The organism is Salipiger sp. IMCC34102 (assembly GCF_004145405.1).
Classification (GTDB): domain Bacteria; phylum Pseudomonadota; class Alphaproteobacteria; order Rhodobacterales; family Rhodobacteraceae; genus Loktanella.
The window spans coordinates 277,830-331,315 of the sequence record NZ_SELQ01000001.1 but is presented as its reverse complement, the minus strand read 5'-3'; the positions used below and the strand labels follow the sequence as shown (position 1 = coordinate 331,315).

General features: G+C 66.4%; 64 protein-coding genes and 1 tRNA gene (2 of these 65 cut by a window edge). 39 read left to right on the top strand and 26 right to left on the bottom strand.

The features are described 5' to 3' along the window. The 12 genes from EU805_RS01745 to EU805_RS01690 all read right to left on the bottom strand — a co-directional run. Window positions 1–861: the start of a phage terminase large subunit family protein gene (locus tag EU805_RS01745; RefSeq protein WP_129762220.1), read on the bottom strand. 1,047 nt of this gene lie to the left of the window's left edge; only the first 861 of its 1,908 coding nucleotides appear in the window; it begins with the start codon at window positions 859–861; the stop codon falls past the left edge of the window. Then, on the bottom strand, window positions 851–1,366 hold the full coding sequence (locus EU805_RS01740; RefSeq protein WP_129762219.1) for a terminase small subunit, Nu1: 516 nt from the start codon (window positions 1,364–1,366) through the stop codon (window positions 851–853). Before EU805_RS01740 ends, EU805_RS01745 begins: the two co-directional genes overlap by 11 nt. Continuing rightward, entirely contained in the window at window positions 1,366–2,133 is a 768-nt protein-coding gene (locus tag EU805_RS01735) for a hypothetical protein (RefSeq protein ID WP_129762218.1), read from the bottom strand. The genes EU805_RS01740 and EU805_RS01735 overlap by 1 nt, the downstream gene beginning before the upstream one ends. Beyond that, the gene (locus EU805_RS01730) at window positions 2,126–3,517 is read right to left on the bottom strand and encodes a site-specific DNA-methyltransferase (RefSeq protein ID WP_165351862.1); all 1,392 of its coding nucleotides are present in this window, start codon (window positions 3,515–3,517) and stop codon (window positions 2,126–2,128) included. The genes EU805_RS01735 and EU805_RS01730 overlap by 8 nt, the downstream gene beginning before the upstream one ends. Window positions 3,518–3,960: 443 nt before the next feature. Continuing rightward, window positions 3,961–4,185: a hypothetical protein gene (locus tag EU805_RS01725; protein ID WP_129762216.1), complete on the bottom strand. Its 225-nt coding sequence runs from the start codon at window positions 4,183–4,185 to the stop codon at window positions 3,961–3,963. A gap of 11 nt (window positions 4,186–4,196) precedes the next feature. Continuing rightward, on the bottom strand, window positions 4,197–5,069 hold the full coding sequence (locus tag EU805_RS01720) for a peptidoglycan-binding protein (protein WP_207208049.1): 873 nt from the start codon (window positions 5,067–5,069) through the stop codon (window positions 4,197–4,199). A 12-nt stretch (window positions 5,070–5,081) separates the two neighbouring features. Continuing rightward, window positions 5,082–5,426, bottom strand: a complete 345-nt coding sequence (locus tag EU805_RS01715; RefSeq protein WP_129762215.1) for a hypothetical protein — start codon at window positions 5,424–5,426, stop codon at window positions 5,082–5,084. Beyond that, window positions 5,423–5,824, bottom strand: a complete 402-nt coding sequence (locus tag EU805_RS01710) for a hypothetical protein (protein WP_129762214.1) — start codon at window positions 5,822–5,824, stop codon at window positions 5,423–5,425. The genes EU805_RS01715 and EU805_RS01710 overlap by 4 nt, the downstream gene beginning before the upstream one ends. After that, a complete protein-coding gene (locus EU805_RS01705; RefSeq protein WP_129762213.1) occupies window positions 5,817–6,503 on the bottom strand; it encodes a hypothetical protein in 687 nt (228 codons plus the stop codon). The genes EU805_RS01710 and EU805_RS01705 overlap by 8 nt, the downstream gene beginning before the upstream one ends. Further along, entirely contained in the window at window positions 6,500–6,889 is a 390-nt protein-coding gene (locus EU805_RS01700) for a DUF1064 domain-containing protein (protein ID WP_129762212.1), read from the bottom strand. Before EU805_RS01700 ends, EU805_RS01705 begins: the two co-directional genes overlap by 4 nt. After that, entirely contained in the window at window positions 6,886–7,146 is a 261-nt protein-coding gene (locus tag EU805_RS01695; protein WP_129762211.1) for a hypothetical protein, read from the bottom strand. Before EU805_RS01695 ends, EU805_RS01700 begins: the two co-directional genes overlap by 4 nt. Further along, a complete protein-coding gene (locus EU805_RS01690) occupies window positions 7,143–7,997 on the bottom strand; it encodes a helix-turn-helix domain-containing protein (protein WP_129762210.1) in 855 nt (284 codons plus the stop codon). The genes EU805_RS01695 and EU805_RS01690 overlap by 4 nt, the downstream gene beginning before the upstream one ends. A 137-nt stretch (window positions 7,998–8,134) precedes the next feature. On the opposite strand from EU805_RS01690, the gene EU805_RS01685 reads away from it, so the two are divergent. Continuing rightward, a complete protein-coding gene (locus EU805_RS01685; protein ID WP_129762209.1) occupies window positions 8,135–8,467 on the top strand; it encodes an SWIM zinc finger family protein in 333 nt (110 codons plus the stop codon). A 100-nt stretch (window positions 8,468–8,567) separates the two neighbouring features. On the opposite strand, the gene EU805_RS01680 is transcribed toward EU805_RS01685, so the two are convergent. After that, window positions 8,568–8,858, bottom strand: coding sequence for a hypothetical protein (locus EU805_RS01680; protein WP_129762208.1), 291 nt, complete (start codon window positions 8,856–8,858; stop codon window positions 8,568–8,570). A gap of 44 nt (window positions 8,859–8,902) precedes the next feature. Here EU805_RS01680 and EU805_RS01675 point away from each other — a divergent pair, with 44 nt between their 5' ends. The 14 genes from EU805_RS01675 to EU805_RS01610 all read left to right on the top strand — a co-directional run bounded on the left by EU805_RS01675 (window position 8,903) and on the right by EU805_RS01610 (window position 15,411). Then, complete coding sequence (locus EU805_RS01675; protein WP_129762207.1) at window positions 8,903–9,550, top strand: hypothetical protein; 648 nt, start codon at window positions 8,903–8,905, stop codon at window positions 9,548–9,550. Between the two features lie 197 nt (window positions 9,551–9,747). Next, window positions 9,748–9,945: a hypothetical protein gene (locus tag EU805_RS01670; protein ID WP_129762206.1), complete on the top strand. Its 198-nt coding sequence runs from the start codon at window positions 9,748–9,750 to the stop codon at window positions 9,943–9,945. Beyond that, window positions 9,942–10,223, top strand: a complete 282-nt coding sequence (locus tag EU805_RS01665; protein ID WP_129762205.1) for a hypothetical protein — start codon at window positions 9,942–9,944, stop codon at window positions 10,221–10,223. Before EU805_RS01670 ends, EU805_RS01665 begins: the two co-directional genes overlap by 4 nt. Beyond that, complete coding sequence (locus EU805_RS01660) at window positions 10,220–10,783, top strand: hypothetical protein (RefSeq protein WP_129762204.1); 564 nt, start codon at window positions 10,220–10,222, stop codon at window positions 10,781–10,783. The genes EU805_RS01665 and EU805_RS01660 overlap by 4 nt, the downstream gene beginning before the upstream one ends. Then, a complete protein-coding gene (locus tag EU805_RS01655) occupies window positions 10,780–11,106 on the top strand; it encodes a hypothetical protein (protein ID WP_129762203.1) in 327 nt (108 codons plus the stop codon). Before EU805_RS01660 ends, EU805_RS01655 begins: the two co-directional genes overlap by 4 nt. After that, a complete protein-coding gene (locus EU805_RS01650) occupies window positions 11,103–11,294 on the top strand; it encodes an AlpA family transcriptional regulator (protein ID WP_129762202.1) in 192 nt (63 codons plus the stop codon). Before EU805_RS01655 ends, EU805_RS01650 begins: the two co-directional genes overlap by 4 nt. After that, window positions 11,291–11,749: a hypothetical protein gene (locus EU805_RS01645; RefSeq protein ID WP_129762201.1), complete on the top strand. Its 459-nt coding sequence runs from the start codon at window positions 11,291–11,293 to the stop codon at window positions 11,747–11,749. Before EU805_RS01650 ends, EU805_RS01645 begins: the two co-directional genes overlap by 4 nt. Beyond that, complete coding sequence (locus EU805_RS01640; protein WP_129762200.1) at window positions 11,746–11,967, top strand: hypothetical protein; 222 nt, start codon at window positions 11,746–11,748, stop codon at window positions 11,965–11,967. The genes EU805_RS01645 and EU805_RS01640 overlap by 4 nt, the downstream gene beginning before the upstream one ends. Continuing rightward, a complete protein-coding gene (locus EU805_RS01635) occupies window positions 11,964–12,218 on the top strand; it encodes a hypothetical protein (RefSeq protein ID WP_129762199.1) in 255 nt (84 codons plus the stop codon). The genes EU805_RS01640 and EU805_RS01635 overlap by 4 nt, the downstream gene beginning before the upstream one ends. Further along, a complete protein-coding gene (locus EU805_RS01630; RefSeq protein WP_129762198.1) occupies window positions 12,215–12,844 on the top strand; it encodes an HNH endonuclease in 630 nt (209 codons plus the stop codon). The genes EU805_RS01635 and EU805_RS01630 overlap by 4 nt, the downstream gene beginning before the upstream one ends. Beyond that, window positions 12,841–13,041, top strand: a complete 201-nt coding sequence (locus tag EU805_RS01625) for a hypothetical protein (protein ID WP_129762197.1) — start codon at window positions 12,841–12,843, stop codon at window positions 13,039–13,041. The genes EU805_RS01630 and EU805_RS01625 overlap by 4 nt, the downstream gene beginning before the upstream one ends. A 342-nt stretch (window positions 13,042–13,383) precedes the next feature. Beyond that, window positions 13,384–13,884 carry a DNA N-6-adenine-methyltransferase gene (locus EU805_RS01620; RefSeq protein ID WP_129762196.1) on the top strand — a complete coding sequence of 167 codons (501 nt, stop codon included), beginning with the start codon at window positions 13,384–13,386 and terminating at the stop codon, window positions 13,882–13,884. A 71-nt stretch (window positions 13,885–13,955) separates the two neighbouring features. Beyond that, the gene (locus EU805_RS01615; RefSeq protein WP_129762195.1) at window positions 13,956–14,669 is read left to right on the top strand and encodes a hypothetical protein; all 714 of its coding nucleotides are present in this window, start codon (window positions 13,956–13,958) and stop codon (window positions 14,667–14,669) included. Window positions 14,670–15,153: 484 nt separating this feature from the next. Then, the gene (locus EU805_RS01610) at window positions 15,154–15,411 is read left to right on the top strand and encodes a hypothetical protein (protein ID WP_129762194.1); all 258 of its coding nucleotides are present in this window, start codon (window positions 15,154–15,156) and stop codon (window positions 15,409–15,411) included. A gap of 10 nt (window positions 15,412–15,421) precedes the next feature. Here EU805_RS01610 and EU805_RS01605 read toward each other — a convergent pair. Beyond that, window positions 15,422–15,507, bottom strand: a tRNA-Leu gene (locus EU805_RS01605). Window positions 15,508–15,654: 147 nt separating this feature from the next. On the opposite strand from EU805_RS01605, the gene EU805_RS01600 reads away from it, so the two are divergent. Next, on the top strand, window positions 15,655–16,638 hold the full coding sequence (locus EU805_RS01600) for a complex I NDUFA9 subunit family protein (RefSeq protein ID WP_129762193.1): 984 nt from the start codon (window positions 15,655–15,657) through the stop codon (window positions 16,636–16,638). Here the strand turns inward: EU805_RS01600 and EU805_RS01595 are convergent. Further along, complete coding sequence (locus tag EU805_RS01595; RefSeq protein WP_129762192.1) at window positions 16,625–17,437, bottom strand: undecaprenyl-diphosphate phosphatase; 813 nt, start codon at window positions 17,435–17,437, stop codon at window positions 16,625–16,627. The two genes, EU805_RS01600 and EU805_RS01595, sit on opposite strands and share 14 nt — an antisense overlap. 222 nt (window positions 17,438–17,659) lie before the next feature. Between EU805_RS01595 and EU805_RS01590 the strand changes: the two genes are divergently transcribed. The 9 genes from EU805_RS01590 to EU805_RS01550 all read left to right on the top strand — a co-directional run bounded on the left by EU805_RS01590 (window position 17,660) and on the right by EU805_RS01550 (window position 30,166). Then, the gene (locus EU805_RS01590) at window positions 17,660–19,135 is read left to right on the top strand and encodes an NAD(P)-dependent oxidoreductase (RefSeq protein WP_129762191.1); all 1,476 of its coding nucleotides are present in this window, start codon (window positions 17,660–17,662) and stop codon (window positions 19,133–19,135) included. After that, complete coding sequence (locus EU805_RS01585; protein WP_242494020.1) at window positions 19,132–19,836, top strand: hypothetical protein; 705 nt, start codon at window positions 19,132–19,134, stop codon at window positions 19,834–19,836. Before EU805_RS01590 ends, EU805_RS01585 begins: the two co-directional genes overlap by 4 nt. Further along, window positions 19,833–24,365 (top strand): glutamate synthase large subunit, encoded by a 4,533-nt coding sequence (gltB, locus tag EU805_RS01580; protein ID WP_129762190.1) that lies wholly within the window; start codon window positions 19,833–19,835, stop codon window positions 24,363–24,365. Before EU805_RS01585 ends, gltB begins: the two co-directional genes overlap by 4 nt. A 78-nt stretch (window positions 24,366–24,443) precedes the next feature. Beyond that, on the top strand, window positions 24,444–25,157 hold the full coding sequence (gene mtgA, locus EU805_RS01575) for a monofunctional biosynthetic peptidoglycan transglycosylase (protein WP_370318160.1): 714 nt from the start codon (window positions 24,444–24,446) through the stop codon (window positions 25,155–25,157). 54 nt (window positions 25,158–25,211) lie between these two features. Further along, window positions 25,212–25,877 carry a glutathione S-transferase family protein gene (locus EU805_RS01570; RefSeq protein ID WP_129762706.1) on the top strand — a complete coding sequence of 222 codons (666 nt, stop codon included), beginning with the start codon at window positions 25,212–25,214 and terminating at the stop codon, window positions 25,875–25,877. A 93-nt stretch (window positions 25,878–25,970) separates the two neighbouring features. Further along, window positions 25,971–27,008: a tRNA epoxyqueuosine(34) reductase QueG gene (queG, locus tag EU805_RS17560; protein ID WP_129762188.1), complete on the top strand. Its 1,038-nt coding sequence runs from the start codon at window positions 25,971–25,973 to the stop codon at window positions 27,006–27,008. Between the two features lie 3 nt (window positions 27,009–27,011). Beyond that, window positions 27,012–28,169, top strand: coding sequence for a PQQ-dependent sugar dehydrogenase (locus tag EU805_RS17555; protein WP_129762187.1), 1,158 nt, complete (start codon window positions 27,012–27,014; stop codon window positions 28,167–28,169). A 20-nt stretch (window positions 28,170–28,189) separates the two neighbouring features. Continuing rightward, window positions 28,190–29,170, top strand: coding sequence for a phosphatase domain-containing protein (locus tag EU805_RS01555; protein WP_165351860.1), 981 nt, complete (start codon window positions 28,190–28,192; stop codon window positions 29,168–29,170). 75 nt (window positions 29,171–29,245) lie between these two features. Beyond that, window positions 29,246–30,166 (top strand): DMT family transporter, encoded by a 921-nt coding sequence (locus EU805_RS01550; RefSeq protein ID WP_129762185.1) that lies wholly within the window; start codon window positions 29,246–29,248, stop codon window positions 30,164–30,166. On the opposite strand, the gene EU805_RS01545 is transcribed toward EU805_RS01550, so the two are convergent. Both EU805_RS01545 and EU805_RS01540 read right to left on the bottom strand, forming a co-directional pair. Further along, entirely contained in the window at window positions 30,163–31,074 is a 912-nt protein-coding gene (locus EU805_RS01545) for a formate/nitrite transporter family protein (RefSeq protein ID WP_129762184.1), read from the bottom strand. The two genes, EU805_RS01550 and EU805_RS01545, sit on opposite strands and share 4 nt — an antisense overlap. 85 nt (window positions 31,075–31,159) lie before the next feature. Continuing rightward, a complete protein-coding gene (locus tag EU805_RS01540; protein ID WP_129762183.1) occupies window positions 31,160–32,029 on the bottom strand; it encodes a branched-chain amino acid aminotransferase in 870 nt (289 codons plus the stop codon). Between the two features lie 212 nt (window positions 32,030–32,241). Between EU805_RS01540 and EU805_RS01535 the strand changes: the two genes are divergently transcribed. The 6 genes from EU805_RS01535 (at window position 32,242) to dxs (ending at window position 37,604) form a co-directional block, all read left to right on the top strand. Further along, the gene (locus EU805_RS01535; RefSeq protein WP_129762182.1) at window positions 32,242–32,754 is read left to right on the top strand and encodes a MarR family winged helix-turn-helix transcriptional regulator; all 513 of its coding nucleotides are present in this window, start codon (window positions 32,242–32,244) and stop codon (window positions 32,752–32,754) included. Then, window positions 32,744–33,445: a response regulator gene (locus EU805_RS01530; protein WP_129762181.1), complete on the top strand. Its 702-nt coding sequence runs from the start codon at window positions 32,744–32,746 to the stop codon at window positions 33,443–33,445. The genes EU805_RS01535 and EU805_RS01530 overlap by 11 nt, the downstream gene beginning before the upstream one ends. 213 nt (window positions 33,446–33,658) lie before the next feature. Beyond that, window positions 33,659–34,588 (top strand): histone deacetylase family protein, encoded by a 930-nt coding sequence (locus tag EU805_RS01525; RefSeq protein ID WP_129762180.1) that lies wholly within the window; start codon window positions 33,659–33,661, stop codon window positions 34,586–34,588. Continuing rightward, complete coding sequence (locus tag EU805_RS01520) at window positions 34,581–34,820, top strand: exodeoxyribonuclease VII small subunit (protein ID WP_129762179.1); 240 nt, start codon at window positions 34,581–34,583, stop codon at window positions 34,818–34,820. Before EU805_RS01525 ends, EU805_RS01520 begins: the two co-directional genes overlap by 8 nt. Continuing rightward, window positions 34,817–35,683 (top strand): polyprenyl synthetase family protein, encoded by an 867-nt coding sequence (locus EU805_RS01515; RefSeq protein ID WP_242494019.1) that lies wholly within the window; start codon window positions 34,817–34,819, stop codon window positions 35,681–35,683. The genes EU805_RS01520 and EU805_RS01515 overlap by 4 nt, the downstream gene beginning before the upstream one ends. A 7-nt stretch (window positions 35,684–35,690) precedes the next feature. Further along, a complete protein-coding gene (gene dxs / locus EU805_RS01510; RefSeq protein ID WP_129762178.1) occupies window positions 35,691–37,604 on the top strand; it encodes a 1-deoxy-D-xylulose-5-phosphate synthase in 1,914 nt (637 codons plus the stop codon). Between the two features lie 6 nt (window positions 37,605–37,610). Here the strand turns inward: dxs and EU805_RS01505 are convergent, their stop codons facing one another. The 3 genes from EU805_RS01505 to EU805_RS01495 form a co-directional block, all read right to left on the bottom strand. Further along, the gene (locus EU805_RS01505) at window positions 37,611–38,261 is read right to left on the bottom strand and encodes a hypothetical protein (RefSeq protein WP_129762177.1); all 651 of its coding nucleotides are present in this window, start codon (window positions 38,259–38,261) and stop codon (window positions 37,611–37,613) included. A 127-nt stretch (window positions 38,262–38,388) separates the two neighbouring features. Further along, a complete protein-coding gene (locus EU805_RS01500) occupies window positions 38,389–39,177 on the bottom strand; it encodes an ion transporter (protein WP_129762176.1) in 789 nt (262 codons plus the stop codon). 48 nt (window positions 39,178–39,225) lie between these two features. Further along, window positions 39,226–40,083 carry an SDR family oxidoreductase gene (locus tag EU805_RS01495; protein ID WP_129762175.1) on the bottom strand — a complete coding sequence of 286 codons (858 nt, stop codon included), beginning with the start codon at window positions 40,081–40,083 and terminating at the stop codon, window positions 39,226–39,228. 129 nt (window positions 40,084–40,212) lie between these two features. On the opposite strand from EU805_RS01495, the gene EU805_RS01490 reads away from it, so the two are divergent. Beyond that, window positions 40,213–41,445 (top strand): lytic murein transglycosylase, encoded by a 1,233-nt coding sequence (locus tag EU805_RS01490; protein ID WP_129762174.1) that lies wholly within the window; start codon window positions 40,213–40,215, stop codon window positions 41,443–41,445. Here the strand turns inward: EU805_RS01490 and EU805_RS01485 are convergent. The 4 genes from EU805_RS01485 to ribA are packed head-to-tail and all read right to left on the bottom strand — an operon-like array spanning window position 41,437 to window position 44,038. Next, window positions 41,437–41,886 carry a hypothetical protein gene (locus EU805_RS01485; RefSeq protein ID WP_129762173.1) on the bottom strand — a complete coding sequence of 150 codons (450 nt, stop codon included), beginning with the start codon at window positions 41,884–41,886 and terminating at the stop codon, window positions 41,437–41,439. The two genes, EU805_RS01490 and EU805_RS01485, sit on opposite strands and share 9 nt — an antisense overlap. Next, window positions 41,883–42,386, bottom strand: coding sequence for an RNA pyrophosphohydrolase (locus EU805_RS01480; protein WP_129762172.1), 504 nt, complete (start codon window positions 42,384–42,386; stop codon window positions 41,883–41,885). The genes EU805_RS01485 and EU805_RS01480 overlap by 4 nt, the downstream gene beginning before the upstream one ends. A 45-nt stretch (window positions 42,387–42,431) precedes the next feature. Next, complete coding sequence (locus tag EU805_RS01475) at window positions 42,432–42,977, bottom strand: L,D-transpeptidase (RefSeq protein WP_129762171.1); 546 nt, start codon at window positions 42,975–42,977, stop codon at window positions 42,432–42,434. Beyond that, on the bottom strand, window positions 42,974–44,038 hold the full coding sequence (gene ribA, locus EU805_RS01470) for a GTP cyclohydrolase II (protein WP_129762170.1): 1,065 nt from the start codon (window positions 44,036–44,038) through the stop codon (window positions 42,974–42,976). Before ribA ends, EU805_RS01475 begins: the two co-directional genes overlap by 4 nt. A gap of 157 nt (window positions 44,039–44,195) precedes the next feature. On the opposite strand from ribA, the gene EU805_RS01465 reads away from it, so the two are divergent. Next, on the top strand, window positions 44,196–44,882 hold the full coding sequence (locus tag EU805_RS01465; RefSeq protein ID WP_129762169.1) for a response regulator transcription factor: 687 nt from the start codon (window positions 44,196–44,198) through the stop codon (window positions 44,880–44,882). Window positions 44,883–44,959: 77 nt separating this feature from the next. Further along, complete coding sequence (locus EU805_RS01460; RefSeq protein WP_129762168.1) at window positions 44,960–45,340, top strand: rhodanese-like domain-containing protein; 381 nt, start codon at window positions 44,960–44,962, stop codon at window positions 45,338–45,340. Here the strand turns inward: EU805_RS01460 and serB are convergent. Further along, window positions 45,337–46,209, bottom strand: a complete 873-nt coding sequence (gene serB, locus EU805_RS01455) for a phosphoserine phosphatase SerB (protein WP_129762167.1) — start codon at window positions 46,207–46,209, stop codon at window positions 45,337–45,339. The two genes, EU805_RS01460 and serB, sit on opposite strands and share 4 nt — an antisense overlap. 63 nt (window positions 46,210–46,272) lie before the next feature. Here serB and EU805_RS01450 point away from each other — a divergent pair, with 63 nt between their 5' ends. The 5 genes from EU805_RS01450 (at window position 46,273) to mnmH (ending at window position 52,716) form a co-directional block, all read left to right on the top strand. Continuing rightward, window positions 46,273–47,808 (top strand): alpha-amylase family glycosyl hydrolase, encoded by a 1,536-nt coding sequence (locus tag EU805_RS01450; protein ID WP_129762166.1) that lies wholly within the window; start codon window positions 46,273–46,275, stop codon window positions 47,806–47,808. Window positions 47,809–47,919: 111 nt separating this feature from the next. Next, complete coding sequence (locus EU805_RS01445) at window positions 47,920–49,089, top strand: phosphoserine transaminase (RefSeq protein WP_129762165.1); 1,170 nt, start codon at window positions 47,920–47,922, stop codon at window positions 49,087–49,089. Window positions 49,090–49,182: 93 nt separating this feature from the next. Continuing rightward, a complete protein-coding gene (gene serA / locus EU805_RS01440; RefSeq protein ID WP_129762164.1) occupies window positions 49,183–50,778 on the top strand; it encodes a phosphoglycerate dehydrogenase in 1,596 nt (531 codons plus the stop codon). 97 nt (window positions 50,779–50,875) lie between these two features. Beyond that, a complete protein-coding gene (locus EU805_RS01435; RefSeq protein ID WP_129762163.1) occupies window positions 50,876–51,664 on the top strand; it encodes a metallophosphoesterase in 789 nt (262 codons plus the stop codon). Beyond that, the gene (gene mnmH, locus EU805_RS01430) at window positions 51,664–52,716 is read left to right on the top strand and encodes a tRNA 2-selenouridine(34) synthase MnmH (RefSeq protein ID WP_129762162.1); all 1,053 of its coding nucleotides are present in this window, start codon (window positions 51,664–51,666) and stop codon (window positions 52,714–52,716) included. Before EU805_RS01435 ends, mnmH begins: the two co-directional genes overlap by 1 nt. A gap of 120 nt (window positions 52,717–52,836) precedes the next feature. Here mnmH and selD read toward each other — a convergent pair whose 3' ends face one another. Continuing rightward, window positions 52,837–53,486, bottom strand: the end of a protein-coding gene (gene selD, locus EU805_RS01425; RefSeq protein ID WP_129762161.1) for a selenide, water dikinase SelD. It continues 1,504 nt past the right edge of the window; only the last 650 of its 2,154 coding nucleotides appear in the window; its start codon lies beyond the right edge, outside the window; it ends in the stop codon at window positions 52,837–52,839.

The following is a 53,486-nucleotide window of genomic DNA, read 5'->3' as shown; positions in this document are numbered from 1 at the left end:
CTCGGCGTCCCGGATCGCCTGGATGCGGTCCGAGTCCGACCAGACACAGCCGTTCGCCGCGCACTGGTAGTAGGCGGTCGCCGGCAGGTGATTGCCGTCCGCGTCCTTGTCCCATTTCACGTTCGCCCACTGCAGCACCTGGCCCTCGCCGCAATGCGGGCAGCCGACGTGGAACTGCCGCTGGTCGCCCTGCTCGTAGGCATCATCGATCCAAGACAGGCCCCGGACCGTGGGCGTCGAGATCTCGAGCAGCTTGCGCAGATCCCCGAAGGTCGCGGCCCGCTGCCAGATCAGCGACACCGGATGCCCCTCGGCCGTGCGGTCGTAACCGTCCGTCTCGTCCGCGACGATGAAGGGCGCCGACCGGCCCCGCTGGGTCTTCGGAGATCCCGACCAGGCGAACATGATGAAACCGCCCGGGTAGGACTTCATCCGGCTGTTGTTCACGCCCTTCCGAGACCGAGCGACCGCAAGCCGTTCCTCGAGCTCCGGGTTGGCTTCCACGAGCGGGTTGAACTTGGTCTGCAGCCAGGTCTGCAGATCGCCCTCCGAGGGCTGCATCATCATCTGCGAGGTCGGGTCCATCGCGATGCGGTAGGACTGCGCGCAAAGCGCGACCTGCGTCTTGCCGACCTGTGCCGCCCATTTGAGCGAGATCCGGGTGCAGGACGGATCGACCGTCATGTCGAGCGGCTCGCGCTGGTAAGGCGCATTGTCGAACCGGATCAGACCGGGAATCGCGTTGCCGACCGGGATGTAGACCGACTTTTCCGCCCACTCCGACGGCCGAAGGTCGGGCGGAGGCTGCAGCGCAGCCAGCGCCGAGGCCATCATCCGATGCGCAGCCGGGCTATACTCCATCTTCGACGGGCTCCCCCATGAGCGCCACCAGGTCCGTGCTCGAGAGACCGGCCATGATGTCGGAGAGCTCCGCCTTGATGATCTTCTTCAGAGCTGCCTCGGACCGGCTGCTCTTCGCCGCGGCCGCGATCCGAACCGGCGCGTTGTTCAACAGCTTCGCCTTCAGCTCGGACATGAGCAGAGCCGCGACCGCCCCCGCCTCCTCCGCATCGATCAGCGTCCCGCGCAGCTGCAGGACCGCCATCTCCTTCAGATCAGCTTCGGCCCGCATGCGCCGCGCCTTCTCGGCCGCGTAGTTGATTGCGTTATCACCATCACCGGCACCAGCCGCGCGCTCCTGCAGATAGCCGATGTAGCCCTGCACCGCCGTGACGAGATCATACCGGCCGCGCTCCGCCTTTGGGATCACGCCCTCCTTCGAGAGCTGCTGGACGCGACGCTCGGTGAGGCGCAACAGCTTCGCGATGGTGGCGACCGGATAGGTGGTAGGGCCCGATCCCGCCATCAGGCATCGAAGCCGCCACCGAGGGAGAGGCCGGCAAGATCATCATCGACATCCAGAGAGGGGTCCCGGGGCGGGACGGGTCCCGGAGCGGGACGGGTCCCGGAGCGAGAGGGGTCCCGGAGCGGGACGGCTTCACCCGCTGAGAACGGATCGTCAACCGGATCCGGCTCTGGCGCTTCTTCCACGAACCGATCGTAAACCGCCTTCATGATGGCGACGTTGTCCTGCGATCGCCCCGCCTCCTCCCAGAGCCCGTCGAACCAGCGCAGGTAGAAATCAGCAAACTGATCGCAGACGTCGATGTCGAACTGCTCAGTCCGCAGGTTCTTGTTGAGGTTCATCGAGGACCGCATGACGGCCCGACCGCGCGCGCCCTCGACGATCACCACCTTGGCATGAACGGACACGCACCGGAACGCCTCGAGGCCGACCGCCTGGATCAGCGGACCCGCGAACTTCGGGCTCTTCTCGAAGGTGCCGCGATCGAGGATGAACCGCAGGCTGCGCAGCTGCTCGTTCGCGCGCATTTCGGCCGCGCGCTTCACATCGTAAAGTCCCGTCGTCCAGGCGGAGATCGACACGTCGGCCGGGCCCAGACAGTTGACCATGTGCTCCATCGCGTCGATCGCCGAGAACTGACCGGCCGTCAGCCCGGAGACCGCAACGCCAGGCGCGAGCTCCCCGATCGTATCGGCCGCGGACCCGGTCCGATGAGCGACCATGCGGACCTTCCGAGAGGCGACGCGCAGCGCGGTGCCCTTAGCCATCGGCCACCGCCAGCCGCTGCCCCCGGCTTGCCGACAGCTCGTCGAACCCTTCGCCCGTGCTCCGCAGATGCGCCTTCAGCCCGGTCCACTCCTGCCACCGCCGCACGATCACGTCGGCGAAGCGCGGATCCAGCTCCATGAGCCGCGCCCGGCGCCCGCACTTCTGCGCCGCGATCAACGTGGAGCCCGAGCCCCCGAAGGGATCGAGGACGATGTCGCCCCGCGCGCTGCTGTTCTTCAGCATGCGCAGGATCAGCCCGACCGGCTTCATCGTCGGATGGTCGCCGTTCTTGCGCGGCTTGTCGTGGCGGATGACCGAACCGACCAGCTCCTCCACCTTCAGATCAGCCCCCGAGATCCGGAGCGTGGTCTCGCCCACGTCGATCTCGACAGCACCATCGGCCGTCACCACGAACGGCGGCTGCTCGAAGTTGAGGACCGTCGTCTGCTTTCGGCCCCCGAACCAGCGATGCGCCGCGCCCTCCTTCCAGCCGTAAAGGATCGGCTCGTGCTGCCACTGGTAGTCGGACCGGCCCAGCACCAGCGACGGCTTGATCCAGACCAGGCACCCGGACGTCTTGAACCCGCTGTCCTGGAACGCGGCCCGAAAAGATCGGCCCTCGGTGTCGGCATGCGCCACGTAGCAGCTGCCGCCATCGGCGATGAACGAGGCGACCAGGCCGAAGCAGTCGAGCAGGAACTGACGGAACGCATCGCCGGCCATGTGGTCGTTCTTGATCTTCCCGGCCGAGCCCTCGTAGTTGACGTTATAGGGCGGATCGGTCCAGCACATATCGGCCAGCTCGCCCCCCATCAGCTCGGCGAAATGCGCCTCGGACGTCGAGTCCCCGCACATCACGAGGTGATCGCCCAGAACCCAGACATCGCCCTCGGCCGAGACGTAGCCGTCACCGGCATCGGGCACCGCGTCATCGTCGGTCTGGCCCTCTTCGTCGATGTCGTCGCCATCGAGGAACAACAGGTCCAGCTCCGACTGCGAGAAGCCGATCACGTCGATGCCGAACCCCAGGTCGCGCAGCTCGCCCAGCTCGAGCGCGAGCAGCTCGCGATCCCACCCGGCATTTTCGGCCAGCTTGTTGTCGGCGATCACGTAGGCCCGGCGCTGCTCCTCGGACAGATGCGCCAGGCGCAGACAAGGCACCTCGGCCAGACCGATCCGCTCGGCCGCGAGGACACGACCGTGGCCGGCGATGATCTCGCCAACGTCGGAAATCAGCACCGGGTTGGTGAACCCGAACTCCTGAATGGACGCGGCGATCTGCAGGACCTGCTCATCCGAGTGCGTCCGCGAGTTGCGCTCGAAGGCGACCAGCTCCGACGGCGCGATCATTTCGAGTTGAGACGGCAGAGCGACGTCAGTCATACGAGGCCCTTGCAAGTAGATCATGCCGCAATCCAAACGGGCCAACGAACCACGATCGGCCGCTGCGCGAGGACCGCAGCCATTCGGTGTCAACGCCCGACCAACCGGAGACCCATTTCGCTTTGCGGTCCCCAGAAACGACGTTTTCAAAGTAGCGATAGGCCCCGAATTCGCGGCGCAAACGCCACCCAGCAAGGGCGGCGACAGGGACGAGGATCCGGAGCGCCCGTTTTCCAAACCGAAACGAAACGCGATTTTTTCGGCACTCAAAAGTGTTTTTTTGCGACATAACACACCCGCATGCGATCCCCCCCGGGGAAGGACCCGTGAAAAGTGACATGCGCAGCGAGCGGGAGGAGATGCTCGCCGCGCATGCCGTGAGCGCGGCCCCCGCAGTGGGGAGGACAGGGACCGCGCGTCCCATCAGGCTTGCGCCGTCAGGATCAGCGCCCCGACCACGGCAGCCGGATCGTGGACCGGGCACGGATGCGGCCGACGATCGCGACAACACCGGACACGATCGTCACGATCGACACGCCTGCGGCGAACAGCTCGTTGATCTCGGCCGGCGTCACCGCCACGCCGACCAGCTGACCGGCACCGACGATGACGGCCGCAAGGCCACCGCCGACGGTGAGGGATTTGAGAGGGGACTTTTGTTGCTCCATGGGAGGCTCCTTCAGGATGCTTGGGACAGGTCGTAGGAGGCCAGGATACCGCGCACCTCTTCGAGCGCCTCTGGCGCGCTCAGGACGTGCAGAGCGCCGTCCGTGATCACGGGAGCGTCGCCATGCACTACTTCGGCCCCTGTCTCAGAAGGAAACCAGTGCGGCAGCTCGAGCAGAGCATCGTGGAGCGCTGAGCGAGTGCGCGGCCCAGGGATGCCATCGGCAGCCAGACCGTGTTCCCGCTGGAATGCCCGGACCGCGTCGGGCTTGTAATCCAGCAGGACCAAAGCGCAGCGCGGATAGAGTGCGAGCCGGTCCGCATAGCCATTCAGCCCGCCGTTCACGGTCTTCGTGACCATCTCGATGTTGCCCGTGCGCGCATAGCGATCGAGGTCGTTGGTTTCCCAGAACCAGATGGGCGCAAGACCCTCCCACGGATCCTCGAGGATGCGCTCGGGCTCGGCCACGAAGTCAGGCACGGCCTGACGCAAGCCAGGCACGGCCAGATGCGGAAACAGCGCACGACACCAATCCCGAAAGAGCCGGTAGTTGGTCCCGCCGGTGACCATGATCGACGCGCGACCCTTGAACTTCTCGCCGTCGCCATCGCGCGCCGCCGTGTTGCCCAGGTCCGTCCGGATGTCGTAGCGGCGCTGTGCGACCGTCGGTCCCCAGACCTCCTCGTCGTAGTAGAAGCGCCCGGACTCATGCGCGACCTGGGCAAGGAACTGCGCGAGGTTCTGCGCCTCGTTCAGCTTCGCGCCGACAGCCCGGGCTTCGAGACCGGCGATGAGCGCGGCCGCGTTGGCGGTGAAGCGGTTCGTCTGGGCAGAGCCGCACATCAGCGCGATCTGCGACACGGTCAGGATGGGGGAATGCGACATGAAAAGAGCCTTTCAGGGGGTGAGAGAAAGGGCGGAGAGCCCGGATGCATCCGCGTCGTAGATGCGAGAAAACGAGGCGGTGACCGGCTTGAGCTGGCCATCATGCTCGAGATCGTATTGGTGCGGCTTGGTGTCGAAACTCTCGCAACGGACCGCGTAGTGGATCTGGCATCCCGCCACGATCAAGTCCCCGATGACGACATACCAGTTGGTCGATTTGGCGTTCGTGCGGATCCCCAACACCTCGGTCGAATCGACGACGCCATGCACCGTTCCGAAAACGGATAGAAAGCTCTCGCCGCTCGGCGTGATGAACCAGCTGTCCGTCGTGATCAGATATTTTTCGCCCAGCTTCATGCGCCAGAACCTTCCTCAGATGCGGCCAGGGAAAGGAGCTCGCGGACGCGATAGGCCGAGAGCCGCGTGAGCTCGGCAACCTCCTCAACAGGGATGCCATCCTCGACCAGCTCGGGGATGGCGCGATTGCGGAAAAACTCGCGCTCGATAGAGCGGCAGTTGGCGGGCTGCAGGATCATCCCCGCGAAGGCGCGGCTGAGCTTCTGGGCCATGTGCCAGCCCAGCTTGCGCACCAGCCAGTGATCGACGGGCAGGTTCTTCGGCACGTAGAGCATCCGACGCCAGGGCCGGCTGCCTGACTGCGGCAAGGCAGCGATGAGGTCCAGCGCGAGCTTACGACCGATCACCTCCGCAATCTCGCGGACCGACTGCGGCAGATCCGTGTAGTCGTCAGACATTGCCGCGCACCTCGTAGTCGCCGGGCCGCTCGAGGCGCAGCCGGCAGGGCGCGATCCAGTCGAAGGTGGTCACCTCGGTGCCGGGCAGCCAGATCATCCAGCAGTAGGCGGTCGCGCTCGAGGCAGACTTCCAGCGCCCAGCGCCGTCGTCAGCGTCCGGGTCGAACCACTTGTCGCCCGCGCGGCGCATCGCCGACTTGTGCAGCACGACGCGCTCGGTGAACTGCAGGATGTGCGCCGGCGGATAGACCGAGAACAGCTCGGCGTGGCGCTGGGCCCCTTCGACGAACGCGGAACGGCAGAAGACAGCGACGCCGCGCGAGGACATCAGAGCGCGCTCGATGAACTGCTGCGCCAGCACGAAGGGCGGATTCATGAAGGTCCAATCCACGACCTCCGGGACCTCCCCGAACAGATAATCCCTCACCGGGTAGCCGACGCCGTAGTCGAGGACGTCCGAGGCCTCGACCGCGGCGCAGACCTCCGCCAAGGGCACCGCCATGTAGCCGCGGTTCGCGCAGGGCTCACGTACCACCGCGCCGCTCAGATCGTGCCCAGCGCGCGCCAGCCATTCGAGGACAGCACGAGTAGCCCACATGGGCGTGGGGAAGTCGTCGAACTTGTCGAGCGCCGGGTTGCGGCGCTGCATGACAGCCGAGGATGTGTTGCCGCCGCTCATACCTCGACCACCGGGACGCCCTGGGCGGCGGCGACAGCGCGGCGCACCTCGTAGTCGGGCGTGGGCATGCCCTTGGCGTCCTCCCAAACCGTCAGGCCCAAGGCGACATCGAAGTAGCGGAAATCGACCGTCAGGCGCATGCCGCGCCCGGTGCGCGTCAGGAGAGGCCCGTTCCTGCCCTCGAGCATCAACGGCACCTGACGCTCGAGATCCCGGATGGCGCCACCCTTCTCGAGCAGCTTCAGCTGCGCCCAGCGCTTCGCCTCGTGCTTGGAGTCGAACCGGATGCCGTCAACCGTTACCGGCTGCGCGCGGTACTTCGACCCGGCGGGCTTGGACCCCTGCGACAGGCGGTTGAAGTCGGCTGCGGACATGCGCTCGTTCATCGGAACGCCTCCGGATCACGGAACTGGCGCATCTGCTTGCCGGCATATTCCAGCGCGGAGGCGCAGCTCCTTGAACACTCGTCGAACCCGCCGCGATGCCGGGCATAGCCTTCGACCACCTCCTCGATCGACTCGTAGCGGTAGCGATTTGTCCGAAAGCCCGGGCGGTCGATGACCAGGACGCAGGTCTCGCCCTCGGCGTCCAGCTTCAGCACGACGCAGCCGAAGCGCCGCTCGGTGAACCGCGACCCGCTCACAGGTGCACCCCGGCGGCCTTGCACTCGTCCTCGGTGACGTAGCCCCGGCCCACGAACTCCCGCGCCGCGCTGGGCGAGACCGAGTAGCACCGGGCCGGGTTGCCGGATTTGATATCAGCGACGGCGCTGGGCAGCTGAGGCACGGACGGATCCGGGGTCACCGCCTCGGGCGCCTCAGACCAGTCCGTCGAGGCGAGCCAATTCTCGGCTTTCTTCGGGTAGCCGCGCAGAACCACGGGATCCCGAGCGTAGGCCTTCGCCGCGCTGACGATACGCTGCGGATCGACCCCGGAGGCGACGACACGGCGGTAGGCCTCGGGCGCGGCGCTGGTCACAGGCCCAGGATAGGCCGACACAAAATCTGGATACCCCACACCATCCGAGCGCGGCTCCGCGCGTGGTTGTGTTCCTGGTTCTATTCCAGGGTTCATAGAGTCCGGATTCCGGACACGGCTTTCGCCATTTTCCGGACACGGCTCTGGCCCGTTTTCGGACACGGCCCGTGTCCGGATTCCGGACACGGGGTCCACCACATCTTGTGCCCGTGTCCGGATTCCGGACACGGGCTTTTCAGGGCCGTCGAGCATCAGAACGTAGTCGGTCGCGCGCTGCTTGTTGGAGCGCCCGTCGAACCGCTGGACGCGCTTGATCAGACCGACCTCTTCCAGTTTCGCCAGGTGGACGTTGATGGTCGAGCGGCTCATTTCACACTCTTCGGCGAGCAGCTCCTGCCGCGGGTTGCACTGGCCGGTGTGCCCGTTGTGGCAGTCGGCCAGGAACCAGAGCACAAGCTTCGTCGCGGGCTTCAGCCCCTTCTGACGGATTGCCCAGTTGGTCGCAGCGTGGCTCATGGGCGGGCCTCACCGAGGGGACACAGCTGGCTTCCCGACTTTGCCTCGCAGAGCCTCGCCCTTTGACAGCACAGAAATGGACCCTGACGATCCGATCGATGGGAAACCATCAGCAACAGATTCGGAGGAGAAGCACGTTGAAGATACTGGTGAAGAGCAAATCGAGCGGAGCAGAATACACCGTGGAAGTATTCACTGAGGGTGACATTCCGATGATCACCTGTTCGTGCCCCGCAGGAGCCAACGGGAAGGCATGCAAGCATCGTTTCTCGTTGCTTAACGGTGACTGGAAAGAGGTGAAGCATTCTTCCCACTCGGCCGAGGACTTCGAGAACCTCCTTCACGGCTCGCAGCTCCGCGAAGCGATCACCGAGATGCGCCAAGCCGAGGAGACCATCTTGCAGGCTCAAGCCAACCACAGAAGGCTGAAAAGCCAGGTCAATCGCCTCATGCAGGGGCGGGTCGAATAGTCTGGTCGTATGATCCACCTTTGAGATCCCCCGATTTGCCTCGCCACCTGGATTACCGCCCAGGTTGACCAAATCGCCGGCATGCCCGATCCCCAAGGGATCAGGTGCCGGCCATGAACCGCGCCATCGCTTCTGGGTAGCGCAGGAAAAAAAGAGCGACGGTGTCGCCGCTCGGTTTGCAGGATCCGGCAAGCCAGTTTTCAGCCGTCCGAGTCGTGACGCCCGAGGCGATGGCGATGTGCCGCGCCGACGGGAACTCGGAGCGCAGGAACTCCGCCCAGCGATCCGAGAAGTTGTGCTTGAACGCCTCGGTCGCGCGGACGCCTCCGAAAGACATTTCCGCGCAAGGCATTGTATTTATTGAAAAAGACGAATCGAGCGGAGCAGTCATGCGCTCACCGCCGATCCAGAAGCAGCGCCACAGGACGCCGAACAATGAGCAGAACGACCGCCATCCTCAAGCCGAAGGAACGAGAACAGCTCCGGTACGGGCTTATCGATCCCACTCGCCAGAGCCAGATCGCAGAGCGCGATGAACCAAGCAGCGGGGAACGAACCCGACTGCATGGCGGAGTGAACCGTCTGCGGTGCCTTTCCAATGGCACGGGCGACGGAATCGTATCCGCCGAGATCGTTGATGAAAGCGCGCGCGAGGTTCTGCATAGGCAAGCAGTATTACGGGAAAACCGTAATTTCAAGATCACGGACGGATTTAGATGCGGAAAATCCGTAACAAGGCAATCTGGAGGCATGGATTACTTGGAACACGAGCGCCGGTGCCGAACCACGGAGATCACTCCGAAGGCAATTCACATTCGACTAGTGGCCGCACGGCGATCTACCGGCGCGACAGCTCGACAGCTCGCGTCCTCTGCGGGGATACCCTACACAACGTTCAAGACCCAGGAGACCGCGGGATCACCGTCTCTCAAAATGCTGGATTTCTATTGGCGCGCTTACCAAATCGATCCGAACTTCATCATGGGCGGCGACACGGCCCGCCTTCTGCCGGATACAATTAGCGCCTTGCTCGAGCACTTGGACGACCCCGACGCCAAAGGCTCGGGTAAAGAACACGGGTGAGGTCCCACCTGAAATAAAGACACACCCTCGCTAAAATCCTCAACCACATCTACGCACCCCCCAAATGTTCTGTTTTCGTTCTCGCACAACCGGGACGCGTCAAGCAATCGCGATCTGGTAATTTACGGATAAACCGTAATTACGTGTTGCAAGTTACGGTAATTCCGTAATACGTTCCTCCCAAACGGAGGCACATCATGCAACAGCAAGCGACACCCAGCGACACCGGAACAGCCTACGGCAATGCCCGGGCTGCGGTGCACAACCCAGAAGCGATGGCAGCGGCATCCCGCTCATACCGGATGGTCGTCTGGGCGCTCCTGAAAGCCCAGCGCGGGCAGGAAGTGCGGCAGTCGAACCTTAACCGCATGCCGGTGCAGGGGTTCGGCCGATGAACACGACCCAGGTCATGAACCTCTCGGACGAAGTCGCGGAGCTCGAGCTCATCCCGAACGAAGGGAAGCTCGAGCACCTGAAGAACCGGGTGATCAACACCGGCGGCACATGGGACCTGCCCAGCGCCGATGGAGAGACTTACCAGCCCCTGATCTGCTCGATCCAGCTTCACGGCATCTACGCGATGGCCGAGCGCCTCGATGAGCTGCCGAAGAACTGGCGGCGCGCGGCCTTGAACGTGCTCGAGGCCCACAGAGAAGCGGCGGTGGCGGAATGAGCGCCCCCCTGATCTTCGTCGCCGGTCTCGGCCGTTGCGGGACCACCGCCACCTGCCTCGCCCTATGGCAGGGCGGGGCCCCGATGGAAGGCGCCCCGCCGTCCTTCGAGGACAAGCCCCTGCGCGAGCGCGGGCGCGAATGGTTCGCCATGCAGACCGGCAAGGTCGTGAAATGGATCGACCCCGTCAATAACCCGATCCCCTACGCGCCACCCGCGGTCTCGATCTACCTGACGCGGGACCCGGCCGAGCAGGCGCGTTCCATGCTGAAGATGGCAAACGCCCCGGCGCGTCGCGCCGACCTGCGGGCGATGGCAGCCAGCATCCGGCGGGACGAGCCTCGCGCGATGCGGCGCGTCCAGCGGTACGGCCCGATGATGGTCCTCGGCTTCGAGACCCTGATCAACGACCCGGCGCTGGCCATGTGGCGGATCCACGATTTCCTCCGGCCGGTGCTGGAATTCGACCCGGCCGAAGCTGCCAGGATCATCGCCCCCCGGGCGCCCGCCTGCATGCAGGACATGCGCATCGAGGCGAACCTGACGGAGCTCTTCGCATGACGAAATTGAGAACACCCGAATCCCCGAGAGGGGAGCCTGCGGCGACCACACCTGTCCGGTCGCCCGCCTCAACTGAACCCGCCGGCGGCGCTGCGCCGTTGGCGGGCTTTTTCAGCGAGGCCAACGGCTGCGATTGCGAGATGTGCCAGGTCCTCCGCAGCACGGTCCTGGCGAAGGCCGAGGATGCCATCTGCCCGGAGGACGTCGAGACCTGGCTCGCGCTCCCGCCGAAGGACCGAGAACCCCTGATCGAGTGGCATCACGGCCGCCGACAGAACGCCGCGCCCAGCGCCGCGGCACAGCCCCAAGAGGTGACACCATGAGCAAGACCCAGCGGAGGTACATCCGGATGAGCGATCTGCAGGAGGTCTACGGCATCAGTCGGTCGACCGCCTACCGCGCCGTGCAGGCGGGGAAGCTCAAGATCCGGAAATTCGGAGGCTCGTCCCTCCTGAAGATTGAGGAACTGGACGCGATGATCGAAGGCGAGGCTGAGGCGGCGGAGGTATGAGCTCAACGACGACTGAACCAGGCAAGGCCAGAGCCTGCCGGAATCCGCTGGCCAAGATCACGGCCGACCAGCTGCGACCCTTGTGGGAGGGCAAGATCAGCACGGACAAGATCGGCGCCGCGTTCGGCGTGACGGGACAGGCCGTGCGCGGCAAGGCAAAGCGGCTCGGGCTGGGGAAGCGCAGCGGGCGCTCGCGGCAATTTATGTCCGACGAGGAATTCACTCGCCTATGGATGGCCGGCGTCAGGTCGAAGGATATCTCGCGCCTCGGCGGCTACACCCACAAGAACGCGGTCTACCGCCGGCGTATCATCCTCGGGCTGCCGCCGCGCACCCGCGGCACTGAAACCTCCCGAGCGCGCACTGGCGGGTGGAAGGAGACCATCACGCTCGAGGAATACCGCGAACAGCAGCTCGGCGAGGCGATGGCCGCGGCGGCGAGGTCGAGCAAATGACCGATGCGCAGGCTACCCAAGTTGCCGAGATCAAGGCGGCGCTCGAGAGCGCGGCGACGATCGACCAGGTGAACGCGACCGCGATCCGCTACAGCACCGCCGTCCAGGAACTCAGCGAAGCGCCCAGCGCGACCGCGCGGACGATGGCGATCCAGATCCGGAACCTCGCCAAGTGCCGCCGCGACAGGATCCACAGAATGCAGAGGACAGCATCATGACGAAGAACAAGCTCACCGATTTGAACGACCATCTGTTTGCGCAGATGGAGCGGCTTTCCGACGAGAGTCTCACGCCCGATCAGATCGACGCGGAGGTGAAACGTGCGGCCGCGATGGTAGGAGTTGCCGACCAGATCAGCGGGAACGCCGAACTGCAGCTGAAAGCCGCCAAGCTCTTCGCAGACCACGGTTCGTCGGTTCTGCCGATGCTGCCCCAGATCGGCGGCACCAAGGCAACCAGCGAAACGTGAGGGGGAAGGCCAACCCCTACAGCGAGGCCGAGCTCTACTTCATCGAGCTCCTCTCGCTCATGCCGCGTGCGGCTCTGCATGAAGCCTTCTGCAAATGGACAGGTCGCACGGACGTTTCCCAGGCAGCCATCGCGAACCTCTGCAAGCGCAAGGGATGGCTGACCGGCCGCGATGGTAAGATCCAGAAGGGGAACACGCCTGCGAACAAGGGCAAGAAGATGCCCTACAATCCGAACAGCGTGCGAACCCAGTTCAAGAAAGGCGCTCGGCCGCACACCTATCGCGGAGCTGGCCACGAACGGATCGACGCAAAAGACGGCTACGTGATCATGATCGTCGACGAGACGAACCCCTGGACCGGGGCGCCGACCAGGCCGGTTCTGAAGCACCGCTACCTTTGGGAAAAGAAGAACGGCCCTATCCCAGAGGGAACGCGCCTGAAGTGCCTCGACGGCGACAAGACGAACACCGACCCCTCAAATTGGGAGGCGGTGCCGATCGGCCTCATTCCACGCCTCAGCGGCCGATTTGGGCGCGGCTATGACCAGGCACCACCCGAGCTGAAGCCGACCATCATGGCCACCGCCAAGCTCGAACACGCGATCGCGGAAAGGCAGAAGAAATGAGCCGAGGTAAGCACGATCGCCCGAAGTACGCCGACATTCGAAACGGCGGCAACCTGCCGGCTGAGACGACGGTGACCGCGCATACCTGGCTGATCATTGCGGCCGGCGCCTTCTGGATCTGCATCCTCGGGCCCAGCGCCGTGAGCGGCCTCGAATGGCTGCTTGCCGGCATCGACTGCACGAGCTGCGGAGACTGACCGATGGCAGCCATCCGAGATCCACGCCGCCCCGTCATGTGCCGAACCTGCGCCGGCGCCGGCCGGGTCTGGTCCGACCAGGCACGCGCCGAGACCGAAACATGCCCCAGCTGCAAAGGCGATGGGCTCGCCCGGAGGAACCTATGACCGAACACAAGAACTGGACCGCCGACAAAACCGCATCCCCTCAAGCGGCGGAACACGGCTGGGCAATCTACTATGACCCGACGCCGGGCGGGCGCGACAACGGCGACCCCCAATGACTGATGCACCTGAGACCGCGCCGGGTCGCGGATCAATGGGTTACGATGGATGTGTCCCACGCGAGATGGGGCGCGCGTGATGGGGCAATGGGAAGCGACCATCGGCGCGTCGGATGAATGGTACACGCCGCGCCACGTATTCGACGCGATGGCGGTGCGCTTCGATCTGGATGTGGCTTCGCCATGCGAGCGACTTCACGTCCCGACTAGCTGCTGGCTCACGAAGCACGACGACGGGTTGAAATACGCGCCCTTCTGGCACGGCTTTATATGGATGAACCCGCCGTTCGGGGGGCGTAACAGTCTCGCGCCTTGGCTCGAAAAGTTCTTCGATCACGGCGACGGCGTTGCGCTTGTTCCCGACCGAACGTCCGCGCCTTGGTTTCAGCCCGCCGCAGCGAAGGCTGACGCGGTGCTATTCGTCGCCCGCAAGATCCGCTTCATCCGGCCAGACGGGACCGAAGGTGCAAGCCCGGCCAACGGCACGGCGCTGATGGCCTCTGGAGCCGCAGGCGTGGCCGCACTGATGAACGCGCAGCGGTCTGGCCTAGGCATTTGCATGGGGAAACTTGCGGCATGACCTCCCCCGCGATCCACCAAGCCCTCGCGCGCAATGTGCGGGCGATCCCAGAACAACCGAAAGGATAGATGATGATCTATGCTGTGAAATACCCAGGTAATGCGCACTGGCAGATTTGCGAAAAAGTACTGGCGAAGGAATACGGGGACGTCCTTCAAATTCCAGAGGAATGGGATGTTTGGTCTGAACGCCGCACGACTTCTTTTGTCGGAACATGTGGCAACGGGGAAAAGGTGGTTAGATTGGATCTAGCCCCCACCGACACCGCCGCCGACCTGGAAGCCGTGGCGCGGGCCGCACTGGAAGCGGCTGCAAAGTTAGTGCCTGTCATTGATGATTTTCGGCACGCGAGCGTTTCGATAGCATCAACCCTTCTGTCGGAGCGCCGATGCGCCATTCGCGCCCTCGACCCCGCCGCGATCGTTGCCGCGCTTGCCCCCGCCCCCGATCCTGCCGACGCCGCATTGCCTCTGGGCCACGTTGTGCTGGAACAAACAGACACCATTGACGGTCGGATTTCCCAGACCGTCCGTGACGAGGCAGGCAATGAATACGAGCGGATACTGAAACAGCGCCCCGAGCCTGCCGACGCCGCCCTATCCGCCCTCCCTGCGCGCGTGAGCGTGGCAGAGGCCGCGCGACCCTCGCAGGGCGCTGTCGTGGCGTTGTCGTCCTATCAGCAGGCCGATGCAGACGGTATCATGGTTTTGGTGTCGCGGCAGGCTATCGAAGAGTGCTTGCCCGCCCTACGCGCCCTCGCCAGCGCGGAAGGGGGTGAGGCGTGAGACGGCTTCCATACGCATACATCACGCGAACCTATGGCACGAATTTCAGGCCCGGTGATCGCGTCCGCAATTCTGTCACTGGCAAGACCGGCACCGTAATGAGGCCTTCTGGCGATCCGCAATACTATGAGGTCAAGCATGACGGGAGCAATTTCGGGTCGCCTTGGCACCCGGGCGAAACGGAAGCTGTCGATGCCTAACCCCCACCCCCTCGCCGTCGCCCTCCGCTGCCTGCCGTGACCGTTGCGCATCGTGCAGCGGAACCCACTACACAGGACCGACCCGGCCCGGGCCACAACGGCGGTCCGATCTTCGGGCTTCGAGCGGCATGGCTCCGGTTCGCCAGCGCGATCGAGCTCCGCCGGCTGGCAACGCTTCAAGTGCGGATCGACCGAAAACGCCAGGCGATGGACGAGCTCGTCCGCGAGCGGCAGCTGATCATGAACCGCTGCATCCGCCGAATGCGACGCGACCAGGGCAAGCAATGAACACCATCGATCGGATAAAAACCTACCTCGACGCCGGCGCTGTCACGATTGAGCTCGACGCTGAATCGATGCGCCATATCCTGACACTGGCGCGCGTAGGTTTCGAGGTTTTGACAGGAGAAACGACCGAAGGTGACCCGGCGCCGGTAAGGTCGCGCCTACCCAAGGACCTCCTACCGAAAGAAGAGTGTGGGACAGAATGTGGGACGCGAAACGCGCACGATCTGGCCCGATCAAGAAAACAAGGTCATTGAGGGGAAATCGTGGTGCCCAGGAGAGGACTCGAACCTCCACACCGTTGCCAGTACTAGCACCTGAAGCTAGCGCGTCTACCATTCCGCCACCTGGGCAGGTCACGTGAGGGGCGATTTAGGCAATGGGCGGGGGACTGTAAAGCCCCATTTCGCCCAAGGTCCAAGATTAACGCGCGGGGCTTTCGGCTTGCCGGACCTGGGTCCGCACGATAGAGCAGTGTGGCACAATGAACGAGGCGATCCATGACGCGACTGGTCACGATCTTCGGCGGCTCCGGCTTCGTGGGGCGGTACGTGGCCCGGCGTCTGGCCCGGGACGGCTGGCGCATTCGCGTCGCCTGCCGCAACCCTTACGAGGCCTTGTTCGTGCGCACCTACGGCGTCGTGGGGCAGGTGGAGCCGGTGTTCTGCAACGTGCGCGACGACGATTCGGTCCGCAAGGTGACGCGCGGGGCCGATGCGGTCGTGAACTGCGTCGGCATTCTCGAGGAAAGCGGCAAGAACACCTTCCGCGCCCTCCAGGCCGAAGCGCCCGCGCGGATCGCGCGGATTGCCGCCGAGGAAGGCGTGACCCGGATGGTCCAGATCTCCGCCATCGGGGCGGACGAGGATGCCGAAAGCGATTACGGCCGCACCAAGGCCGAGGGCGAGGCGGCCCTACTGGAGCATCAGCCCGACGCGGTGATCCTGCGCCCCTCGATCGTCTTCGGCTCGGAGGACGAATTCTTCAACCGGTTCGCGGGCATGGCGCGGATGTCGCCGATGCTGCCGGTCGTAGGGGCGGACACGCTCTTCCAGCCGGTGCACGTCGATGACGTCGCCGCGGCCGTTCAGGTGGTTCTCGACGATCCCGGCAAGCGCGGCGTGTACGAACTGGGCGGCCCGGAGGTCGAGACGTTCCGCCAGCTGATGAAGCGCATGCTGAAGATCGTGAACCGCAACAAGATGATCGTGAACATCCCCTTCGGGATCGCGGGGGCCATGGCGGGGGTCTTCGGGTTCTTCAAGACGATCACCGGCGGGTTGGCGCCGGCGCCGCTTACGACCGACCAGGTGAAGAACCTTCGCGTGGACAACGTCGTCTCGGACGGGGCGCGCGGCTTCGCCGACTTGGGCCTGACGCCCACGGCGATGGAGGCGGTGCTGCCCGATTACCTCTATCGCTACCGCAAGTCGGGGCAGTACGACGCGATCAAGGCCTCGGCCAAGAACCTCAGGACGCGGTGAAGGCCACCACCAGCAGGATCACGCCCAGCACCACGCGGTAGATGACGTAAGGCGTGTAGCTGACCGATCGCAGCAGCCGCATCATCAGCGCCAGGGCCGCGAAGGCCGCCAGGCACGACAGGGTCGAGACGATGGCGATGGCGCGCCACAGGCCCGGGACGTCCGTTCCGATCACGTCCAGCGACAGAAGCGCGCCGGAGGCAAGGATCGTCGGGATCGACATCAGCATGGCGAGTTTCGCCGCATCGTGCCGGGCGTAACCCAACGTCCGGGCCCCGGTGATCGTCACGCCGGAGCGAGAGGCGCCGGGAATTAGCGCCACCACCTGCCACAGCCCCATGATCAGCGCGTGTTTCAAGGTCCAGTCGGTATCGGTGCGCGCCTCGGGGTTCGCCTGATCGGCGCGGTAGAGCACGAGGCCGAAGACGATAAACGCCAGTGCGATGACCACGAGGCTGTCGCGGATCAGATCCGCGAGGCCCGTAACCTTCAGTATCAGCCCCGCAAGGATGACCGGCACGGTGGCCACGATCAGGCATAGGGCAAGCCGGGCGCCGTGTGTATCGGTTCGTCCCCGGACCAGCTGCGGCAATCCTGCCAAGGCGCGGGCCACGTCGGACCAGAAGTAGAGCACCACCGCCACCAGCGTGCCAAGGTGTGCGGCCACGTCGATGGCCAGGCCCTGTGCCGGCTCCCCCGTCACCAGCGGGATCAGAACGAGGTGCCCCGAGGACGAAACCGGCAGGAATTCGGTCACCCCCTGCACGATGGCCACCAGTATCAACGTGAAGAGTGTCATCGCCGTGTTACCTTACGTTGTGCGGGTCGGTCGACTTCATACACCGTCGCGCGCGTGCCGCTACATTGAATATAAGTTCGTATCGGACCTAAAATTTGCGCCAATTCCCCTTCCGGTCGGCGCTTGCCATGACAGAAAGTGAAAATAGGTCACACATACTGACTTTTCATCTCCGCGGCGATTGCGTATCAGGCGCTGACCCCTCTCATGCGGAGCTTTGCCATGACCGGCCAGAAGATGCTGAAATTCACGACCGTCGGCCGCGACATGCCGGAAAAGCGCCCGCCGAACCTGCGCAATCAGGACTTCGGCGAGATCTACGCCGAGTACGCCCGCGAGAAGGCCGCCGAACAGGCCAGCCGCTGCAGCCAGTGTGGCGTGCCCTACTGCCAGTCGCATTGCCCGTTGCACAACAACATCCCTGACTGGCTGCGCCTCACCGCCGAGGGCCGCTTGCAGGAAGCCTACGAGATCAGCCAGTCCACAAATACCTTCCCCGAGATCTGCGGCCGCATCTGCCCGCAGGACCGGCTGTGCGAAGGCAATTGCGTGATCGAGCAGTCGGGCCACGGCACCGTGACCATCGGCTCGGTCGAGAAATACTTGACCGACACCGCTTTCGAGGAAGGCTGGGTCAAGCCGATCCGCCCCGCGCAGGAGCGCGGCGAATCGGTGGGCATCATCGGTGCGGGCCCGGGCGGCCTCGCCGCCGCCGACGCACTGCGCCGCCAGGGCGTTCAGGTCACCGTTTACGATCGCTACGACCGCGGCGGCGGTTTGATGACCTACGGCATCCCCGGCTTCAAGCTGGAGAAGGACGTCGTGATGAAGCGCATCGCGCAGCTCGAAGACGGCGGCGTCGAGTTCCGCCTGAACTGCACCGTGGGCGAAGATATCTCCTTCGACGCGATCCGCGGCAAACACGATGCGGTGATGATCGCCACGGGTGTCTACAAGACGCGCGAGCTGGACAATCCCGGGGCCGAGGCCGACGGCATCGTGCGCGCGATCGACTACCTGACGGCGTCCAACAAGGTGGGCTTCGGCGACACGGTCGAGGAATACGAAAGCGGCGAGCTGAACGCCAACGGCAAGCGGGTCGTCGTGATCGGCGGTGGCGACACGGCCATGGATTGCGTGCGCACCGCGATCCGGCAGGGGGCCACCAGCGTGAAGTGCCTCTACCGTCGCGACCGCGTGAACATGCCCGGCTCGCAGCGCGAGGTCGCCAACGCCGAAGAGGAAGGCGTCGAGTTCGTCTGGCTCTCCGCGCCGAAGATGTTCGTGGACAACGCCGAGGAGATGAACGTCGAATCACCGTCGCCCATCAGCGGGCCGCTGCGCGGCGTCGTCGTGGACAAGATGCGCCTGGGCCAGCCCGACGTTTCGGGCCGGCAAAGCCCGGAGCTGATCGACGGCGCGCATTACGTCGAGGAGGCCGACCTCGTCATCAAGGCGCTGGGCTTCGAGCCCGAGGATCTGCCGAAACTTTGGGGCACCGATGGGCTGGAGGTCACGCGATGGGGCACCGTCAAGGCGGAGTTCACCACCGGTCGGACGTCGCTCGACGGGGTTTTCGCGGTGGGCGACATCGTGCGGGGTGCCAGCCTCGTGGTCTGGGCGATCCGCGACGGGCGCGATTCCGCGGCCGCCGTCATGGATTACCTCAACCAGTCGGGCGCGGTGGCCGCCGAATGATTCGCACCGCCCTCGCCCTGATGATTCTGGCCGCCCCCGCCCATGCGCAGACGGCGGAGGTCTTCTCCTTGCCCGCCGGGTGCGATGCTTACCTGACGATCCAGTCGCGCAGCTGCGCGGTCGATCACCATTTCACCTGCGATGCCGACCCCGAGGGCGTGAAGCGCCGGGTCAGCCTGTCCGAGGAGGGCATGACCTACCTCGGCAGCACCGACCGCGAGACCCAGTGGCTCAACAGTTTCCATCCGCTGAGCAACCATTCCGAGCGGTTGGAGGACAGCCCTGCGGACCCGGCTTCCCTGTCCGAGCTGCTGGAGACGGGGCGCGATTCCTACGACTTCGTCACGCTTTCGGACGAGGTCGGTCCGACCCGTTACGTGGGCGAGGACCGTCTGATCGGCAACCTCGTCACCATCGACGACGTGACCTTGCGTGAGACCGAATACGAGATCACGGCCTACGCGCCCGACGGCACCGAGATGTGGAGTTCTGCGGGCAACGAGTTCGTCTCGGAGCGGTTCCGCACTTTCCTCGGCGGGACGGGCCGGGTGACGGTGCCGGGGGATTCCTACGAAAAGGACGATTCCCCCGTCGAGTTCATCTTCCCCGGCGAGCCGGGGTTCCTGTCCGCCAATCCCAAGCACGATTGCGGCGTGATGATGTCGCGCCTGTCCATCCCCTTTGAAGGAGAGCCCTCATGACCGCATACGATTCCGCCTGGGTGGCCGCCGAGGAAGCCAAGCGCCAGTGGATGGCAGAAAATTCGCTTTACCGCGACGAGGATGAACATTCCTCCTGCGGCGTGGGACTGGTCGTGTCGATCAAGGGCGAGCGCAGCCGCGGCGTCGTGGACAAGGGCATCAACGCGCTCAAGGCGATCTGGCACCGCGGGGCCGTCGATGCCGACGGCAAGACCGGCGACGGGGCGGGTATCCACATCCAGATCCCCGTGGCCTTCTTCCAGGACCAGATCCGCCGCACCGGCCACGAGCCGGACGAAAACGAGCGCATCGCCGTGGGCCAGATCTTCCTGCCGCGCACCGATTTCGCGGGCCAGGAACGCTGCCGCACCATCGTCGAGGCCGAGGTGCTGCGCTTCGGGCACTACATCTACGGCTGGCGCCACGTCCCCGTGGACACGACCGTTCTGGGGGAGAAGGCCAACGCCACGCGCCCCGAGATCGAGCAGATCCTGATCCGCTGCGACAAGGACCTGACCGAGGAAGAATTCGAGCGCGAGCTCTACATCGTGCGCCGCCGGATCGAGAAGGCCGTCTCGGCCTCCGGCGTGGCGGGCTTCTACATCTGCTCGATGTCCACGCGGTCGATCATCTACAAGGGCATGATGCTGGCCGAGCAGGTCGCCACCTTCTACCCCGACCTGATGGACCAGCGGTTCGAGAGCGCCTTCGCGATCTATCACCAGCGCTATTCCACCAACACCTTCCCGCAGTGGAGCCTCGCGCAGCCCTTCCGCATGCTCGCCCACAACGGCGAGATCAACACGCTCAAGGGCAACGTCAACTGGATGCGCAGCCACGAGATCCGCATGGCCTCCGGCGCCTTCGGCGAGGCGGCGGAGGAGATCAAGCCGATCATCCCCTCGGGGTCGTCGGATTCGGCCGCACTTGATTCGGTCTTCGAAGTGCTGGTCCGCGCGGGCCGCAACGCGCCGATGGCCAAGACCATGCTGGTCCCCGAGGCCTGGTCCAAGCAGGCCGCCGAGATGAGCCAGCCGCTGCAGGACATGTATTCCTACTGCAACGCGGTGATGGAACCCTGGGACGGTCCCGCAGCCCTGGCGATGACAGACGGTCGCTGGGTGTGCGGCGGGCTGGACCGGAACGGCTTGCGCCCGCTGCGTTACGTCGTGACCGGCGACGGCCTGCTGGTCGCGGGCTCCGAGGTCGGCATGGTGCCCGTCGACGAGGCGAAGGTCGTCGAGAAGGGTGCCCTAGGACCCGGCCAGATGATCGCCGTCGATATGGAGGCGCAGAAGCTCTACCACGACGCAGAGCTGAAGGAGACGCTGGCGACCGCCCAGCCCTTCGGCGACTGGGTCTCGAAGGTGGTCGAGCTGTCGGAGGTCTTCACGGGCGTCGAAGAGACCGCCCGGTTCGCGGGCGAGGATCTCAAGCGGCGTCAGCGCGCCGCTGGATACTCCATCGAAGAGCTGGAGCAGGTGCTGGCCCCCATGGCCGAGGACGGCAAGGAGATGATCGCCTCGATGGGGGACGACACGCCCTCCGCGGTGCTGTCCACGACCTTCCGGCCATTGTCGCATTTCTTCCGTCAGAACTTCAGCCAGGTGACCAACCCGCCGATCGACTCACTTCGCGAAAACCGGGTGATGAGCCTCAAGACGCGGTTCGGCAACCTCAAGAACGTGCTGGACCAGGACAGCTCCCAGACCGAAATCCTGATCCTCGACAGTCCGTTCATCGCGAACACCGAGTTCGACAAGATGGTCGCGCAGTTCGGCGAGAGCGTGGCGCATATCGACTGCACCTTCGCCCCCGGTCCGCAGGCGCTGCTGGACGGGCTTGCGCGGATCCGGTCGGAGGCCGAGGATGCGGTGCGTTCCGGCGCGGGTCACATCGTGCTGACCGACGAACACCAGTCGCCCGACAAGGTGGCGATGCCCATGATCCTGGCGACCAGCGCGGTGCATTCGCACCTGACGCGCAAGGGTCTGCGGACGTTCTGTTCCGTCAACGTGCGCTCTGCCGAATGCATGGACCCGCATTACTTCGCGGTGCTGATCGGCTGCGGCGCCACGACGGTGAACGCCTACCTCGCCCAGGATTCCATCGCGGACCGCCTGAACCGCGGGCTGATCGACGGCACCCTGACCGAAGCGGTCGCACGCTATCGCAAGGCGATCGACGCAGGCCTGCTCAAGATCATGTCGAAGATGGGAATCTCGGTCCTGTCGTCCTACCGCGGCGGCCTGAACTTCGAGGCGGTGGGCCTGTCCCGTGCGATGTGCGCCGAGTATTTCCCCGGCATGCAAAGCCGGATCTCGGGCATCGGGATCAGCGGTATCCAGGCCAAGCTGGAGGAGGTTCACGCTCACGGCTGGAAGCAATCGACCGACATCCTGCCCATCGGCGGCTTCTACAAGGCCCGGCGTTCGGGCGAGAAGCATGCCTGGGAAGCGCAGACGATGCACATGCTGCAGGCCGCCTGCAACAAGGCCTCCTACGCGCTGTGGCAGCAGTACTCCAAGGCGCTGCAGAACAACCCGCCCATCCACCTGCGCGACCTTCTGGCGATCAAGCCGCTGGGCAAGGCGATCCCGATCGAGGAGGTCGAGAGCATCACCTCGATCCGCAAGCGCTTCGTCACCCCAGGCATGTCCTTGGGCGCGCTGTCGCCCGAGGCGCACCGGACGCTGTCGATCGCGATGAACCGGATCGGGGCGAAGTCCGACAGTGGTGAAGGCGGCGAAAGCCCCGAGGACTTCACGCCGGAACCCAACGGCGACAACGCGAGCGCCAAGATCAAGCAGGTCGCCTCGGGGCGTTTCGGCGTCACGGCGGAATACCTGCTCGCCTGCGAAGAGCTGGAGATCAAGGTGGCCCAGGGTGCCAAGCCCGGCGAGGGCGGCCAGCTGCCGGGGATGAAGGTCACCGACCTGATCGCCAAGCTGCGGCACTCGACCAAGGGGGTCACGCTGATCTCTCCGCCGCCGCATCACGACATCTACTCGATCGAGGATCTGGCGCAGCTGATCTACGACCTCAAGCAGATCAATCCGCGCGCCAAGGTGACGGTGAAGCTTGTGGCCTCGTCCGGCGTCGGTACCATCGCCGCGGGCGTGGCCAAGGCCAAGGCCGACATCATCCTGATCTCGGGTCACAACGGCGGCACCGGGGCCTCTCCCGGCACCTCGATCAAGTATGCGGGTCTGCCGTGGGAGATGGGCCTGACCGAGGCGCATCAGGTCCTGGCGATGAACAACCTGCGCGAGCGCATCACCCTGCGCACCGACGGCGGGCTGCGCACGGGACGCGACATCGTCATGGCGGCGATGATGGGGGCCGAGGAATACGGCATCGGCACCGCCGCCCTGATCGCGATGGGCTGCATCATGGTGCGCCAGTGCCAGTCCAACACCTGCCCCGTGGGCGTCTGCACGCAGGACCCCGCCCTGCGGGACAAGTTCACGGGCAACGCGGACAAGGTCGTCAACCTGATCACCTTCTACGCGACGGAAGTGCGCGAGATCCTCGCCTCCATCGGGGCGCGCTCGATCCAGGAGGTCATCGGCCGCGCCGATCTGCTTACGCAGGTCAGCCGGGGGTCGGCGCATCTGGACGATCTGGACCTGAACCCGCTTCTGATCACCGTGGACGGGGCCAACCGGATCACCTACGACCGCAACCAGTCGCGCAACGCGGTGCTCGACACGCTGGACGTGGAAATCGTCAAGGACGCCGATCCTTTCCTGAAGGACGGCGAGAAGATGCAGTTGGAATACGCGGTGCAGAACACGCTGCGCACCATCGGCACGCGCACCTCCAGCCACATCGTCAAGCGCTTCGGGATGCGCAACGGCCTGCAGGACGACCACCTGACGGTGAAGCTCAAGGGCTCCGCCGGGCAGTCCCTCGGCGCCTTCGCGGTCCACGGGCTGAAGCTGGAGGTCTCTGGCGATGCCAACGACTACGTGGGCAAGGGCCTGTCGGGCGGGACCATCGTGGTGCGTCCGCAGATGCAGTCGCCCCTGGTCGCGGCGGAGAACACGATCATCGGCAATACCGTCCTTTACGGGGCGACCGACGGGCACCTCTTCGCGGCCGGTCGTGCGGGCGAACGCTTCGCGGTGCGCAACTCCGGCGCGCATGTGGTGGTCGAAGGCTGCGGCACCAACGGGTGCGAGTACATGACCGGCGGTGTCGCGGTGATCCTGGACTCGATCGGGGCGAACTTCGGCGCCGGCATGACCGGCGGGATGGCCTATCTCTACGACGTCGACGGCACCGCGCAGCCGCTGATGAACATGGAGACGCTCGTGACCTGTCCGGTCACGGTCGATCACTGGCAGGCGCAGCTGCGCGGGCTGGTGGAACGACACGCCGCCGAGACCGGCAGCCGCCGCGCGCAGGATATCCTGCAACACTGGGACGAGGAGCTGGCCAACTTCGTGCAGGTCTGCCCCAAGGAGATGCTGCCGAACCTGGCCGCTCCGCTGGGGATCGAAGACAACGCGATCCCCGCGGAATAAGCCTGCGCGCGCGCCTTGTGGGATTTCCCGCGGGGCGCGCCGCTTGACCGTGGGCGCGCGCCCGTGGCTTATGCGACCATGGCCAGATCCCGCAAATCCGACGATACCCTGACGAAGGCGCCGTTGATGAAACGCCTTGCCCGCTGGACGCTATTCGTGATCGTGGGCGGGCTTGTGCTCGCTTTCATGGCCACGCTGTCTCTTCGGCTGGTCGGGCCTTGGATGACCCCCTACCAGATCGCCGAAAGCCGCAGGTTGGGCGGAATCGCGCAGGAGTGGGTTCCGATGGAGAATATCGCCCCCGCCATGGCGCGCTCCGTCGTGGCCGCGGAGGACGCGAATTTCTGTCGGCATTGGGGTCTCGACGTGAACGCGATCCGGGCCGCACTCGAATCGGGTGCCGCGCGCGGCGGATCGACGATCAGCCAGCAGGTCGTGAAGAACGTGTTCCTCTGGCAGGGACGGTCCTGGGTGCGCAAGTCGATCGAGGCGGTCTGGACCCCCGTGACGGAGGCCGTCTGGCCCAAGCGGCGGATCCTGGAACTGTACCTCAACGAGGTGGAGTTCGCCGAAGGGGTGTTCGGGGTGGGGGCCGCGGCCCCGCATTACTTCGGCGTCGATGCCGGGGATTTGACCGACACGCAGGCCGCCCGGCTGGCGATGGTGCTGCCCGATCCCAAGGACCGGAACGCGGCGAACCCGACGGCCCGGCAGCGCGAGCGCACCGCCTCGATCATGGACGGGGCCGCGACCATCGCCGCCGACGGGCGCGCGGCCTGCTTCGAGGATTGAACCACCGCCGCCCTTGCGGCATTGAGGCCGGATACCCCTACCATGAGTGCGTCGATGAACCGTCTCTATCACTATCCCCTGTCGCCGTTCTCCCGGAAGGTCCGGTTGAGCCTCGGCGAGAAGCGCATCGAAGTCGAACTCGTGCAGGAGCGCTACTGGGAGAAGGATCCCGAGTTCCTGCGCCGCAATCCCGCGGGCAAGGTGCCCGTGCTGAAGATGGGCAAGCGCATGATGTCCGAAAGCACGGCGATCTGCGAATACCTCGAAGATGCCTATCCCGACCCGCCCCTGCTGCCCCGCGATGCGGCCGCCGCCTACGAGGCGCGGCGGCTGGTCGGCTGGTTCGACGATACCTTCTACCGCGAGTGCACGCAGAAGCTTCTGGGCGAGCGGGTGTTCCGCAAGGTCATGGGCACGGGCTACCCCGACAGTTCCAACGTCAAGGCCGGCAGCCGGGCGATGCGCGTCCACCTCGACTACATGGGCGAACTTCTGGAGACCCGCCGCTGGCTGGCCGGCAACGAGATGACCCTGGCCGATTTCGCGGCCGCGGCGCAGATCTCGTGCCTCGACTACATCTCTGACGTGGACTGGAACCGGTCGGAGGTGGTGAAGGACTGGTACGCCAAGATCAAGTCGCGGCCCGCGTTCCGTCCCTTGCTGGCGGACCAGATACCGGGCTTCCCGCAGCCCTCGCATTATGCCGACCTCGATTTTTGACCTTGCGGGTGGGTGGGCCCGCCCACCCACCCCTTCCGGGGGCTCTGCCCCCGCGCCTGGCGGCGCTCCCCCGGGATATTTTTGGCCAGAAGAATGAAGGATCTGGGTGCTCGGTTGCGGGCCTTCGCGCAAGAGGCCGGGTTCGTGAAGGTCGGGATCTGTCGGCCCGATGCGGTGCCGGACGCAGGCGCGCGGCTGGGGGCCTTCGTCGAGGCGGGGCATCACGGACAGATGGCCTGGATGGGTGAGCGGATGGCCTGGCGCGGCGATCCGCGCGCCCTGTGGCCCGAGGCGCGGTCGATCATCATGTTGGCGGAGAGTTACAGTCCCGAGCATGACCCCCTGGAGATCCTGGAGCGGCGCGACCGCGCGGCGATTTCTGTCTATGCGCAGGGGCGCGACTATCACGACGTGGTCAAGAAACGCCTCAAGCGGGTCGGGCGCTGGCTGATCGAGCAGAGCCCCGGCGCGGAGATCAAGGTCTTCGTCGATACTGCCCCCGTCATGGAGAAACCGCTGGCGCAGGCGGCGGGGCTGGGCTGGCAGGGCAAGCACACCAACCTGCTGGGGCGCGATCTGGGCAACTGGGTCTTCCTCGGCGCGATCTTCACCACGCTGGAGCTTGCGCCCGATGCGCCGGAGGTGGAGCATTGCGGATCCTGCCGCAAGTGCCTCGACGTGTGCCCCACGAATGCCTTTCCCGCACCCTTCAAGCTGGATGCCCGGCGCTGCATCTCCTACCTGACCATCGAACACAGGGGGCCGATCCCGGAAGAGTTCCGCGCCGCGCTGGGCAACCGGATCTACGGGTGTGACGATTGCCTTGCCGTGTGCCCGTGGAACAAGTTCGCGGTCGAGGCGCGGGACCAGCGGCTGACGGCGCGCGACGATCTGCGTGCGCCTGCGCTGGCGGATCTGGCCGCCCTGGACGATGCCGCCTTTCGCGAACGGTTTTCGGGCTCGCCGATAAAGCGCATCGGGCGGGACCGTTTCGTGCGCAACGTGGCCTACGCCATCGGCAATTCCGGGAACCCCGACCTTGCCGCGGCGTTGGCCCCGCTGAGAGACGACAGCGATCCTGCCGTGGCCGATGCCGCCAGTTGGGCGTTGTCCCAGCTGAAGAGGATCTGACCCATGCGCATCGCCATTGCCTTGAGCCTTCTGCCGACCCTCGCCTGCGCGCAGGTCGAGCAGGGACCGAAGAACGCCGGTTTCGAACCCGCTTTCGAAAACCAGACCCGCGCGCCGGCCCTGCCGGACAGCGCCGTGACCACGAGCGTCTTCGCCGAGGGGCTGAACCGTCCCTGGGGAATCGCCGAACTGCCCGACGGGTCCTTCCTGGTGACCGAGCGGCCCGGCACGCTGGTGCGCGTCTCTGCCGAGGGCGAGGTGTCGGATCCGCTGTCGGGCGTGCCGGAGGTCGACGCACGTGACCAGGGCGGCCTGCTCGACGTGGCCATCGGCACCGATTTCGCCGAGACGGGAACGATCTTCCTGACCTACGCCAAGCGGGTCGAGGGCGGCACCGTCACCGCTGCCGCCCGCGCGACCTTGGGCGACGAGGGGCTATCGGACGTGACCGAGATCTTCGTGCAGGACCCGCCCTCTTCCGTGGCCAAGCACTACGGCAGCCGCATCGTGCCGACCGATGACGGCATGGTCTACATCACGACCGGCGAGCACAGTTCCGACGCGACGCGCGACCTCGCGCAGGACAACAGCACCACCTACGGCAAGGTGATCCGGCTGAACGCCGACGGCAGCGTGCCGCAGGACAATCCCTTCGTCGGCCAGGATGGCGTCGACAGCATCTGGTCCTACGGACATCGCAACATCCAGGGCGCCGACATCGGCCCGGACGGGGCGCTCTGGACGATGGAGCACGGACCGCGCGGCGGCGACGAGTTGAACCGGCCCGAGCCGGGGTTGAACTACGGCTGGCCCGTGATCTCCTACGGGATACGTTACGACGGCGATCCCATCGGCTCCGGCGAGGCCGTGATGGAGGGGATGGAGCAGCCGGTCTACTACTGGGATCCGGTGATCGCCCCCGGCGGGATCGGTTTCTACGATGGCGATCACGCGGAGTGGCAAGGCGATCTGTTCGTGGCGGGTCTGAACCCCGGCGCGCTGGTTCGCCTGAAGCTCGAAGACGGCCGGGTGACCGGTGAAGAGCGGTTGCTGCGCAACGAAGGCCGGATCCGTGACGTGGAGGTGCTTTCGGACGGCGACCTTCTTTTGCTGATCGACGCGGACCCCGGGCGCATCCTGCGCGTATCCCCCGACGCATGAAGGTCCTGAAGAATGCCGTCATGCGCGCCGCCGCGGTTGTCGAGGTCGCGGTGGAACGGGTCTTTTTCCGTGGTGATCTCGCGCGTTTGGTGATCGAACCCTACCATGGGTACGCCACGCCGGAGCACCTGGTGGCACGCGGCCGGGTCCTCGCGATCCGGGAGGCCGAGCGGGACGTCAAGGGCGGAAGCCGGTTGGCCAACGCCCGGCAGATGTTCCGTCTGTTCGCCACGCACGAGGTGTCTGGCGTGACGCTGCGGTCCGGTGCGCATAGCGCGGTGACGGATGCGGAAGGGTATTTCACGCTTTTCGTGCCGCGGCGCGACCGGCAGGGGTGGGTGGATGTGCCCGTCTCGGGCGGCGGAACCTCGGCCGAGTGCCCCGTGCTGATCGCGCGGCCCGACGCGGGGCTCATGGTGATCTCGGATATCGACGACACGATGATGAAGACCGGGGCGCATAACACGCTGACGAACCTGTGGACCTCCTTCACGGGCAGCGTGGAGAGCCGCACGGTCTACCCGGATGCGGTCGAGTTGATGCAGGTGCTGCGGCAGGACGGGCGCAACCCGGTCTACTTCGTCAGTTCCAGCCCGTGGAATTTCCACGAGTTCCTCGAAGACGTCTTCGCACGGGCCGGCTTGCCGGCGGGGCCGAAGTTCCTCAAGGACTACGGGTTCTCCGAGGACCAGTTCCTGACGTCCAGCCACGGCAACCACAAGGGCGACGCGATCGATATCCTGATGGCCGCGAACCCGCATCTGCCCGCGGTACTGATCGGCGACACCGGACAGCACGATGCGCAGATCTACGCGGACGCCGTGTCGCGGCATCCCGGACGGATCGTGCACGTGGTCCTGCGCAGCGCCGCCGACGGGGTGGGCGCCGACGACGCGTTGCAGATCGACCGGATGCGGGCCGCGAATATCGACGTGACCGTGGGAAATACCTACCGGGAGGCTCTGGCCCTTCTGGCCGCGAAAGTGCAGCCTGCCGAGTGACGGCAGGGCCTTCCTGCCGAAGGATTTGAAGTGGCGCGGGGCCTGTGATCCCCCGCGCGGGAAAGGACGTCCGGAATGCCGTTGCGCGGGATCGGGTTGAAGCTGGTATCGGTGTGCCTCTTCGTCATCATGTCGGCGCTGATCAAGGCGGCTTCGGTCGAGGTGCCACCGGGGGAGGCGGTGTTCTTCCGATCCTTCCTTGCGCTGCCGGTGATCCTGATCTGGCTCGCCATGCGGCACGAGTTGCGCGACGGCTGGAAGACCGCGTACCCCCTGGGCCACGTCTGGCGCGGCCTTGCGGGGACGAGCGCCATGGGGTTGGGCTTTGCCGGCTTAGGTTTGCTGCCGCTGCCGGAGGTGACCGCGATCGGCTATGCCGCGCCGCTTCTGGTGGTCATCTTCGCCGCCATGTTCCTGAACGAACGGGTGGGGATCTTCCGCCTCAGCTCGGTCGCGGCGGGGATGGTCGGGGTGTTGATCGTCCTGTCGCCGCGGCTGTCGCTGGGCGTCGGCACCGATACCGCGCAGACGCTGGGGGCCGTGCTGGTGCTGATGGGAGCCGTCTTCGCCGCACTTGCGCAGGTCTTCGTGCGCAAGATGGTCGCGACCGAGAACACCGCCGCCATCGTCTTCTGGTTTTCCGTCACCGCCACGATCGCATCCTTCCTGACCCTGCCCTGGGGCTGGGTCATGCCCTCTGCCCCGATGCTGGCGATGCTCGTGACGGCAGGTCTGCTGGGCGGGCTCGGGCAGATATTCCTGACCTCCAGCTACCGCTTCGCCGAGGCGTCGCTGGTGGCGCCCTTCGACTACAGTTCCATGTTGCTGGCACTGATCATCGGTTACCTGGTCTTCGACGAGGTCCCCACCGGCACGATGCTGCTGGGCGCCGCAGTGGTGATCGCGGCGGGGATCGCGATCATCCTGCGCGAGCGGCATCTGGGTCTGCAACGGGCCCGGCAACGCAAGGTCACCGGGACCGTCGGCAAGTTCTAGGCGGCGCGGCGGGCCTTCACCTCTTCGCGGACCTGGCCCCAGGTGATCATGCTGAAGACGACCGTGCCGCCGAAGACATTGCCCAGGAACACCGGCACCCAGAACCCGAAGACGGCCCGGATGATCCCCAACTCGCCGGTCACGATGAGCAGCGCCATTTCGGCCGAACCCGCGATGATATGGGTGAACCCGCCTGCCGCGATCAGCCAGGTCATCACGAAGATCACGAGAAAGCTCGTCCGCTCGCCCGCGGCCAGCATCCAGACGAGCGCCGCGATCAGAAGGCCCGCCGGGATCGCCTTGAAGAAGGCCGTGAGCGGGGCAAGGCCCAGGGCGTGGTGGGAGACGGTCATCATGCCTTCGACCACCTCCGGCTCGAAGGCCGGGATATAGGCGATGAAGACGGCGGCGATGAAGCAGCCGATCACGTTGGCAAGGGCCACGATCCCCCACAACCGCGCGACCGAGACGAGGAGGAGCCGGCTGGGCCGCGCAAGCAGCGGCAGCACGGTCGTCAGCGTGTTCTCGGTAAAGAGCTGCATCCGTCCGATGATGACGATGAGGAACCCGAAGGTGTAGCCGAAGCTTTCGACCAGTGGGCGCCACTCCGCTTCCGGCAGCCAGGCGTGGAAGATGCCCTGTCCGATGACCGAGAAGCTGATGCAGACCCCCGCCGCGATCCCCGACCAGAAGAGGGCTGTCGAGGGGCGCAGCAACTCGTCGTCGCCTTCACGCCGGACCACCTGGTAGACGAGCTTGGCCGACATGTGGGAGGCGTCGCGGACGGCCTCCTCCTCTTCCTCCTGGTTCAGTTCCCTTTCCTGCCGGTCGGCCTGGGCGGCTTGCCGCTTGGCTTCGTTGTGTTCCACCGCGCGGCGGAACTCGGCGTCTTCGTCGTCATGGGCCATCGCGCATCCTTCTCTGGACCGGACAGATGGCGCTGCGGCAGGGGGGATCAAGGCGGCGCGGGTCGGGCCCGCGCCGCCCGCAGGGTCAGGCGCGCACCAGATCCTCGTAGGACTTCGCGATATCCAGCGTCAGCGCGCCGACCTCGAACTGATAGTCGCCGATCTGTCCCACGGGTGTGACCTCGGCGGCGGTACCGGTCAGCCAGCATTGCTCGAAGCCTTCCAGCTCCTCGGGCATGATGTGGCGTTCGTGCACGGTGATGCCCTTTTCCTTGAGCATCTTCACGACCGTCTGCCGCGTCAGCCCGTTCAGGAAGCAGTCGGGCAGGGGGGTGTGGACCTCGCCGTCCTTGACGAAAAAGAGGTTCGCCCCGGTGCATTCGGCCACGTAGCCGCGGTAATCGAACATCAGTGCGTCGGAACATCCCTTCGCCTCTGCCGCGTGCTTGGACATGGTGGCGATCATGTAAAGCCCCGCGGCCTTGGCCTGGTGCGGGATGGTCTCGGGCGAGGGGCGCTTCCATTTCGCGATGTCGAGCTTGGCGCCCTTGGTCTTGGCGTCGCCGTAGTAATTGCCCCAGTGCCAGGCCGCGATGGCGGTGCGCACCGGGTTGCGGGCGGAGGCGACCCCCATGTCCGGCCCCGCGCCGCGCCAGGCGAAGGCCCGCACGTAAGCGTCGGTCAGGCCGTTGGCCTTGAGAACCTCTTGCTTGGCCGCCATCAGCGTATCGACGTCGTATGGAATCTCGAAGTCGAGGCAGTTGGCCGAAAAATGCAGGCGCTCGGTGTGCTTGCGGTCTAGGAAGATCTTGCCGGAGTAGCAGCGCTCCCCCTCGAAGACGGAGGAGGCGTAGTGCAGCGCATGGGTCAGCACGTGCACCTTGGCGTCGCGCCACTCGACCAACTGGCCGTCCAGCCAGATCTTTCCGTCGCGATCGTCGTAACCGGTTTCCATCGTATCCTCCGCTCCTAACGTCTTTGTGTCGCAGATGCGTCCGTTTCGGACATAATATTTCGTTTGTGGTGGCGGATCGCTAACAGTCGGGCGCAGGCATGTCAACAAGGCTGACGTATCGCGCCGTAAAGTCCGGGTCGCGTCGGCAAAGACCTGTCAACGTCAGGATGTTTGACGTAGAACGGGGCGGGATCGAACGACGGACGGGATGCATGAGCTCTGACAGCGGCACGCAGCAAGGTCGCAGCCTGCTGTTCCTGACGGACGACCAGCTGCGAAAGGGAATCGAGGCGATGTTCTTCGCCTACCGCGGATTCACCGCGGATCCCGACCGGATCCTGGGCGAAAAGGGCTACGGCCGCGCGCATCACCGGGCGATCCATTTCATCCACCGCAGTCCCGGCACGACGGTCAACAACCTGCTCTCTACCCTTGGTGTGACCAAGCAGTCATTGAACCGTGTCCTGCGGACGCTGATCGCGGACGGGCTGGTGGTCTCGACCGTGGGCAGTCGTGACCGTCGGGAAAGGCACCTGAGGTTGACGGAGGCGGGCGCCGAACTGGAACGGGCCTTGTCGGACGCCCAGCGGGCGCGGATGCGCGATGCCTACCGCGCGGCGGGGCCGGGGGCCGTCGCGGGTTTCCGCGCGGTGCTGGAGGCGATGATGGACCCCGAGATGCGGGCGCAGTACCAATCGCTGACGGAGGATCCCGATGGACGCTGATGCCGCCCACCTGCTGGTCGTCGACGACGACGAGCGGATCCGTGCGCTCCTGCGCAAGTTCCTGCATCGCTCGGGCTTCATGGTGACGCTCGCGCGCGATGCCGCTCACGCACGTCGCCTGCTGGAAGGGCTGGAGTTCGACCTGATCGTGCTGGACGTCATGATGCCGGGCGAGGATGGCGTGACCTTCTGCACCGACCTGCGCCACCGGATCGGGACGCCGATCCTCTTGCTGACCGCGAAAGGGGAGACCGCCGACCGTATCGCGGGGCTGGAGGCGGGGGCGGACGACTACCTCGCCAAGCCGTTCGAGCCCAAGGAGCTTCTGCTGAGGATCAACGCGATCCTGCGCCGTGCCCCGCGCGAAGAGGCCAAGCCAATGCCCGCGACCGAGCTGAAACTGGGCACGCTGGTCTACGATCTGAACAGGGCCGAGATGCGCGACGGCGACGCGCCGGTGCGCCTGACGGCGACCGAAAGCCAGTTGATGCGCATCTTCGCGGCCCGGCCGCACGATCCCGTCACCCGGCAGGAACTCGTCGAGGAGCTGTCGCGCTCCGGCGGGCAGACACAGGAACGGGCCGTCGACGTGCAGATCACGCGGCTGCGGCGCAAGATCGAACCCGACCCCAAGCAGCCCCGCTACCTTCAGACCGTGCGCGGCGCGGGCTACATGCTCTCGCCCGACTGAAACAGCGGAGCGCGCTGTCGCGCGCGTCTATAATAACCGGCGGCTGGTAGCTGAGCCCCCCGGGCCCGGCGGTGTACATGTGGTGGGGGCGGGACGCCTTCGGCGGGAGAGTTTATCTTGCCAGATGGAGGGATGCCGCGTCTGGGCCCGGTCGCGTGATTTTCAGGTGCAGGTGGCTTGTGCTTTGGCGATGGGCGCGGTTTGTTCGACGGTATGAAGACTGTCTTGATCACTCACGAGGACTGCCTCGACCACGTGACGCCGCCGGGGCACCCGGAGCAGGTGGCACGGATGGACGCGGTCTGGCGCGCGCTGGACGGGTTGGACCTGACCCGCGTCACGGCGCCCATGGCCGCGCGCGACGATGTGCTGCGGTGTCATCCGGTGGATTACCTCGACGCCCTGGAGAAAGCTGCGCCCGAGGAGGGGTGGGTGTCGCTCGACGCCGATACGCACATGTCGCGGGGCTCGCTCGCCGCGGCCTGGCGCGGGGCCGGCGGGGCGGTGCGCGCGGTGGACATGGTGCTGGGGGGCGAGGCGCGCAATGCCTTCGTCGCCATGCGGCCCCCGGGGCACCATGCCGAAACCGCGACCGCGATGGGGTTCTGCTTTCTGGGCAACGTGGCGATCGCCGCCAAGCACGCGCTGGAGCATCACGGGCTGTCCCGCGTCGCCATCGTGGATTTCGACGTCCATCACGGCAACGGGACGCAGGACCTCGTCGAAAGCGATCCCCGGATCCTGTTCTGCTCGACCCACCAGAGCCCGCTCTATCCCGGCACCGGGGCGGCCTCGGAGACCGGCGTCGCGGACAACGTGGTGAACGTGCCGCTGCCGGAGGGGACAAAAGGAGCCGCCTTCCGCGCGGAGGTCGAAGCCAAGGTGCTGACCCGCGTGGCCGACTTCGCGCCGGAGCTGATCCTGATTTCGGCCGGGTTCGATGCCCATGCGGACGATCCGCTGGCCGGACTATCGCTGGTGGAGGGGGATTTTGCCTGGATTACCGAAGCGCTTTGCGATCTGGCGGCGGATCTGTGCCACGGCCGGGTGGTGTCGTGCCTGGAAGGTGGGTATGACCTCGAAGCGCTGGGCCGGAGTGCGGCCGCGCATGTGACGGTTTTGATGGAGCACGCCAATGGCTGACACACCGGTCGAGAAGATGACCTTCGAGGACGCGATCCGCGAGCTGGAGGTCGTCGTGGGCAAGCTGGAGCGCGGCGACGTGGCCTTGGAGGAGAGCATCTCGCTCTACGAGCGCGGCGCGGCGCTGAAGAAGCGCTGCGAGGCCAAGCTGTCGGAGGCCGAGGCCAAGGTCGCCAAGATCACCGTGGGTCCGGACGGCGAGGCCGCGGGCACCGCACCGCTCGATCCGTGAGCTTTCCCGACCGGTTGACGCTGGATGCCTCGGCCGCGGTGCGGCTGATCGAGACGCGCATCGCCTCCGGTCCGCGGCAGCCGCTGCACGACGCGATGATCTACGCGGTGCATGGCGGCAAGGGGCTGCGGGCCTTCCTGGTGCGCGAAGGGGCGCGGCTGCACGGCGTGGGCGATCGTGCCGGCTGTGCCGCGGCTGCGATCGAGGCGCTGCATGCCTACAGCCTGATCCACGACGACCTGCCGTCGATGGACGACGACGACCTGCGGCGCGGGCAACCCACGGTGCATCGCAAGTGGGACGAGGCGACGGCGATCCTTGCAGGCGACGCGCTGCAAAGCCTGGCCTTCGAGCTGGCCAGCGATCCGGCGAGCCATGTCCCCGACGCGGCCCGGGCGGAGCTGGTGCATACCCTGGCGCAGGCGGCGGGCGCGCGGGGCATGGTGCTGGGGCAGGCGCTCGACATCGCGGCGGAGACCGGGCCGCCGCTCGATCTGGATGGGATCACGACGCTGCAGGCAGGCAAGACCGGTGCGCTCATCACCTGGGCGGCCTGTGCCGGACCGCGGATCGCGTGCGCCGACATCGGGCCGCTCGAGGTCTTCGGCGATGCGCTGGGCCTCGCGTTCCAGATCGCGGACGACGTGCTGGACGTGTCCGGCGATGCCGCCACCGTGGGCAAGGCAGTGGGCAAGGACGCGGATGCGGGCAAGGCCACCTTCGTGTCGCTGCTGGGCCTCGATGGCGCGCGCGCGCGTGCGCGGGAACTGGTCGAGACCGCCTGCGCCGCATTGACCCCCTACGGCGAAGCCGCTGATACACTCAAGGACGCCGCGCGATTCGTGATCGAGCGCGACAAGTGAGGACCCCATGACCGACCGACCCGCCACGCCCCTGCTGGACACGATCCAGTCGCCATCGGACATGAAGACCCTGTCGGACCGCCAGTTGCGCCAACTGGCCGACGAGCTGCGGGCCGAGACGATCAGCGCCGTGTCCACCACCGGCGGGCACCTGGGTGCGGGCCTGGGCGTGGTCGAGCTGACCGTGGCGCTGCACGCGATCTTCGATACGCCGCGCGACAAGATCATCTGGGACGTCAGCCACCAGTGCTATCCGCACAAGATCCTTACCGGACGGCGCGACCGGATGCAGACGCTGCGGCAGAAAGGGGGGCTCTCGGGCTTCACCAAGCGCTCAGAATCGCCCTACGACCCATTCGGCGCGGCGCATTCCAGCACCTCGATCAGTGCGGCCCTGGGCTTTGCCACGGCGCGGGATCTGGGCGCGGGCGGCGGCGATGCCATCGCGGTCATCGGCGACGGGGCGATGTCGGCGGGCATGGCCTTCGAGGCGATGAACAACGCGGGCCACCTGGGCAAGCGGTTGATCGTGATCCTCAACGACAACGAGATGTCGATCGCACCGCCCGTGGGCGCGCTGTCGTCCTACCTGAGCCAGCTTTACGCCGGTGCCCCGTTCCAGGAGTTCAAGGCGGCCGCCAAGGGGGCGGTATCCTTCCTGCCCCCGCCGTTCCGCGAGGGGGCCAAGCGCGCCAAGGACATGCTCAAGCACATGACCGTGGGCGGGACGCTGTTCGAGCAGTTGGGCTTTTCCTACGTCGGCCCCATCGACGGCCACGACATGGACCAGCTCACTGCCGTCCTGCGCACCGTGAAGGAGCGCGCGACCGGGCCGATCCTGATCCACGCGATCACCCGCAAGGGCAAGGGGTTCGCGCCCGCCGAAGCCTCTGCCGACCGTGGTCACGCGCGCGGCAAGTTCGACGTGCGCACCGGCGAGGTGCAGAAGTCCAAGAGCAACGCGCCCTCCTATACCTCGGTCTTTTCCAGGACGCTGATGGACCTTGCGGCGAAGGACGATCGCATCGTCGCGGTGACGGCGGCGATGCCGGACGGCACCGGGCTGGACAAGTTCATGGAGCGCTACGCCTCCCGCTGTTTCGATGTGGGCATCGCCGAGCAGCACGCCGTGACCTTTTGCGCAGGCATGGCGGCCGGCGGGATGAGACCCTTCGCGGCGCTCTATTCGACCTTCCTGCAGCGTGGCTACGACCAGGTGGTGCATGACGTGGCGATCCAGCGTCTGCCGGTGCGCTTCGCCATCGACCGGGCCGGGTTGGTGGGCGCCGATGGTGCCACGCACGCCGGCAGCTTCGACGTGGCCTTCCTGGCGAACCTGCCCGGTTTCGTCGTCATGGCCGCCGCGGACGAGGCGGAACTGGTGCGTATGGTCGTCACCGCCGCGGCCCACGACGACGGTCCCATCGCCTTCCGCTTCCCGCGCGGCGAAGGCGTCGGGGTGGAAATCCCAACCGACGCGCAACCGCTGGAGATCGGCCGCGGGCGGATGATCCGCGAAGGCAAGCGCGTCGCGATCCTGTCCTTCGGCACCCGCCTGTCCGAGGTCGAGCGTGCCTGCGAGGCGCTCGCCGCCCGTGGCATCACGCCCACTGTCGCCGACGCGCGCTTCGCCAAGCCGCTCGACCGCGAGATGATCCTGAAACTCGCCGCCGACCACGAGGCGCTGATCACCATCGAGGAAGGCGCCGTGGGCGGTTTCGGCAGTCACGTGGCGCAGTTGCTGTCCGACGAAGGGGTCTTCGACGAAGGCCTGAAGTTCCGCTCGATGGTGTTGCCGGACACGTTCATTGACCAGGCCAGTCCCGCGGACATGTATGCCACGGCGAAGCTGAGCGCCGATGACATCGAGGCGAAGGTTCTGGACGTGCTGGGTGTCGCGCGGTTGGAGAAGCGGGCCTGAGGGATCTCAGTCCGGGCCGACCTCGCGCTCGTCAGCCTTCAGGCCGATCGCGATCAGGAACAGAAGCGGGATCAGCAGTTCCAGCAATTCCTCCAGCAGGCCCGCGTTGTGCTCCACCCCCTGGGCCACCTCGATCCCGAAGGTCAGCAGCTTTCGGCCCAGCCCGTCGATGGCCTTGCTGAAGGCGGCGAGGAACAGGCCGGCCGCGAATGCCAGCGCCCAGGGCGCGCCGTGACGCAAGGCGCGCAGCAGCGCCGGGCCACGGTGCCGGATCAGCAGGATGAGGCTTGCGACGATCAGGACCCAGACGCCCACCGCCAGCAGTTTCTCCCAAAGCGGCGTGTCGCGCAGAAGGATCTTGGTGCTGAGGATCCCCTCGCTGGTGAACCGCTTGTCGGCGTCGGCCTCGCGACCCGCCATGAAGAGGAGGAGGGCGGGCACGGGCCAGAAGACCGGCTGCGCGAGACGCAGGTAGACCACCGCCGCGTAGACGTAGCCCAGCATCGACATGACCTCGATCGCACCGCCTTCGCGGGTCAGGGAGCGGTTCGTGGGCAGCATCGCCCAGTCGAGCATCACCATCGCGAGGGCGGCAAGGGCGAAACAGGCGGCAGAAACCAGGGGCCCGCGGGTCGCGGGCGTGTCAACGATGATCATGGGGCATTCATTTCCGATGGGCCGAAATCTGGCGGCGACCCGGATCGGGTCACGGCATCGGGGCGCCCTAACGGTTTGACTGAATACGATCAAGGCCTTGGCGAAGTGCCCCGGCGTTCGGCGTCATTTACCGCCCGGGGCGATCCGACACCTGATCCAGCCGCCGCTCGATCGCGTCCAGCTTGGCCATGACGTCGTCGCGGTAGGCATCGGTGGCCGCACCCGCCTCTTCGTGGTGGGCGTCCTGCATCGAGTTCACGATCAGGCCCACCAGCAGGTTCACCACCGCGAAGGTGGTGACGAGGATGAAGGGCACGAAGAACACCCAGGCGAAGGGATAGACCTCCATCACCGGGCGGACGATGCCCATGGACCACGATTCAAGCGTCATGATCTGGAACAGCGAGTAGAGCGACCGGCCCAGCGTGCCGAACCATTCGGGAAAGGCCGCCCCGAAGAGTGTCGTGGCCATCACCGCGCCGATGTAGAAGACGATGCCCATAAGCAGGAACACCGAGGCCATGCCGGGCAGCGCCGTGACCAGCCCCTCGACCACGCGGCGCAGCGACGGCGCGACAGAGATCACGCGCAGCGCCCGCAGGACCCTCAACGCCCGCAGGACCGACAGGCCCTGGCTGGACGGGATCAGCGCCACGCCCACCACGATGAAGTCGAAGATGTTCCAACCGTTCTGCCAGAACGCGCTGCGCTGGACGTAGAGCTTCGCGGCGAGTTCGATCACGAAGATCGCAAGGCAGGCGGTGTCCAGCGCCTTGATCAGCGGGCCCGCGGCTTCCATGACCGGGGCGGAGGTCTCCAACCCCAGGAGGATGGCGTTGAGGACGATGACGGCGAGGATGGTGTTCTTGACGCGCGCGCGGTCAAGCTGGCGGGCAAGGGTCTGGCGCAGGGACATGTGAGCCTCTTGGGGTTCGGCCAGATATGCCCAGCGCGGGGCTCAAGTTCAAGCGCCCCCTTCGGCGGTCAGCAGCGCCTGAAGCCCCGAACGGTAGTCGGGATAGAGCAGCTCGACGCCAAGCTCGTCCTTGATCCGCTCGTTCCGCACCTTCTTGCTCTCGGCGTAGAAGCTGCGGGCCATGGGCGACATGTCTGCCTCCGCGAAGGGCACGGCCTCGGGCACGGGCAGGCCCAGCAGCCGGGCGGCATGGGCGATCACGTCCTGCGGCGGGGCGGGGTCGTCGTCGCAGACGTTGTAGACCGCACCCGGGTTGGGTCGCTGGATCGAGGCGTCGAGCACCTGGGCGATGTCGTCGACATGGGTGCGGCTGAAGACCTGTCCGTCCTTGATGATCCGTCGCGCGGTCCCGTTGCGCACCTTGGAGAACGGGCCGCGGCCCGGACCGTAGATCCCTGCAAGCCGGAAGATGTGCAGCGGCAGGCCCGGGATCGCACGCCAGGCAGCCTCCGCCTCGACCCGGGCCTGACCGCGGGTGGTGGCGGGGGTGAGCGGCGCATCCTCGTCCACCCAATCGCCCCCGTGATCGCCGTAGACGCCGGTGGTCGAGAGATACCCGACCCAGGCGAACTGACCCGCGCGGGCCGCAATCTCGTCCCGCAGGCGGGCCAGCACCGGATCGCCGTCCTCCCCGGGGGCGGCGGAGATCAGCAGATGCGTCGCGGTGTCCAGCGCGGGCGTCACTTCCGCGCCCGGCCAGATCAGGGGCTCCACGCCGCGGGCGCCGAAGTCTGCGGCCTTCTCCGCGTTGCGGGTGGTGCCGATGACGCGCCAGCCGCGCGGCAGCAGACGCCGTTCGAGCGCCTGCGCGGAATAGCCGTGACCGAAGGAAAGAAGCGTGTTCATGGCGCGGACCATCGCCTTGCCGAAACCTGGATGCAACCATGCGCGAAGAGCCGCCGGAAGGCCGCGATCCCCTTGCCCACGCGGGCGTCTGGCCGCAGGGTGGGACCGACCCCAGCCACCGGATCTCTGATGCGCACCTTCGCCTTGCTCGCCCTGTTTCTTGCCACCGCCGCCTGTGCCGGTCCCACGTCGACCGCGCGCCCCGAGGCGCGGCCTTCGACCGAAGGAACGGTGCCGGTTCCGAACGCGGGCCTGACCCAGTGGATCGCCAACTTTCGGCCACGGGCCTTGTCGCAGGGCGTCTCCGGCGCGACCTTCGACGCGGCCTTCGCCCGGGCGGGCTACCTGCCCGACAGCATCCGGCGCGACCGCAACCAGGCCGAGTTCGTCAAGCCGCTGGCCGATTACATGGCGACCGCCGCCTCCGACGACCGGGTGTCGAACGGGCGCGCCCGGGTGCAGGAATATGCGGGCCTTCTGTCGCGGATCGAGGCGACCTACGGCGTTCCGCCACACATCGTGGTCGCGGTCTGGGGGATGGAAAGCAACTACGGCGCGCGCCGCGGCGACGTGCCCCTGATCTCGACCCTGGCGACGCTGGCCTACGACGGGCGGCGGGGCCGGTTCTTCGAAGAGCAGTTGGTGACCGCGCTGAAGATCCTGCAGAACGGCGACGTGACGCCCGACCGGATGACCGGCAGCTGGGCGGGGGCGATGGGCCACACGCAGTTCATCCCCACCAGCTACGCCGCCTATGCGGTGGATTTCACCGGTGACGGACGGCGCGACATCTGGGCGGACGACCCGTCCGACGCGCTGGCTTCCACCGCGGCGTATCTGTCGAACTTCGGCTGGACCCGCGGCCAGCCCTGGGGGGTCGAGGTGCGCCTCCCCGCCAATTTCGACTACGGCCAGTCGTCGCGCAACGTGAAGCAGTCGACCGCCGCCTGGGCCGCCCGCGGCGTCGTCGGCACCAACGGACAGCCGGTGCCCGATTACGGCACGGCCAGCCTGATCACGCCCACGGGCGCGGGCGGACCGGCTTTCCTGGTGTTCAACAATTTCGACGTCATCAGCCGCTACAACAACGCCGAGGCCTATATCATCGGCGTCGGACACCTGGGCGACCGCATCAACGGGCAGGGGCCGCTGCAAGTCCCGTTCCAGGCCGGTGAGCGCAACCTCAAGCGCGCCGAGCGGGTCGAGCTGCAGCAGCGCCTGACCGCCGCCGGGTTCGACACGAACGGCGTCGACGGACAGATCGGGTCGGGCACCCGCGGCGCGATCCGGCAGTACCAGGCAAGCCGCGGCCTGCCGCAGGACGGTTACGCCTCGCTGGGGTTGCTTGAGCGGCTACGGTGAACAGGCGCCGTCCGTCAGGCACTGCGCGAGCGCCTCTTCCGTCTGCCTGTCCGGGGCGGGAAATACCCAGGTGCTGCAGGGGTCGAGTTCGATCAGCGGGCGCTCGCCATCCACGCGGGCGAAGACCAGCACCGGATCATCGCCCGGTGGGACGCCGCACCAGGGGCCATTGCATTGCAGATCGAGGGTGACGGTCTCGTCGAATGGGACCGTAAGACCTTCGTAGGCCAGCCCCTCGCCGGTCAGCCGGGCGGCATAGGCGCCCGCCTGATCTTCCGCCGGAGGCGCGCCGATGGGGGTGATCCGACCGCTCAGCACGAGGTATGGCAGCTCGCTTTGCGCGGCCATGTCGAAGGACGCCAGCGGATCGGGCCGCAGACACGACAGGGCCGTCGCGGGCCCCGCCGCCAGCAGTGCCGCGGCGATGAGAAGCGTCCTCATAGCCGGGCGCCGAGCTCGGCCAGGACCTGCTGGTAGACGCAGCGCTTGAAGGGCACGATATTGTCGACCAGCTGATCCTTCGGCATCCACTTCCACGCATCGAATTCCTGGTGCTCGGTCTCGATGTTCACGTCCGCGTCGGTGCCATGGAACCGGAAGAGGAACCATTTCTGCTCCTGTCCGCGATACTTGCCGCCCCAGGCCTTCCCCACCAGGTCGTGCGGCAGGTCGTAGCGGATCAATCCGCGCGATTCCGCCTCGAGCGAGATGAGTTGCGCGCCTATCCCGGTCTCTTCCAGAAGTTCGCGCTTGGCGGCCGTCAGGCAATCCTCGCCGGGATCGACGCCGCCCTGCGGCATCTGCCAGGCTTCGCCGTCGCGGTCCATCCGGCTGCCGACCCAGACGTGGCCGCGGGGGTTCGCGAGCATCACGCCGACACAGGGGCGGTAGGGCAAATCGTCGATCTGTGCGTCCGTCATGAAGGTGCCTTGGGGTTTCATCGGGTGTCCTTTCGTTTGGCCAAGTTCTGCCCGAAAGGTCCAGCGTTAAGCGATAACAAGCCGACTGTAAGTCTTTAACCTTGCCGTAATCGCTCTGAGGTGATCGCGGCGCAGCGCGACGCAGCCCGCGGTCGGGCGGCCCGGCCCGCGCCATTGATGGATGAAGATCGCGGAGCCTTTCCCGGGCACCGCATCGGGCCAGTTCCAATCGGCGACCAGCACGAGGTCGTACATCGGATCGGCGCGCCGCAGCGATTCGTGGCCAAAGGGATGCGGGGCGGTCACATGGGTGTTGTAGGCCGGATCACGCGGGTCGTCGGACCACAGGTCCCGCGGCCCGATGGGTTGCGCCCAGGCCACGGGGCGGGTCATCCGGTCCGGCCGGTAGTAGGCCCCCACGATGGCGTGAACGCCGCGCGGCGTGGCGCCGTCGCCTTCCCGCTTGGTGGAGGTCAGGCCACCGCGTCCGATGGTGCAGGGAAAGCGAAGGCCCGCGAACCGCAGGTGGGTCGGGGTCAGGACAAGATCCCAGGGACCGGGTTTCGCCGTGTCCCGGAGGCTCGGACCGCCCGGCGGCCCGCCCGGGGTCACAGAAGGTGTCCCGATTTCGCGGCCTTGGTCGCAAGGTAGCCCGCGTTCTCCTCCGTCAGCCCGACCTTGAGCGGTACGCGTTCGGTCACGCGCACGCCATGTTCTTCCATCCGGGCGATCTTGGCGGGGTTGTTGGTCAAGAGCCGCACCCGCGCGAACCCGAGTGCGGTGAGGATCGCGGCGCCCACGCGGAAGTCCCGCTCGTCGTCCTGGAAGCCAAGGCGGTGGTTCGCCTCGACCGTATCGAAACCCTGATCCTGCAGGGCGTAGGCCCGCATCTTGTTGGCAAGGCCGATCCCGCGACCTTCCTGGTTGAGATAGAGCAGCACGCCCGCCCCTTCGCCACCCATCTGCGCCAGCGCCGCCCTGAGCTGCGGTCCGCAGTCGCACTTGAGGCTATGCAGCAGATCGCCCGTGAAACAGGCCGAATGCAGGCGCGTCAGGACCGGCGTGGTCCGGTCGGGATAGCCGATCTCGATCGCGTAATGTTCCTCGGACCCGTCGTCGGGGCGAAAGACATGAACCCGACCCTGCGACGAGACGGCCATCGGCAGCCGGGCCGAACTAACCCGGCGCAGCCCGAGCGGGGCAAGACCCACGCCCGGCTCGATCAGGGTCAGCCCTTCCGCCTGCGCGAGGGCCGCGGCGTCCGGTGTCGGCACGATCAGGGCGGCGGGCAAAAGATGGGCGGATTTGCACAGCGATATCGCGAGGCGGGCCAGGCTCGCCGACCCGTCGCGCAGGCCGCGCAGCGGACCCTTGAGAGGGTGGTCGAGGTCGCCCGCCGGGTCCGCCAATGCGCGGACCCAGTCCACCGTCGCGTCCCGCGGCAGCGCCACGCGCGCCAGATCCCCGTCGTAGGCCGCCAGTTTCAACGTGCGCGCCCGCCAGTCGGTCAGCGCAAGCTGGGCGCCCATTGCCTGCAGGACCGTCAGGCGGTCGGGGGTCAGGGTCTCAGCGGGAACGATCAGTCCTTCGCCCGCCACCGCGACGGGCACGCCCATGGCAAGGTCCGCTCGTGCGCGGGCCAGACGTTCGATGTTGTCGGGGGAAAGTCCCATGCGGTGTCCTTCGTCGGGGGCCGCATGATGCGGGCATTCGTCTGCCTTGTGAAACAAATTCTCGTCAATTCACACGTCCGTGTGAACATTTTGCAGCATTGGTTGTTGTTCCGTGTCTGCGTCACAGATTGAGACACAAGACAGTGCGAGGTTGAAGATGCCCCAGGTAAAAAAGATCCTTCTTGTCGACGACGACGATGACCTGCGCGAGGCGCTGGGCGAACAGCTCGTCATGACCGAAGATTTCGACGTGTTCGAGGCCGCGGACGGTGCGGACGCGATGACCAAGGTCAAGGAGCAGCACTACGACCTGATCATCCTGGATGTCGGCCTGCCCGACACCGATGGCCGCGAGTTGTGCCGCCTGATGCGCAAGCAGGGCGTGAAATCGCCCATCGTCATGCTGACGGCACAGGACAGCGATGCCGATACGATCTTGGGTCTTGATTCCGGGGCGAACGATTACGTGAGCAAGCCGTTCAAGTTCCCGGTCCTTCTGGCGCGCCTGCGCAGCCAGATGCGGACCCACGAGCAATCCGAGGATGCGGTGTTCCAGCTTGGACCCTATTCCTTCCGGCCCGCGCAGAAGATCCTCGTGACCGAGGATGACCGCAAGGTGCGCCTGACCGAGAAGGAGACGAATATCCTCAAGTTCCTCTACCGCTCGACCTCCGGCGTGGTGCCGCGCGACACGCTTCTGCACGAGGTCTGGGGCTACAACGCGGGCGTAACCACGCACACGCTGGAAACCCATATTTACCGGCTGCGCCAGAAGATCGAACCCGATCCTTCCAACGCGCGCCTGCTGGTCACCGAACAGGGCGGCTACCGGCTGGTCGCCTGACCGGCCCGTTCCGCGCCATCCACGGATCGCGCTGCCAAGGCCGATCCGTGCCATCCCGAACGAAAGGAGCTTTCCCCATGAAAACCGCCAAAGACTTTCTGGACGACGCCAATGCCGTCGTGACCCGCATCCCGACCGCCCAGGCGATCGAGGCCTACAATTCGGACGACGGCGGCATCTGGATCGACGTGCGTGACACTGCGGACATCAAGAAGAGCGGCACGATCAAGGGTGCCAAGCATGTGGCCCGCGGCTTCATCGAATTCGCCGCCGACCCGAACTCTCCGCACCACAAGGATTTCCTGAAGCCCGACGGCAAGTACTACCTCGTCTGCGGCGCGGGCGGTCAGGCGGCGCTTGCAGGCAAGACGCTCAAGGACATGGGCTACCAGGACGTGACCAACGTCGGCGGCGTGCCCGACTGGAAAGAGGCGGGCGGCCCCACCGAAGAGGTCTAGCCCGCGACGAAGTCCTCGTCCCGGTATCCCTGCAGATACAGCAGCGCCGTCAGGTCCCCGTGGTTGACCCTGACGGCGCATTCTTTTTGCACGGTCGGTTTCGCATGCAACGCGACCCCGGTGCCGGCCAGTCCCAGCATGCCCAGATCATTGGCCCCGTCGCCCACCGCAAGCACGTCCCCGGGCGCGATGCCCAGCCGGGCGGTGATCTCCCGCAGGGCCTCGACCTTCGCCGCGCGTCCCAGGATCGGGCGGGCGACGTCGCCCGAGAGCATGCCGTCCTCGACCAGCAGCGTATTGGCGCGGTTCTCGTCGAAACCGAGCGTGGCGGCGATCCGCGCCGTGAAGGCGGTGAACCCGCCCGAGACGAGCGCGGCATAAGCCCCGTTCGCCCGCATCGTGGCGACCAGCGCCGCCCCGCCCGGCATCAGCGTGATCCGCGTGTCGACCACGCGCTGAATGATCTCCTCGGGCAGGCCCCTGAGCAGGCCGACACGTTCCAGAAGGGCCGCCTCGAAATCGAGCTCTCCGTTCATCGCGCGGGCGGTGATCCGGGCCACATGCGCGCCGACGCCGGCCTCGGCGGCCAGTTCGTCGATGCATTCCTGCCGGATCATCGTGCTGTCCATGTCGGCAAGCAGGACGCGCTTGCGGCGACCTTCGCCGGGCTGGACGACCAGGTCGATGCCTTGGGCCTGAAGATCGTCCCAGACCGACCATCGGTTGTCCGGCACCGCGGGCTGCGTGAACTCCGCCGCCGTCCCGCGCGACAGCCAGACCGCATCGGTGCCACCCCAGGCGTTGCGCAGGTTCTCGACCAGGGTGGCGTCCAGCGCGCCGGGTCGGGCGATGAGGGTGGTCACGAACATGGGCAGTCTCCTTTGCGGCGCGATCTACCGCGCTAGGCTGCAAAGGGAAAGAAGGAGACGCCCATGACCGATCTGCAATGGTGGCAGCGAGAGATCATCTATCAGGTCTATCCCCGCAGCTTCCAGGACAGCGACGGCGACGGAATCGGCGACCTGGCCGGGATTACGCGGCGGCTGGACTACATCCGCGACCTCGGTGCGGGGGTCGTCTGGATCTCGCCCATCTTCCCGTCGCCGATGAAGGACTTCGGCTACGACATCACCGATTACCGCGGGATCGAGCCGATGTTCGGCGACCTCGACGACTTCGACGCGTTGATCGAGGCGGCCCACGCGCGCGGTCTGAAGGTGTTGCTGGACTTCGTGCCCAGCCATACCTCGGATCAGCATCCGTGGTTCGTCGAAAGCCGGTCGTCGCGCGACAACCCCAAGCGCGATTGGTACATCTGGTGCGACCCGATGGAGGATGGCCCGCCGACCAACTGGATCAGCGAGTTCGGCCCCACCACCTGGAACTGGGACGAGGCCACCGGGCAATACTACCTGCATATCTTCCTCGACAGCCAGCCCAGCCTGAATTGGCGCAACCCGCAGGTGCAGGACGAGATGCTGGAGACGATGCGCCTTTGGTATGCGCGCGGGGTCGACGGCTTTCGCGTGGACGCGATCACCCATATCGCCCCCGACGTGGACAAGGGCGATCATCCGCCCGATCCCGACTGGCAGGAGGGCATGAACCCCTCGGGACGGTTGTCGAAGGTCCACTCCAAGAACCAGCCCTTCGGCTATGAGACCGTGCGCATGATGCGCCGCGTGACAGAGGAGACTCCGGGCAACCTGCTTCTGGGGGAAACCGACGGCACGCTGGATAACGTGATGAGCTACTACGGGGACGACCTCGACGGGTTTCACCTGCCGTTTAACTTCCGACTTCTGGACATCGAATGGACGGTGCCCAACATCCGCGAGACGGTGGAGGCCTACGAGGCCGCCTTGCCGGAGGGGGCCTGGCCAACTTGGGTGATCGGCAACCACGACTGCATCCGAATCGCGTCCCGCGTGGGGGCTAGGCGCGCGCGGTTGGCGATGACCCTGATGCTGTGCCTGCGCGGTACGCCCACGATCTACCAAGGCGACGAGCTGGGCATCCCCTCCGCCAAGATTCCCCCCGACAAGGTGCAGGACCCCTGGGAAAAGCAGGTCCCCGGGCAAGGGCTTGGCCGCGACCCGTCGCGCACCCCGATGCCCTGGGACGACAGCGAGGGGGCGGGCTTTACCGACGGCGATCCCTGGTTGCCGATCGAGGTGCCGCCGGACGGGCCGGTCAGCGCGCAGGATGCGGGCTCGATGCTCGCCTACGTGCGCCGTCTCATCGCGTTGCGCCAATCCTCCGACGCCTTGTTGCAAGGGGCCTACCGCACCCTCGGCGCCGAGGAAGACCTCTACGTCTTTGCCCGCGAGGCGGAGGGCGAGCGGCTTGTGATCGCGCTGAACTTCGCGGACACGCCCCGCCCGGCGCCAGATGGCGACACGGTCCTGTCCTCGCACGACGCCACCGGTCCGCTGGTCCCCGGTGAGGCGCGGATCCTCCGGACCTGAGGGTCGCAAAACTTCACAAAAGCGTCGTTGCCTTCTCTCCCGCCCCGGCCTATGTCCGGCGGCGGGACACCCTTCCCCAACGAAGGGCGCATATCTGAGAGGATACCAGCAATGGTTACGACCAATTCGGCATCGCGCGGCGACGCGCGCAAACCTGACGTGCGGCCTGCCAATCCGCGTTTTTCGTCCGGCCCCTGTGCCAAACCCCCCGCATTCGATCTGCAGACCCTGTCCGACGCGCCGCTTGGCCGTTCGCACCGGGCCGCCATCGGCAAGGCCAAGCTGGCCGAGGCCATCGAACTGACGCGCAGCGTCCTGGGCGTGCCCGAGGATTACCGCATCGGGATCGTGCCGGCCTCCGACACCGGCGCCTTCGAGATGGCGATGTGGACCATGCTGGGCGAACGCCCCGCCGAGATGGTGGCCTGGGAAAGCTTCGGCGCAGGCTGGGTCACCGACGTGGTCAAGCAGCTCAAGATCGAGGCGACCGTCCACGAGGCCCCCTACGGCGAGATCGTGGAGATGGCCGCGCTGAACTACGACCACGACGTCTGCTTCACCTGGAACGGCACCACCTCCGGCGTGCGGATGCCGCACGGCGAGATGATCCCCGAGGATCGCGCGGGCCTGACGCTCTGCGACGCGACCTCGGCTGCCTTCGCGCAGGACCTGCCGTGGGACAAGCTCGACGTGACCACCTTCTCCTGGCAGAAGGTCATGGGCGGCGAGGCCGCGCATGGGATGCTGATCCTGTCCCCCCGCGCCGTCGAACGGCTGGAAAGCTACACCCCCGCCTGGCCGCTGCCGAAGATCTTTCGCCTGACCAAGGGCGGCAAGCTGATCGAGGGCATCTTCAAGGGCGAGACGATCAACACGCCTTCGATGCTTTGCGTGGAGGATTACCTGCAGGCGTTGAAATGGGGCCAGTCCATCGGCGGGCTGCAGGCACTGCACGCGCGTTGCGACGCCAACGCGAAGGCGGTCTGGGACTTCTGCGACGCCAACGACTGGATCGAGAACCTGGCCTCCGACCCCGCGACGCGGTCGAACACCTCCGTCTGCGTGAAGTTCACCGACGACCGCATCACCGACGGTCCGGCCTTCGCCAAGGCGGTCGCGAAGCGATTGGAGGCCGAGGGCGTGGCGCTCGACGTGGGCGCCTATCGCGATGCCCCCGCCGGTCTGCGGATCTGGTGCGGTGCCACGGTGGAAACCTCCGACATCGAGGCGCTGCTGCCTTGGATCGACTGGGCCTTCCACCAAGAGCTCGCCTCTGCATGAACCCCGTCCCGGGCGTGCCCCGGGACCCCGACCCAAGAGGCCCCGGACCTGTCTCCGGGGCGGGTTTTTGAAGTTTCAGATAGGAGCGCCACCATGGCCCCCAAAGTTCTCATCTCGGACGCGCTGTCCGAAGCCGCCGTTCAGATCTTCCGCGACCGCGGGATCGACGTTACCTTCGAGCCCAAGCTGGGCAAGGACAAGGACAAGCTGCTGGAGATGATCCCGCAGTTCGACGGTCTTGCCATCCGGTCCGCCACCAAGGCCACCGAGAAGCTGATCGAGGCGGCTGGCAATCTCAAGGTCATCGGCCGGGCGGGCATCGGGGTCGACAACGTCGACATTCCCGCAGCCTCCAGGAAGGGCATCATCGTGATGAACACGCCCTTCGGCAACTCGATCACCACCGCCGAGCACGCCATCAGCCTGATGATGGCCGTCGCCCGCCAGATTCCCGAGGCCAACGCCTCCACCCACGCCGGCAAGTGGGAGAAGTCCCGCTTCATGGGCGTGGAGCTGACCGGCAAGACGCTGGGCGTCGTGGGGGCGGGCAACATCGGCTCGATCGTGATCGACCGCGCCAAGGGTCTGAAGATGAAGGTCGTGGCCTACGATCCCTTCCTCTCGGAAGAGCGCGCGACCGAGATCGGCGTCGAGAAGCTGGAATTCGACGCGCTGCTCGAGCGGTCCGACTTCATCACCTTCCACGTGCCGCTGACCGACCAGACCCGCAACATCCTGTCGAAAGAAGCGATCGCCAAGCTCAAGCCCGGCGTGCGGATCGTGAATTGCGCCCGCGGTGGACTGGTCGACGAGGCCGCACTGGCCGAGGCGATCAAGGACGGTCGCGTCGCGGGCGCCGCCTTCGACGTTTTCGCCGAGGAACCGGCGACGAACTCGCCGCTCTTCAACCTCAAGAACGTGGTGGTGACGCCGCACCTCGGCGCCGCCACGACCGAGGCGCAGGAGAACGTCGCCTTGCAGGTGGCCGAGCAGATGTCCGATTACCTGCTCACGGGGGCCGTGACCAACGCGATCAACATGCCCTCGATCACGGCCGAGGAATCCAAGATCATGGGCCCCTGGATCGAGTTGTCGAAACACCTGGGTCACTTCGTGGGCCAGATGACGGACGAGCCGATCCAGTCGATCAACATCCTCTTCGACGGCGAAGCCTCCGAGATGAACCTCAAGGCGCTCACCGCCTCGACCGTGGCGGGCATCATGCGGCGGCGGAACCCGGACGTGAACATGGTCAGTGCACCCGTGATCGCCAAGGAAAACGGGATGAAGGTTTCGACCACCAAGCAGGACCAGTCCGGCGTCTTCGAAGGCTACATCAAGGTGACCGTGAAGACCGCGAAGTTCGAACGCTCCGTCGCGGGGACGATGTTCAGCGACGGCAAGCCGCGTTTCATCCAGATCAAGGGCATCAACGTCGATGCCGAGATCGGGGCGAACATGCTCTACACCACCAACCAGGACATGCCGGGCATCATCGGCGTTCTGGGTCAGACCCTCGGCAATCACGGCGTGAACATCGCGAACTTCACCCTGGGCCGCTCGGCCGCGCGGGGCGAGGCGATCGCGCTGCTCTACGTGGACGAGGAAGTCTCGGCGGAGGCCGTCGCGGCGCTGGAACAGACCACCAAGTTCCAGCAGATCAAGACGCTCGCCTTCGATATCGGGTAAGCTTCGGGCGGTCCCGGCCTTGCGCCGGGGCCGCCATCCCGCGATACCGGACCTGTCCCGGCGCCCCGCCGGGGCCCAGACCCACAGGACCCGCCTCATGCTCTACGCCCTCGGTGACATTCACGGCCAGAAGGCGATGCTCGACCGGGCCTTCGCGCTCATCGCGGCCGACGGCGGGGCGGACGCGCCGCATGTCTTCCTGGGCGACTACGTCGATCGCGGCCCCGACAGCCATGGCGTGATCGAGGCGCTGATCGCAGGTCGCGACGCGGGCCGCGACTGGACCTTCATCAAGGGCAATCACGACCGCATGTTCCTGCGCTTCGTCGAGGAGGGCGAAACCCACGACGCGGCCATCAAGTCGGGCCTGTCCTGGCTCAACCCGCGGCTCGGTGGGCCGCAGACGCTCGCCTCCTACGGGGTGAACACGACCGGGCCGGGCCGCTACGTTCGCGACGAACGGGACCGCGAATCCTTGGTCTCGATGCCCACGGACCGCGGCGACGTGACCCTGCAGGAGCTGGTCTCCCTCGCGCGCGACGCGGTGCCCGAAACCCACCGGCAGTTCCTGGCCACCTGCCCCCTGACCCATCAGGCCGAAGAACATCTCTTCGTGCACGCGGGCCTGCGTCCCGGCGTCGCCCTGGCCGAGCAGGTCGAGGACGACCTGGTCTGGATCCGCGACGGCTGGCTCGACAGCACCGTGGACCACGGTCAGGTCGTGGTCCACGGGCACACGGCGCTCGACGCGCCGACGCATTTCGGCAACCGCATCGACCTCGACGCGGGGGCAGGCTACGGCAAGCCGCTCATTCCGGCCGTGCTCGACGATGGAAAGTGGTTCACGCTGACGGACGCGGGACGCGTGCCGCTGACGCCCGCCTGATGGGTCAGGCCTTCGACACGCTGGCGGGGCTGCGGGCGCATGGGTTCGACACGCTGATCGACGTGCGCTCCCCGTCCGAGTTCGCCGAGGATCACGTGCCGGGGGCCATCAACCTGCCTGCCCTCAGCGACGCCCAGCGGGCAGAGGTCGGAACGATCTACAAGCAGGTCAGTCCTTTCCGCGCGCGCAAGCTGGGGGCGGCGATGGTCGCGCGCAACGTGGCCGATCACGTGGACGGGCCGCTCAATGGCTACGACGGCGGCTGGCGTCCGCTGGTCTATTGCTGGCGCGGCGGGCAGCGGTCGGGGTCCGTCGCGACGATCCTGTCGCAGATCGGCTGGCGCGCCGACACGATTCAGGGCGGCTACCAGAGCTACCGGCGGCTGGTGCACGCGATGCTCTACGACACCCCGCTGCCGCATCGGTTGATCCTGCTCGACGGCTACACTGGCACCGCCAAGACCGCGCTGCTGCCCCTGCTGGCCGAGCGCGGCGTGCAGGTCATCGACCTCGAAGGCCTCGCCGCCCATCGGGGCTCTCTTCTGGGGGGCGTCGCGGGAGGGCAGCCCGCGCAAAAGGGCTTCGAAAGCGCGCTGGCCCAGGCGCTCCAGTCGGTCGACCCGGACCGCCTCACGGTGCTCGAGGCGGAAAGCAGCAAGATCGGGCGGATCGTGCTGCCACAACAGCTCTGGACCCGCATGACGACCGCCCCGCGGATCGAGGTCACGGCCCCGCTCGCCGCGCGCGCGGCGTTCCTGACGCAGGCCTACGCGGACGTCATCGCCGATCCCGCGGCCTTGCGCGCACGCCTGCAACCCCTGCGCAACCTGCGCGGCCACGCCACCGTCGACCGTTGGGAGGGCCTGCTGACCGGCGGCGCGTTCACGGATCTGGCCGCAAGTCTGATGCAGGACCACTACGACGCCGCCTACGCCCGCTCGCGCGATGCGGAGAACCGGACCTGGCTGGGTCAGGTCCACGCCGAAACGCTGGACGACGCTGGCCGCGCCCGCGCCGCCGACGCGATCGCCGACGTGATCGAAAACCTCTGACCGCCCCGGCCCCATCCGCAGGTTACACATCAGCCTTTCCGAACACCGCGCCCCATCCCCTCTTCATCTGGCCAGATAAACTCCGGGGGAGCCCGGCACGGGCGGGGGCAGAGCCCCCTCCTAGACCAGCCGCAAGACCGCACCTTCGGTCACGGTGCCGATCCGGGCGGCCTGACCATAGCCCGCTTCATGCAGCCTGCGCAGCAGGATCTCCGCCGCCTCCGGTGCCACGGCGGCGAGCAGCCCCCCGGCGGTCTGGGGATCGAACATCAAGTCCCGGCGGGGACCGACGGGGCCTTCGACGGCGCCCGCCCCGATCTCGTTGTCGGCGAAAAGGCTTGATCTCGTGCCGCCTCGCGCCAGATCGAGCGCTCCGGGCAGGAGCGGCAGGACGTCGAGCGTCACCTCCGCCCCGACGCCTGATGCGTCGCAAATCCCCCGCAGATGCCCGGCCAACCCGAACCCGGTGACATCGGTCATCGCATGGGCCTCAGAGAGGATCGCGCTGGCCGCCCCCTGGCCCATCTGCATCGCGTCGAGGGCGCTCATGACGTCGTGTCCACGCGCAAGACCCGCCATCTCGGCGGCCATCAGCGTGCCGCTGCCAAGCGGCTTGGTGAGGATCAGCGCGTCACCGGTCCGCGCGCCTGCCAGCGTGATCGGGTCACGGTCGCACAGCCCGGTGACGGTGAAGCCCAGTGTCATCTCCGCCCCGAGGGACGTATGACCGCCCAAGATCTCGGCCCCGGCCCCGGACAACAGCCGATGGA

Bases quoted from the DNA above. Each gene is read 5' to 3' on its own strand.
- EU805_RS01740 (WP_129762219.1), bottom strand. From the start codon at position 1,366: ATGGCGGGATCGGGCCCTACCACCTATCCGGTCGCCACCATCGCGAAG.
- serB (WP_129762167.1), bottom strand. From the start codon at position 46,209: ATGTTCGTGACCACCCTCATCGCCCGACCCGGCGCGCTGGACGCCACC.
- EU805_RS01625 (WP_129762197.1), top strand. From the start codon at position 12,841: ATGAGCCGAGGTAAGCACGATCGCCCGAAGTACGCCGACATTCGAAAC.
- EU805_RS01635 (WP_129762199.1), top strand. From the start codon at position 11,964: ATGACGAAGAACAAGCTCACCGATTTGAACGACCATCTGTTTGCGCAG.
- mtgA (WP_370318160.1), top strand. From the start codon at position 24,444: ATGGCCAGATCCCGCAAATCCGACGATACCCTGACGAAGGCGCCGTTG.
- EU805_RS01445 (WP_129762165.1), top strand. From the start codon at position 47,920: ATGGTTACGACCAATTCGGCATCGCGCGGCGACGCGCGCAAACCTGAC.
- EU805_RS01665 (WP_129762205.1), top strand. From the start codon at position 9,942: ATGAACACGACCCAGGTCATGAACCTCTCGGACGAAGTCGCGGAGCTC.
- EU805_RS01590 (WP_129762191.1), top strand. From the start codon at position 17,660: ATGACCGGCCAGAAGATGCTGAAATTCACGACCGTCGGCCGCGACATG.
- EU805_RS01645 (WP_129762201.1), top strand. From the start codon at position 11,291: ATGAGCTCAACGACGACTGAACCAGGCAAGGCCAGAGCCTGCCGGAAT.
- EU805_RS01495 (WP_129762175.1), bottom strand. From the start codon at position 40,083: ATGAACACGCTTCTTTCCTTCGGTCACGGCTATTCCGCGCAGGCGCTC.
- EU805_RS01610 (WP_129762194.1), top strand. From the start codon at position 15,154: ATGAACACCATCGATCGGATAAAAACCTACCTCGACGCCGGCGCTGTC.
- EU805_RS01545 (WP_129762184.1), bottom strand. From the start codon at position 31,074: ATGGCCCATGACGACGAAGACGCCGAGTTCCGCCGCGCGGTGGAACAC.
- queG (WP_129762188.1), top strand. From the start codon at position 25,971: ATGAAGGATCTGGGTGCTCGGTTGCGGGCCTTCGCGCAAGAGGCCGGG.
- EU805_RS01520 (WP_129762179.1), top strand. From the start codon at position 34,581: ATGGCTGACACACCGGTCGAGAAGATGACCTTCGAGGACGCGATCCGC.
- mnmH (WP_129762162.1), top strand. From the start codon at position 51,664: ATGGGTCAGGCCTTCGACACGCTGGCGGGGCTGCGGGCGCATGGGTTC.
- EU805_RS01570 (WP_129762706.1), top strand. From the start codon at position 25,212: ATGAACCGTCTCTATCACTATCCCCTGTCGCCGTTCTCCCGGAAGGTC.
- EU805_RS01600 (WP_129762193.1), top strand. From the start codon at position 15,655: ATGACGCGACTGGTCACGATCTTCGGCGGCTCCGGCTTCGTGGGGCGG.
- EU805_RS01595 (WP_129762192.1), bottom strand. From the start codon at position 17,437: ATGACACTCTTCACGTTGATACTGGTGGCCATCGTGCAGGGGGTGACC.
- EU805_RS01725 (WP_129762216.1), bottom strand. From the start codon at position 4,185: ATGGAGCAACAAAAGTCCCCTCTCAAATCCCTCACCGTCGGCGGTGGC.
- EU805_RS01550 (WP_129762185.1), top strand. From the start codon at position 29,246: ATGCCGTTGCGCGGGATCGGGTTGAAGCTGGTATCGGTGTGCCTCTTC.
- EU805_RS01640 (WP_129762200.1), top strand. From the start codon at position 11,746: ATGACCGATGCGCAGGCTACCCAAGTTGCCGAGATCAAGGCGGCGCTC.
- EU805_RS01585 (WP_242494020.1), top strand. From the start codon at position 19,132: ATGATTCGCACCGCCCTCGCCCTGATGATTCTGGCCGCCCCCGCCCAT.
- EU805_RS01690 (WP_129762210.1), bottom strand. From the start codon at position 7,997: ATGAGCCACGCTGCGACCAACTGGGCAATCCGTCAGAAGGGGCTGAAG.
- EU805_RS01620 (WP_129762196.1), top strand. From the start codon at position 13,384: ATGGGGCAATGGGAAGCGACCATCGGCGCGTCGGATGAATGGTACACG.
- ribA (WP_129762170.1), bottom strand. From the start codon at position 44,038: ATGGGACTTTCCCCCGACAACATCGAACGTCTGGCCCGCGCACGAGCG.
- EU805_RS01715 (WP_129762215.1), bottom strand. From the start codon at position 5,426: ATGAAGCTGGGCGAAAAATATCTGATCACGACGGACAGCTGGTTCATC.
- EU805_RS01555 (WP_165351860.1), top strand. From the start codon at position 28,190: ATGCGCGCCGCCGCGGTTGTCGAGGTCGCGGTGGAACGGGTCTTTTTC.
- EU805_RS01465 (WP_129762169.1), top strand. From the start codon at position 44,196: ATGCCCCAGGTAAAAAAGATCCTTCTTGTCGACGACGACGATGACCTG.
- EU805_RS01435 (WP_129762163.1), top strand. From the start codon at position 50,876: ATGCTCTACGCCCTCGGTGACATTCACGGCCAGAAGGCGATGCTCGAC.
- EU805_RS01650 (WP_129762202.1), top strand. From the start codon at position 11,103: ATGAGCAAGACCCAGCGGAGGTACATCCGGATGAGCGATCTGCAGGAG.
- serA (WP_129762164.1), top strand. From the start codon at position 49,183: ATGGCCCCCAAAGTTCTCATCTCGGACGCGCTGTCCGAAGCCGCCGTT.
- EU805_RS01535 (WP_129762182.1), top strand. From the start codon at position 32,242: ATGAGCTCTGACAGCGGCACGCAGCAAGGTCGCAGCCTGCTGTTCCTG.
- EU805_RS01655 (WP_129762203.1), top strand. From the start codon at position 10,780: ATGACGAAATTGAGAACACCCGAATCCCCGAGAGGGGAGCCTGCGGCG.
- EU805_RS17555 (WP_129762187.1), top strand. From the start codon at position 27,012: ATGCGCATCGCCATTGCCTTGAGCCTTCTGCCGACCCTCGCCTGCGCG.
- dxs (WP_129762178.1), top strand. From the start codon at position 35,691: ATGACCGACCGACCCGCCACGCCCCTGCTGGACACGATCCAGTCGCCA.
- EU805_RS01485 (WP_129762173.1), bottom strand. From the start codon at position 41,886: ATGAGGACGCTTCTCATCGCCGCGGCACTGCTGGCGGCGGGGCCCGCG.
- EU805_RS01505 (WP_129762177.1), bottom strand. From the start codon at position 38,261: ATGATCATCGTTGACACGCCCGCGACCCGCGGGCCCCTGGTTTCTGCC.
- EU805_RS01460 (WP_129762168.1), top strand. From the start codon at position 44,960: ATGAAAACCGCCAAAGACTTTCTGGACGACGCCAATGCCGTCGTGACC.
- EU805_RS01700 (WP_129762212.1), bottom strand. From the start codon at position 6,889: ATGAACGAGCGCATGTCCGCAGCCGACTTCAACCGCCTGTCGCAGGGG.
- EU805_RS01450 (WP_129762166.1), top strand. From the start codon at position 46,273: ATGACCGATCTGCAATGGTGGCAGCGAGAGATCATCTATCAGGTCTAT.
- EU805_RS01615 (WP_129762195.1), top strand. From the start codon at position 13,956: ATGATCTATGCTGTGAAATACCCAGGTAATGCGCACTGGCAGATTTGC.
- EU805_RS01730 (WP_165351862.1), bottom strand. From the start codon at position 3,517: ATGACTGACGTCGCTCTGCCGTCTCAACTCGAAATGATCGCGCCGTCG.
- EU805_RS01675 (WP_129762207.1), top strand. From the start codon at position 8,903: ATGAGCAGAACGACCGCCATCCTCAAGCCGAAGGAACGAGAACAGCTC.
- gltB (WP_129762190.1), top strand. From the start codon at position 19,833: ATGACCGCATACGATTCCGCCTGGGTGGCCGCCGAGGAAGCCAAGCGC.
- EU805_RS01490 (WP_129762174.1), top strand. From the start codon at position 40,213: ATGCGCACCTTCGCCTTGCTCGCCCTGTTTCTTGCCACCGCCGCCTGT.
- EU805_RS01530 (WP_129762181.1), top strand. From the start codon at position 32,744: ATGGACGCTGATGCCGCCCACCTGCTGGTCGTCGACGACGACGAGCGG.
- EU805_RS01660 (WP_129762204.1), top strand. From the start codon at position 10,220: ATGAGCGCCCCCCTGATCTTCGTCGCCGGTCTCGGCCGTTGCGGGACC.
- EU805_RS01540 (WP_129762183.1), bottom strand. From the start codon at position 32,029: ATGGAAACCGGTTACGACGATCGCGACGGAAAGATCTGGCTGGACGGC.
- EU805_RS01525 (WP_129762180.1), top strand. From the start codon at position 33,659: ATGAAGACTGTCTTGATCACTCACGAGGACTGCCTCGACCACGTGACG.
- EU805_RS01480 (WP_129762172.1), bottom strand. From the start codon at position 42,386: ATGAAACCCCAAGGCACCTTCATGACGGACGCACAGATCGACGATTTG.
- EU805_RS01670 (WP_129762206.1), top strand. From the start codon at position 9,748: ATGCAACAGCAAGCGACACCCAGCGACACCGGAACAGCCTACGGCAAT.
- EU805_RS01710 (WP_129762214.1), bottom strand. From the start codon at position 5,824: ATGTCTGACGACTACACGGATCTGCCGCAGTCGGTCCGCGAGATTGCG.
- EU805_RS01735 (WP_129762218.1), bottom strand. From the start codon at position 2,133: ATGGCTAAGGGCACCGCGCTGCGCGTCGCCTCTCGGAAGGTCCGCATG.
- EU805_RS01705 (WP_129762213.1), bottom strand. From the start codon at position 6,503: ATGAGCGGCGGCAACACATCCTCGGCTGTCATGCAGCGCCGCAACCCG.
- EU805_RS01500 (WP_129762176.1), bottom strand. From the start codon at position 39,177: ATGTCCCTGCGCCAGACCCTTGCCCGCCAGCTTGACCGCGCGCGCGTC.
- EU805_RS01680 (WP_129762208.1), bottom strand. From the start codon at position 8,858: ATGACTGCTCCGCTCGATTCGTCTTTTTCAATAAATACAATGCCTTGC.
- EU805_RS01720 (WP_207208049.1), bottom strand. From the start codon at position 5,069: ATGTCGCATTCCCCCATCCTGACCGTGTCGCAGATCGCGCTGATGTGC.